Here is a 56464-nt window from a genome sequence, read left to right on the forward strand (position 1 = left end):
CGAAACGTTCTTGGCTTTCGCGGCGACAAACGACCAGATTTCATCACATTGAATACGCTTGGAGGTGACGTTGCGAACTTCGCGGTCGTGCAGATCGGCGCAGAACTTGCCGACATCGACTGTTGATCGACACATCGGCAACGCGCGAGATCGACCGCATCGAACTACCCCCGTAGGCGGTTCCGCCTATGGGAGCAAACGCCGCGGGGCGCTATCGCCTAGCGATCAAATTCAAACTGAGACACTACCTGCCGTCGGCTTCCCTTGATCTCGATCAAGCACCTGCCTGTCCGGCTGGACGGCTTACCGCCCTGCCCTATAATTTAGGCGGATTGCACATTCGGCCGGAGAGAACACATGAGCCTGGGCAAGCGGAAACTCGGCAGCCAGGGGCTCGAAGTCTCGGCAATCGGCCTCGGCTGCATGGGCATGAGCCAGTCCTACGGCCCGGCCGACGAGGCGGAATCGATCGCCACGCTGCACCGGGCGATCGAGCTCGGCTGCACCTTCCTCGACACGGCCGAAGTCTACGGGCCGTTCGTCAACGAGGAACTGCTCGGCCGCGCGCTGAAGGGGCGGCGCGACCAGGTGACCATCGCGACGAAATTCGGCTTCGTCATCAAGGACGGCAGGCAGGACGGCACTGGCCGCGACAGCCGGCCCGAGCACATCCGCGAGGTGGTGGAGGCATCGCTGAAGCGGCTCGACACCGACCGTATCGATCTCCTCTACCAGCACCGCGTCGATCCTGCCGTGCCGATGGAGGATGTCGCCGGCACGGTCGGCGAGCTGGTGGCCGCGGGCAAGGTGCGCTTCCTCGGCCTGTCGGAGGCCGGCCTCGCCAACATCCGCCGCGCCCATGCCGTGCATCCGGTGTCGGCGCTGCAGAGCGAATACTCGCTGTGGGAGCGCAATCTCGAGCCCGAGATCATCCCGCTGCTTAAGGAGCTCGCCATCGGCCTGGTGCCTTTCGCGCCGCTCGGGCGCGGCTTCCTCGCCGGCGACGTCAAGCGCGCGGAGGACTACCCGGAAGGCGATTTCCGGCGCGGCGACCCGCGCTACCAGGGCGAGAATTTCGACGCCAATGTCGCGGCGGCGAGCGCGGTGCGCGACGTGGCCGCCGCCAGGGGCGTGAAGCCCGGCCAGATCGCGATCGCCTGGCTGCTCGCCAAAGGCCCGGAATTCGGCATCGACATCGTGCCGATCCCCGGCACCAAGCGCCGGACATACCTGGAGGAGAATGTCGCCGCCGCCGACATCGGGCTTGACGCCACCGAGATGCTGCTGCTCGACATGGCGCTGACACCCGACAGGATTTCGGGGCCGCGCTACAACGAGCGGACGATGTCGATGGTGGATCGGTAGGCCTGTTTCACGCCGAGCTGCGCAGCATCAGCTCGGCGTTGAGCAGGATGCGGGCGTCACCGCGCTTGGCCGAGGACTTTTCGTCCAGCCGCTCGAGCAGCAACTCGATCGCCAGGCGGCCGATCTCGTTGTAGTTCTGCGCCACCGTCGTGATCGGCGGGCAGGCGTAGCGCGACAGCGGATGGTCGTCGTGCCCGGCGACCCTCAGATCGCAATCGGCGCCATGTCCCACCTTGAGGCCGAGCTGAAAGGCGGCGCCGAGCACGCCGAAGGCGACGCGGTCGTTGGCGCACAGCACGGTCCTGGTCGGAAAGCCGCCGGCCTTCAGGATGCGCGTCGCCTCGTCAAAGCCGAACTTCTCGAAATCCCAGGAGCGCGCGTCCTCGACCGGCACGATGCGCGGCGTCATCTTGAACTGCTGCATGGCCTCGACATAGGCCTCCTGCCTGGCCGAAGCGTTGTTGTTGACCAGCGGCATGGCGAAGTAGCAGGGCGGCTCGCCGGAGCGGCAGAGATAGTCGACGATCAGCCTGAAACTCTGCCGGTTGTCGGTGCCGACGAAGGAGGAGGTCTCGTCCAGCGGCGAGTCGACATAGATCAGCGGGATCGAGGCGCCGAGCTCAGCGAGGATCCGGTGGTGCGAGCGCACGCCGAGCGGCGCGATGATGGCGCCCGCGATGTTCATCGAGCGGAACGTCTGGATCGCCTGGTCCTCCATCTCGGCGCGCCCGTCGGAGGACAGCACGAAAGCCAGGAAGCCGGCCTCGTTGGCGATCAATTCGATGCGGCGCGTCAGCGCCATGTAGAACGGGTCCGTCGAATTCGGGATGATGACGCCGAGGATGTTGCTGCGGCGCCGATTGAGGTTGACCGCGAACATGCTCGGCCGGAAATCGGATTTCTTCAGCGCCGCCTCGATGGCGCTGCGCGTGTTCTTCCGCACCGAATTGGGATCGTTGAAATATTTGGAGACAGTCGTGCGAGACAAGCCGACGAAGTCAGAGAAATCCTCCATCGTCCTGATCGTCTTTGCCATTCACAGGCCCCTGTTCGACCCTTCCCGTCACTCTCTACGTGAGTCACCATCTTGCGCAAAGCTGCAACGCTTCGACCGTGCCAGGCGAGTTTCCGGGTCGATGGGAGTGCCGCGCGTTTTCACTCATATATCCGCCGAAAACTGCACCTTCATCGTCGCCGGATCGCCACCGCTCTTGGCGAAGAAGGGCAAAAGTTCCGCAAGCGGCAACCGGTGGCTCACCAACCGTGCCATGGTGCCGTCGTCGCGCCTCAGAATGTCGAGCGCTTGCGGGATGTTGCGGTTCAACGAATGCGAACCGGCCAGCCTGATCTGGCGGCGGAAGATCTCGAACGGCGCGACCGAGATCCTGGCGTCGGGCGCGCAGATGCCGAAGACGAGCGCAGTGCCGCCATCGGCTGTGAAGCCGATCATGCCTTCGACCACCCTGGCAACGCCGGTGGCGTCGGCAACGAAATCGAAGCCTTTCGTCCTTGCCACCAGCGCCTGCGATCCGGACAGCAGCGGCACCAGCCCGAGCGCCTCGGCGAAGGCAAGCCGCTGCTCGCTGATGTCGGCAACCGCGACGCTCGCCACCCCCCTCGCCTTCAGCGACAGCGCAAGCAGCAGGCCGATCGGGCCGGCGCCGAAGACCAGCGCGGTGCCGGGCACGCGTGCGCCTGGCTCGATGCCGGCCGCGCTGAGACCGTTCAGCACGCAGGCGAGCGGCTCGGCGAGCGCGGCGGTAGCGAAAGCGAGATCGCCGATGTCATGCAGATGATCGACGCCGACGAGGCTGAATTCGGCGAAGCCGCCGTTGGCGGTCACGCCGTAGGCTTTGAGCGAGGCGCACAGATTGGTGAGGCCCTTGCGGCAGGCGGCGCAGTGTCCGCAGGCAATGTTGGGATCGATGGCGACGCGGTCGCCGGGCTTCACGGTCGTCACGTCGGCAGCGACAGCCTCGACCGTGCCGGCATATTCATGGCCGGGAACCAGCGGGAACGCGCCTTCGCCATAGCGGCCTTGCAGGACCTCGATGTCGGTGTGGCAGAGCCCGGCGGCGCGGACCCTGACCAGAGCGTGCCCCGGTGCGATCTCCGGCATGTCCAGCTCCGCCATGCCGGCAACGCCCGCGGCGGCAAATCGGATGGCTTTCATGTCATTCTCCGTGCGGGCAACGCCTCAGCTCATCCAGTTGCCGCCGTCGACATTGTAGGTCTGGGCGAGGATGTAATCACTGTCGGACGAGGCGAGGAAGACGGCGAGCCCGGCAATGTCCTCCGGCCGCGCGAAGCGCCCGATCGGCACGGACTTCGCCACCGCCGCCTTCTTCTCGCCAGGCTTCAGGCCCTCCCAGCGGGCGAAATGGGCGTCGACGACGTCCCAATGCTCGCCGTCGACGACGCCGGGCGCGATCGCGTTGACGTTGATGCCGTGCTTGACCAGCGCCAGTGCTGCCGACTGCGTGGCCGAGATGATCGCCGCCTTGGAGGCGCAATAGAGCGTCACCAGCGCCTCGCCGCGGCGGCCGGCCTGGCTCGCCATGTTGATGATCTTGCCGCCACGGCCGCGCGCGATCATCAGATTGGCCACCGCCTTCATCATGAACAGCGGCCCCTTGAGGTTGATGCCGAAGACCTTCTCGTAGCTCGCCTCGGTGATGTCGGTGATCGGCGCCATGTCAAAGATGGCGGCGTTGTTGACGAGGATGTCGATGCCGCCGAACTCGCGGTCGACCTCGGCGGCAACGCTCTCGATCGCGGCGAGATCGCTGACGTCGAGCTTCTTCGCGCTGGCCGCCGGACCGGTCGCGGCAGCCGCCTGCGTCGCGCGTTCGAAGTCGATGTCGGCGATCACCACTTTTGCGCCCTCGCGGGCATAGGCCTGAGCGAAGCCGAGGCCGATGCCGCGCGCGCCGCCGGTGATGAGGGCAGTCCTGTTGTTCAGTTTCATGTCCAACTTTCCAAAATTCGACAACGATTTCCGGGCGGCCGCGAAAGCTTGCCTGTCAGCCGGCGCGGAACGCACGGACCCGCTTTGCCCTTGCGGGATCCGTGCATCCTCCGGGCCCGCTGCAACGGGAGGTCTGGGCAGGCCGGATCGCCAGGGGCGGCACGCTTTGCGCCCCTGGCTTGTTAGGGTGCTATTTGATGTAGCCCGCTTCCGTCATGGTGCGCTCCACCTCGGCCTGGACGCCATTCAGCGCATCGTCGACCGACTGCTCGCCGGTGACCGCGGCGGCAACGGCCTGGCCGACCTGCGTGCCAATGCCCTGGAATTCAGGGATGGCGACGAACTGGATGCCGGTATAGGGCACCGGATCCTTGGTCTGCTTGGTCGGATCGGCGGATTCGATCGCCGAAAGCACCGTCGCGGCGAAGGGCGCCGCCTTCTGGTAGTCGGCGCTGGCATAGGTGGACTTGCGGGTTCCGGGCGGCGCCGCCACCCAGCCTTCGGTCTCGCCGACGCGCTGGACATAGGCCTTCGAGGTCGCCCATTTGACAAAGGACTTCGCCGCGTCCGCCTTCTTGGTCGAGGCCGGGATGGCGAGGCTCCAGGCCCAGCCCCAGGCCGAACCGTTGGGGGTGACCGCGACCGGCGCCTTGGCGAAGGCGACCTTGTCGGCGACCTTGCTCTGCTTCGGGTCATAGACGCGGCCCGCCGCGGACGTGGCGTCGATCCACATGGCGCAATGGCCGGAAGCAAACAGCGTCTGGTTCTCGTTGAAGCCGTTGGAGCTGATGCCCGGGGGTCCATCCTTCTTCATCGTGTCGACATACCAGCCGATCGCCTTCTTCCAGGCGTCGGAATTGATCTGCGGCTTCCAGTCCATGTCGAACCACTGGCCGCCGAATGTGTTCACCAGCGTGCCGACGAAGGCCATGTTCTCGCCCCAGCCCGGCTTGCCGCGCAGGCAGAGCCCGTACTGCTCCTTCGACTTGTCGGTGAGCTTGTCGGCAAATTCGGTGATCTGGTCGTAGGTCGGCTGCTCCGGCATCTTCAGGCCGGCGGCGTCGAACAGGTCCTTGCGGTAGAGCGTGAACGAGCTTTCGGCGTAGAACGGCACTGCGTAGAGCTTGCCGTCGACGGTCAGGCCGTTGCGAACCGGCGCGATCAGGTCGTCATAGTCGTAGTCGTCGCCGAGATCGTTGAGCGACGTCAGCCAGCCTGCCTTGCCCCAGATCGGCGTCTCGTAGCCGCCGATGGTGAGCACGTCGAACTGGCCGCCCTTGGTGGCGATGTCGGTGGTGACGCGCTCGCGCAGCACGTTCTCCTCAAGCGTGACCCAATTGACCTTGTTGCCGGTCGCCTTCTCCCACTCCGGCGACAGCTTCTGCATGATGATCATGTCGCCGTTGTTGACCGTGGCGACGGTGATTTCCGTGGCGAGCGCCGTGCCTGCCGCCAGCGCCGAGGCGGTGACCGATACGGCGAGAATCCCGAAAAGCTTACCCGTTGGCATTTCGTCTCCTCCTTTACGAATGCGCATGTGTAAATGGACATGCGTATATATTCTATCGCGCTACAGAAAATTTGAGTCAAGCCGCCTGTCGCCTGATTTTCTGAGCTCCTGTCTCGCCAGGCCGGTAAATTTTCTCCAAATGATGCACATAAGAAGGCTGCGTGCGCATTGATATAAGTGAACATACGTATAGTTTCTGTTGACTTCAGCTCCGCCGCGATTTACCCCGGCTGCAGCCCGGCGCTATCGTGCGGCCGGTGCGCGCCGAAATCAGCGCCTGGCAAGGCTGGGGAGAGAAGGAATTGCAGGAATGAGCCGCCGAAGGGAGATCGCCGCCGAAGGCGCGGGGCCGACGATTGTCGCCGGCGAGATCCTGGCCGAGATCATGGCGACGGAGCCAGGTCTCGGCTTCCTCGAGCCGCTGACGCTGATGGGGCCCTATCCGAGCGGCGCGCCGGCGATCTTCATCGACCAGGTGGCGAGGCTAGGCGGCGGCGCCGGCATCGTCGCCTGCGTCGGCCGCGACGATTTCGGCATCATCAATCTGGAACGGCTCAAGCGCGACGGCGTCGATGTCTCGGCCGTGTCGATCAGCGACCGCTATCCGACCGGAAGCGCCTTCGTGCGCTACAGGCCGGACGGCGGCAGGGACTTCGTCTACAACATCGCCGAATCCGCCGCCGGGCAGATCCGCCTCACGCCGGAGGCGCGGCGACTGGCGGACGGTGCCGGCCATCTGCATGTCATGGGCTCGACCCTGTCGGTAGCGGGGCTGAAGGAGATCGTCGCCTATGCGGTGAAGGCGGTGCGGGCGCGCGGCGGCTCGACCTCCTTCGACCCGAATGTGCGCAAGGAGCTGATCGACGGCGCCGACGGCGCGCTGCTTTCCGCCCTTGTCGACGACGCCGATCTCCTGCTGCCTTCCGGCGACGAGCTGCTTGCCGCGGCCGGCGTCAACGACGAGGAACAGGCTGTGGCGGCGCTGATCGCCAGGGGCGTTGGCGAGATCGTGCTGAAGCGCGGCGCCGCCGGCTCAACCCGTTTCGGCGCCGACGGCAGCCGGATCGACTGCGCCGGCTTCCTGGTCGAGGAAGTCGACCCGACCGGGGCCGGCGACTGTTTCGGCGCCACCTACCTCACCTGCCGGCGCAAGGGGATGGAGCCGGCCAAGGCGCTGTTCTATGCCAATGCCGCGGGCGCCCGCAACGTGACGCGGCGCGGGCCGATGGAAGGCCTTGCCGGTCTCGACGTGCTTGACGACTTCATCGCCGGGACGGCGCGAGCGACATGATGACCAATCCGCTGACAGGCCTCGCCACCGCGCGCAGAAACGGGTCGCCCTATGGCATCACCTCGATCTGCTCGGCGCATCCGCTGGTGATCCAGGCGGCGATCCGGCGCGCCGTCGCCGACCCGGATTTGATGCTGCTGATCGAGGCGACCTGCAACCAGGTCAACCAGTTCGGCGGCTATACCGGGATGACGCCCGACCTGTTCGTCGCCTTCGTCAAGGAGATCGCCAGCCGCGAGGGGCTCCAGCCCTCGCGCATCATCTTCGGCGGCGACCATCTCGGGCCCAATCCATGGCGCTCCGAGCCGGCGGCGCAGGCGATGGCCAAGGCCGAAGCCATGGTCACGGCCTATGTCTGGGCCGGCTTCAGCAAGATCCATCTCGACGCCTCGATGGGCTGCGCCGGCGAGCCCGCAGCCCTCGACGACGAGACCATCGCGACGCGGGCCGCCCGGCTCGCCAAGGCGGCCGAGAAGGCGGCGCGGGCCAAGGACGGCGCGCTGCCGCTCTACATCATCGGCACCGAGGTTCCCGTCCCCGGCGGCGCCGATCACGCGCTCAGCGACCTGAAGCCAACCGAAGCGGCGGCAGCGCGGCGCACGATCGAAATCCATCGCGAGATTTTTGCGCGCGAGGGCCTCGGTGAAGCGTTCGGCCGCGTCATCGCTTTGGTCGTGCAGCCGGGCGTCGAATTCGGCAGCGAGAACGTCATCGCGTACAAGCCGGAAGCACCGAAAGCGCTGACCGCACTGCTCGATGAACAGCCGTCGCTCGTCTACGAGGCGCACTCCACCGACTACCAGAGCCGCGCGGCGCTGACGGCGCTGGTCGCCAACGGCTTTCCGATCCTCAAGGTCGGCCCGGGCCTGACCTTCGCCTTGCGCGAGGCGCTCTACGGGCTCGACCTGATCGCCGCGGAAATGGTCCCCGGCTATGGCGAGCGCTCGCTTGCCCGCGCGATGGAGCGCGTGATGCTGGCGGCGCCCGGCCATTGGCGCAGTCATTATCATGGCGGCGAGACCAGCCTCTATCTGCAGCGTCACTACAGCTACAGCGATCGCATCCGCTACTATTGGAGCAATCCCGCGGCAAGCGTCGCCGTCGGCCGCCTGCGCGAGGTGCTTACCGGCGTCGGCATCCCCGAAACGCTGATGCGGCAGTTCCTGCCGACGCTGCCGGCAGGCCTCGGGCCGGCGAGCGATCCCGAAGCCATCCTGCTCGCGGCGGTCGATGCGGTGCTGGCGGATTACGAGGCGGCGTGCCGGGGCGGGTGAGCTGAGGACCTAAACCGGAGATGCCGGCGGGACAGCTCCTACTCAAACCCCGCCGCCGGCGCCCGCGGCCCGTCGTCCTCCTCCGGCGGTTGGAGGATCTCGATCAGCCGCGCCACCCGCGTGCCCGGCAAGTGGCGGCCCTCATTGACCAGCGCCTCGTCGGCGCCGATCCAGGCGAAGGCCTCGCGCAGTTCGCCGAGGCTGGCGCCGGTCAGCGCGATGTCAGCGAGGACGGCCTCGTCCACCGGACCCAGCACTGAAATGATGTCGTCGCGTGTCATGGTTGCCTCCGCGCCGGCCTGGCACCGAAGGGCCCGGCCCTGGTGACGGAATCTGGGGCGCGAAATCGGATAAGCAATGGCAGAGCCGGGTTTGGCGCGGATTCGAAACGCGGTCCTCGGCGAGCGGGCGTCAGGCGCCGGAATGTGGATCGATGCTGTAAGGATGGACGGGATAGTCGGGACCGATCGCGTCCCGCACCCGGCCGATCCACGCCGTCACGAACGGATAGTCCGCGAGCTTAAAGCCGCAATCCTCGGCGCGGTGGCTGTAGGCATAGACGGCGATGTCGGCAATGGTGAGAGTGTCACCGACAAGGAACGCCCCGTCGGCGAGGCTGCGCTCCAGCGCCGCCAGCGTACGGGCGCCGGCTTCGCGCTTGCCCGAAACCATCGCCTGATTGCGCTCGAGCCGCCCGGTCAGGACCCAGTACCGCAGCGAGCCAATCACCGGCTCGACATAATACTGCTCGAAGAACAGCCATTGCATCACCTTGGCGCGGAGAAGCCGGTCTGCCGGCAGATAGGATGTGCCCTCCGCGACGCAGACGAGGATCGCGTTGGACTCGGCGATCGCCTGCCCATTCTCAACGGCGAGCACCGGCACGGCGCCGGCCGGGTTGAGCTTAAGGAAAGCCTCCGTGTGGCTCTCGCCCTCGAAAATCGAGACGACGCGGGTTTCGTAGGCGATGCCGAGCAAGCCGAGCAGGACCCTCACCTTCCAGCCATTCTGCGACGGCAGATAATCGTAGAGCGTGAGCATGGTGGGCCCTTTCGTCCAATCGGGACCGGCTTCGCATAGCGCAGGGGTATGGTCCACCCGATTTATGCTAGGCCCCGAAGCGGCTCTAAACAGCCGCCGGCGATGTCAATCAGCGGGTGTAACGATCCGAACGACGACCATCGAATCGAGCCCCAGCACGCGAGCGAGGGCCAGTGCATTCGGCACCAATATGGGGAGTCTGCGTCGAAGGGAGCATTGCTGTGCGTCAGGTTGAAGAGCGCCTTTGCGCAGACCTCTTCGAACATATACTGGGCCAAAGCCTGCACATCGTTCGCCTTTTCGGCCCGCAAGGTCTTGTGCCGGATATGATCGAAAAGGTGATGTGCTTTCAGCCAGGCCCCGCGATCTTTGACCATCGTGCGAAGGCGATCGAGAGTCTCGGTGTCGCGGACGTGCGGACCGAAGAACTCAAAGAGCTCCTGCATCTGTCGCAGCATGTCCCAACCTCTGGTCGGCATGAATGTCGTATGTCCCTCCTCGTCGGAAGCCGCCCTCACCCCCGCTTCTCGATATCGGCAGCCACAGCCATCGCTTCCAGGCCGATCTCGCGCAGCAGGCCGGTGACCGGGTTGTGGAAGCCGACGAGGTAGAGGCCGAGCTCCGAGGCGCGGGCGTTGACGCCGCTCTTCTGCGGCCTGAGCTCCGCCGGCAGGAACTTGTCGTAGGCGGGGCGGTAGCCGGTGGCGAGGATGACGGCGTCGAAGTCTTCCTGCCGGCCGTCGACGAAGGTGGCGTCACCCTCGCCGAAGCGCTTGATGTCGGGCGCGACCTTGATCCTGCCGGCCTTGATCGCCGCCACCGTGCCGACATCGATGACCGGGATGCGGCCGGCGTCGATCTGCTTCAAGATGCCCTCCTTCGGCCGGACAAGGCCGTATTTCTCGAGCTTGCCCAGCGCCAGGTCGAGGATGATCGGGAACATCCGGTCGTTGAGGCCCTGCGGCATCGGCCGGCTGGCGATGCCGACCATCTGGATCGGCACGCCGAACAACTGGCGCGGCACGATGTGGACGCCCTTGCGCACCGACAGCGTCGGGTCGGCGCCGCTCTCGGCAAGGTCGAGCGCGATCTCGGCGCCGGTGTTGCCCATGCCGACGACCAGCACCTTCCTGCCGATGAAGGGCGCGGCCTCGGTATAGTCGGCGCTGTGCAGCACCTTGCCCTTGAAGGTCTCGATGTCGGGAAAGCTGGGAACGATGGGCTCGGCATTGTTGCCGCTGGCGACCACGACATGGCGCGCCGTCAGCGCGTCGGATCCGATCTCGACCCGGAAACCGTCCTTGTCGCGGCGGATGGTGTCGACCGTCACGCCGAAGCGCGGCCTGAGCTCGAAACGTTCGGCATAGGCATCGAGATAGGCCACGACCTTCTCGCGCGGCACGTAGCGCGGATGGTCGCTCGGAAACGGCACGAAGGGCAGCGAGGAGAACGACTTCACCGTATGCAGATGCAGCCGCCGATAGTGCCGCCGCCAGGCCGGCGCCACCTGATCGGCCTTTTCGAGCATGATGAAATCCACCCCGGCCCGGCGCAAGCAAGCGCCGACGGCAAGGCCGGCCGGCCCGGCGCCGACAATCACGACATTGGTATCCAAGCGGTTTCCTCCCCTCCCAGGTCATGGCAGGCTATGCCGGGAGGTGTGGGCGGGACAAGTGGGGGTGCCCATCTCCCCCCTTGTGGGGGAGAAAGCGATTTCAACATCTTAGCGAAGCTAAGTGTTAGAAATCGCAAGAGAGGGGATTTGCTTGGGAGCTCCCTTTGCGGACTTCGGCCAGGATTGTCAGGCAAACGCCGTCGATGTTTCGCACCACTTCGTCGTTCCAGAAGCGCAGGGTCCTGAAGCCTTTCATCGCAAAATGCCGGTCGCGCCGGCATCCCGTTCCGACTCTGAATGCTGGCCGCCGTCGACCTCGACGATCAGCCGCGCCTCGAAGCAGACGAAGTCGAGAATGTAGCCGTCAAGTGGCACCTGCCGCTTGAACTTCAGACCCTCGAGCTGCCTGTTGCGCAGCACCTGCCACGGGATGTTCTCGGCCTTCGTCGCATCGGCACGCGGTAGTGTCTCAGTTTGAAATTTGAGCGGGTATCGCCAGCCATAAGGTCGCGATCTACACCGTCTGGTACAACTTCATCAAAATGCACAAGACGTTGAAGATGACGCCTGCAATGGCCGCTGGCGTGTCGCAAACTCTGTGGTCGATGGAAGACCTTTGCGAGAAGATGGATGCGGTTGCGCCGAAGCCGGGAAAGCGTGGGCCGTACAAGAAACGTGTCGCGACCGACTAGCCGTCATCTTCGATGGTGCCGCCGACCGTATCTCGGAGCAATCGCAGCAGGCGCAATACGACCTGATCCTTAGAGTGGTGCCTACCGCTAACATCGACTTGGACATCCCCGTTGCCTTCCAAACTGACGTAGGCGATAGCGTCGCTTCCGCCTAGAGTGGGCAGCACCCAAGGATGCCGTTGGCCGGGGAGTTGTCGGTCCAACTCCGCTTCAGTTTGTGCCTTCCCTATCGTTCCAACCAAGAAATATGACTTCATGCATTCTGATAGGATGACCGGTCCCAAATTTCAAACTGAGACACTACCCGGCACGCATGGCTCTTGCAAAGACACGGCGCTGTGGCGGAACCTGTTGGCGCATGTGCGTGAAAATCCCCTCTCTTGCGATTTCTAACACTTAGCTTCGCTAAGATGTTGAAATCGCTCTCTCCCCCACAAGGGGGAGATAGGCGCCTCAACCCCTGACCTCCTCACCGCCCGGCCTTTCTTCCCCTCAGCCCAGCCCCGCCAGCTTCGCCGCATCCCGGATGGCCCTGACGGCCTCCGGGTTGGTCACGGGATAGCCCGAGATGAAGCCCTCGACGGAAAAGTCGGGGAACTCGGCCGCGAGCCGCGCCACGAATCCGGCCGCCTCGGCGCCCTCGCCCGACGCCGCATGGGAAAGCGCCAGGAACATCAGCACATTGGGCGAGTCCGGCGTGCTTCGGCGCAAGGCCGCGATGGCTTCCCGGTGCCTGCCGGCGCAGAACAGGACGCGGCCCTGCATGCCGAAATACCAGGGCGGGGCGAGCGGGTTGAGACGCATGGCGCGCTCGATGAGCGGGATCGCCTCGGCCGGATCGCCTGCGACCAGCGCCTTGCTGCCGGCAAGCAGCGCCAGCGTGTCTGCATGGTTGGGGCCACATTCATAGGCTCTTTTGTAGGCGCGCTCCGCGGCATCGAGGTCGCCGAGGCATCCCATGAGATCGCCGAAGCAGTTGCAGGCGCTGCTGTCGAAGGGATCGAGCCGGATCGCATTTTCGACCGCCGCGCGCCATTTCTCGATCGATGCCCGCGGATCGCGGCCAAAGCAGTTGCCGGCTTCGATCGAATAGGCGTAGGCGAGCTCGGTCCAGGCCCTGACCAGCGTCGGGTCGAGTTCCAGCGCGCGTGAAAACAGCCGGATCGCTTCCGCGTTGCCGGCGCGGCTGAAGGTGTTGTGCTGCTCGACGCCAAGCAGATAGAGATCATAGGCGCGCAGGCTGGCCGGCGGCTTGCGGCGAACCGCGTTGCGCCCGATCGTGGCGATCGTCCCGAAACAGCCGGCGAGCACATTGATGACGCTTTCGGTCAGACTGTCCTGCAGCGCGAAGATGTCCTCGACCGGACGGTCGTAGCGCTCACTCCACAGGCTGAGGCCGCTTCCCGCGTCGGCAAGCTCCATCGTCAGCCGCACCCGCCGGTCGTCGGCGCGTAGCTGGCCCGACACGATGTAGGCGGCGCCCAGCGCCTTGCCGTCAGCGGCGAAGTCGGCCGGCTTGCTGCCCAGCGCCTTCATGGTGTGGAAGGCGATGACCGGAAGGCCCGCGTAGCGCGCAAGGTCGACGGTGATGTCCGACGACAGGCCGTTGGCGAAGCGGCGCCAGCGCTCTTCATCGCTCAGGCATTCGATCGGGAATATCGCCAGCACCGGCGAAGCGCCGGGCAAGGCCGACGGCTTGTCCGGCGGCAAGCTGGCAATGCCATTGAGGTGCGCGGCAAGCGCCACTTTGTTGCGCACGCCGAGCTTCTCGTAGATCGCGGCGAGATGGGTGCGCACGGTCGATGGCGCGATGAACAGCGCCTCGCCGATCTGGCGATAGGTCAGGCCAGCCGCGAATTTCTCCGCCACGGCGCGCTCGCGCTCGGACAGCGCCGGCGAAGACGCTGAAGAGGTGGCCGCTGTCGCGTTGTGGTTCATGCCGATTCCCTGCCCGCGGACGTGCGCACTATCAACGCCTGCCGTGGCAAAATACTACAAATGCAGGACCTAAAACACCGCATCTGGCCGATCCCCTCGCAGGCGCACCGGGTGCAAGCTCCCTTGCAGCGAGAGGCTGCAATCACGGGAGGTTTCCATGCGGAGCGTTTCCATAGGACTGGCGTGCGCGATCCTGGGCTTTTCTTCCCCGTCGCCGTCATTGGCCAGCGGCTGCAGGCAGATGCTGGAATCGGACGTGAAAATCGCCAGCATGCGCCTCTATGCCGACATACTGGCCAATGCCGCCCGCAATGGCTGGGACTACGCGCCGGATGCGATCGCCAGCGGCTCGAAGCGGCATTTCGAGGAGATGAAGCTGGAATTGATCGCGGCCGGATATGAGATCGTCCCCGTCGGCGCCCGGCCGCGCTGTCCCCACTTCGACGCGCTGGCGAGCGAATAGCAACGAAAAGGCCGGGGTCGCCGGGCCGCGGCGCCGAGAGCCGATTTCAGCAAAATATCAGCAGCCGTTCAGGACGGCGAGCGCGCGTTGCGGCAATGCTGAAGCAATACAGGCCTCGGAGCGACTGGGAAACCACTGATCCTGGAGATCGATCATGCGTGAGAAAGCTGAAGGAGCGCTTTGGCCCTCGATGCTGGCGCAGGAGGAAACGCAGCGCATCCTGTCGATGGGCGTTGCCGGGTTCATCTGCGGCGAAGCCAATGAGATGCTGGCCTATTTCGAGCGGCAGTCGCCGTGCGATCCGGCACCCCGGTCCGGCGGGCGGCCGAGCCTATGGCTCCGGATTCGCCCAATCCTTCCGCACTTCATTTTTCCGGGCGGCTTCTTTCGGACTTGACCTTGCGGGCATTCTGCCGCTCCGATAATCGCCGCGCGAAGGTGCGCGACGATGGGGCAAGGGCTTGTCGCAACAGATCGGCAGCGCGGTTCTCGATCTTGACCTGGGCACGCTCAGGCGTGACGGCGAGATCGTGCCGGTCCGGCCGAAAACCTTCGAGCTTCTGGCGTTCCTGATACGTAATTCCGGCAGGGTGCTGAGCAAGGACGAATTGTTGCGGGCGGTCTGGCCGGACACCATGGTCACCGAGGATTCGCTCACCCAGTGCATTCGCGACGCGCGCAAGTCGATCGGTGACGAGGCGCAGGCGCTGATCCGTACCGTCCCCCGACGCGGCTATCTGTTCCAGGCCGCCGAAATGCAGGCCGCGGATCCGCTGGCACAAGCGCCGGTTCAGCCGCGACGGGCGGCCGAACCGATGGTCGCCATCCTGCCGTTCCGCGTTGAGACGTGCGACGCGCCCGGCAAGGTGCTGTTCGACGGCGCGGTCGAGGAGATCACCAACGCGCTGTCCCACTTCAAGACCATAGCGGTGATGGCACGCCACTCGGCCTTCGCGCTCGCCGAGCATTGGACGGAGGATATCAACGCGACCGCCGTACGGCTCGGCGCCGACTACATAGCGGAAGGGGTCGTGGAATCCGCTGGAGGCGGCTACAGCGCGCGCGTCGTGCTGACCGAGACGGCATCCGGCCGTCGCGTCTGGTCGCAAGGCTTCACGTTCGTCAAAGGCGATATCTTCGCCTTCCAGAAAACGGTCGCTCAGCGGATCGCGACCGCGCTGGTCACCAACGTCGAAAGCGCGGTCATGCGGCGTGGCCAGCCCGCATCCACCGCCAATGTCGAGGCCTACCTCCATCTGCTGCGCGGCATGGCTCTGCTGCGCAGCTATGGCGATGGAGTGAACGAGGAGGCACGCGAGCATTTCCTCAAGGCGCTGGAACGCGATCCGGAATCAGGCCTTGCGCATGCCTATCTGGCGCTTGCCGACATGATCATAGGAGGCTGTTCCGCCGCGCCGCGTGCCGTGCTCGATCAGGCGCGCGACCGGGCGCTGCACGCAATCGCGGTCAGTCCCGACGAGGGGCGATGCCACAGGATCCTGGCACTGACGCTGCTCTGGCGGGGCTGCGACGAATACGAAGCCGCCGAAAAGCACTTCGCTCGCGCGCTCGACCTCAATCCCTACGATGCCGACACGCTCGCCCAGACCGGTTACTTCAGGGCGCTGCGAGGCGATGGCGAAGCCGGGCTGGCGCTGCTCGACCAGGCCATCCAGCTCAACCCGATGCATCCGAGCTGGTATTATTTCGACCGCGGCGTAGCCTTGTTCATCGCCGGCCGCTACCGTGAGGCCGCGGCTTCCTTCTCCTGCCTGCCGCTCAAGGGCGTCCGGCAATGGGCGCGACTGGCGGCGTGCCACGCGCTCTGCGGCGACACCGAGAAAGCCAAGGCTTGCGTTAGGGAAGGCCGCGCGCTGGATTCGGGCCTGACCGTGGCGGATATCCTTGCAGACCTGCGCATAGAGTGCGCCGAGAACTGTGACCGGTTGCGAACCGGTCTCGAGCGCGCCGGCTGGGACAACACGCCGGCATAGCCGGTCCGCCGCGCAGCGGGCATGATGGCCGGCGATCGCCCGCCGACTCGGGCTCCATTGCCAATCCGCGGGGGCGCATGAAACCAGCCATCCTCTTGCTTTTGCTCGCGGCCATGCTGCCGTCCACATCGGCGCGGGCCGGCGACTGGAAGCCGGTCGAAAAGGTCGAGACCTATGCAATCTCAGGCCGGACCGCGCCCGAGCTCTATGCCTCGATCGGCGAGAAAGGCCCGGTGATCGGCAAGGACAGTGCAGGCAACGAACGGCGCGTCATCGCGCATACCAATTTCAAGCTGACCTGGCAGCGCGACTACCAGCCTGAGGGCGGCGCCTGCGTGCTGAAGACGGCGCGGCCGAAGCTCACCCTCACCTACACGCTGCCGAAGCCAGCCACGCCGATGCCGGCGGGTTTGCAAAAGCGCTGGGACAGTTTCGCCGCCGGCCTCGCCGCGCATGAGAAGGTGCATGGCGCCCAGATCGTCGACATGGTGCAAAAGATCGAGGCGCTGAGCGTGGGCTTCACGATCGCCGACGACCCCGGCTGCAAGAAGATCAGGACCGAGCTCACCGCACGGCTTGCCGAACTTTCACAAGCGCAGCGTCAGGCCAGCCGCGATTTCGACCGCGTCGAGTTCGGACCGGGCGGGAATTTGCAGAGGCTGGTGCTGGCGTTTGTGAATGGGGAATGAGCCCAGCTCAGCCAAGGTCATCCGAACATTTGCGATGATCGATCTCCACCCCGGCGAGAAAATCGGCAGATCCGTGATTCGAAGGAGTGCGGTGCCATTCAAGCATTGGCCTATAAAACCCCAGCGAGCTTACCAGTAGATCGATACACGCTGGAATAGCACAGCATGCGTGGACTTCCGTCTAAGGCCTATCGACGTTCATTGAGCCTGAGCGATTAGGCAGATCTGGCTTCTCACCGCCGCTTTACACGCAGGGTTGGTAGCGCTACCGTTTGCCCAGTCGCGTGACCAAGGGGGGAGCCTTGGTAGCTGTCGCCGGCTGGTGTGGTGGATTGAGGTTCCCGCCGTTTTAACGGGATCCGCTTCAAGGCCATGTCAGAAAGAAAATGGAGTCTTGCGGACGTCGCAGGACCCAGCCGGGAGGATTTCGATGGCGTCTGTCGCGATTGCCGATGTCTACAAGTCATTCGGAAGCGTCGAGATCCTTCACGGCGTCAGCGTGGACATAGAGGACGGTGAATTCGTCACCCTGGTGGGGCCATCCGGCTGCGGAAAATCCACCCTTCTCAGGATGATCGCCGGCCTGGAAAAGATCTCGCGCGGGCAGATCGCAATCGGCGAGCGTGTCGTCAACAACGTCGCGCCAAAGGAGCGCGACGTTGCCATGGTGTTCCAGAACTACGCGCTCTACCCGCATATGACGGTTGCCGAGAACATGGCGTTCTCGCTGATGCTCAAAGGTGTCTCGAAGGCAGAAAGCGAAGCCGGCGTCCGGCGCGCGGCCGAGATCCTCGGGCTGGTGCCCTTGCTGTCGCGCTATCCGCGCCAGCTTTCAGGCGGCCAGCGCCAGCGCGTCGCCATGGGCCGGGCGATCGTGCGCAATCCGGCCGTCTTCCTGTTCGACGAACCGCTCTCAAACCTCGACGCCAAGCTCCGGGTGCAGATGCGTGCCGAGATCAAGGAGTTGCACCAGCGGCTGAAGACCACGACGGTCTACGTCACACACGACCAGATCGAGGCGATGACCATGGCCGACAAGATCGTCGTCATGCATGACGGCCTCGTCGAGCAGATCGGGCCACCGCTGGAACTCTACGACCGGCCAAACAATCTCTTCGTCGCCTCCTTCATCGGCTCGCCCGCCATGAACCTGCTCAAGGGCGGGCTTGCGACCGATGGCTCGCCATCCTTTCGCGGCGCAGGCGAGATTTCCGTGCCTTTGGCGGCGACGCCGTCGATCAGCAATGGCGAACCCGTGGTGCTGGGAATACGGCCCGAGCACCTCAGGCTGTCCGACGCGGGGATTCCGGTCACTGTCGCGGTGGTCGAGCCGACCGGCTCGGAGGTGCAGCTCATCGGCCGGACAGAAGGCGGCGAGGAGATCGTCGCGAACTTCCGGGAGCGCCATTCCTTTACGCCAGGTGAAACCGTCCGGCTCTCGGCCGAGCCCGGCCTCATCCATCTCTTTCACGGCGAAACCGGAAAGCGGTTCGAGATGCGCACCAGGCCGTAAGAACGACTGAGCGAGGAAACCGACAGGAGGAGACCACCATGAAATTCACCAGACGTGACGTGATCCGCACGACCGCCGGCGTGGCGGCGGGCGCCTTGGGAAGCCGGTTCGTCGGCTCTCCCGCCCTGGCCCAGGAAGGCCTGAAATACAAGCCGGAGGACGGCGCGAAGCTCAGGCTGCTGCGCTGGTCGCCCTTCGTGCAGGGCGATGAGGACCAGTGGCTGGCCAACACCAAGCGGTTCACCGAGGCGACAGGCGTCGAGGTTCGCGTCGACAAGGAAAGCTGGGAAGACATCCGTCCCAAGGCGGCGGTCGCCGCCAATGTCGGTTCCGGTCCCGACCTGATGTTCGTCTGGTTCGACGACCCGCATCAATACCCCGACAAGCTGCACGACGTGACCGAGCTGGGTGAGTATCTGGGCTCGAAATATGGCGGCTGGTACGACGGACCGAAGCAGTACGCGACCCGGGAAGGCAAATTCCTCGGCCTGCCGCTCGCCACCATCGGCAATGCCATCGTCTACCGCGAAAGCTGGGTGAAAGAGGCCGGATTCGCGGAATTTCCCAAAGACACGGCGGGCTTCCTCGAGCTCTGCAAGGCCTTGCAGGCGAAGGGACATCCTGCCGGCTTCACGCACGGCCACGGCGTCGGCGACGGCAACAACTATGCGCACTGGCTGCTCTGGAGCCATGGCGGCCAGATGGTCGACGAGAGCGGCAAGGTGGCGATCAACAGCCCCGAGACGTTGAAGGCGATCGAATACGCGCAGCAGCTCTACAAGACCTTCATTCCGGGCACCGAGAGCTGGCTCGACGTCAACAACAACCGTGCCTTCCTGGCCGGCGAAGTGAGCGTCATCGCCAATGGCATTTCCGTCTACAACACGGCCAAGGTCAACAAGGACAAGGATCCGAAACTGGACGAAATCGCCAAGGACATGCGCACCACCAACCTGCCGATCGGTCCGGTCGGAAAGTCCGTCGAGCTGTTCCAGGTGACCAGCGCCGTCATCTTCGACTACACGCCCTACCCCAACGCAGCCAAGGCCTATCTGCAGTTCATGTTCGAGGATCCGCAGATGGCGGACTGGATCACCTCCTCGTCGGCCTATTGCTGCCAGACGCTCAAGGCTTTCGACAACAATCCGGTGTGGAAGGCCGACCCGAACAACGCCGCCTACGCGAAGGCCTCAGCGACGCTGCGCCCCAACGGCTTTGCCGGGCCGCTCGGCTACGCCTCGGCCGCGACCATGGCCGACTATGTGCTGGTCGACATGTTCGCCAAGGCAGTGACCGGCCAGGCGACGCCAAAGGAGGCGATGGAAGAGGCGGAGAAGCGCGCCAACCGCTACTATCGGGTTTGATCACCGCCCGGCCGGGCAGCCGCGACCGCGCGCTGCCCGCTGAGGGGTGCGCAACCGGGCGGCGGCCGCCTTGGCCGCCACGCAACCACATCTGATGAGGAGCCACCGCATGGCCGTGCCGTCCGTTGCCGTCGAGCAGCGTTCTTCGATCCTGTCGCGCCTGAGCGAAAGCCGCAACGCGCTTGGCTTCGGCTTCATGCTGCCGGCGGCGGCGCTGCTCCTGGTGTTTCTGACCTATCCGCTCGGGCTCGGCGTCTGGCTCGGCTTCACCGATGCCCGCATCGGCCGCCCCGGCATCTTCATCGGTATCGAGAACTATCAATACCTTTGGAGCGACGGCGTCTTCTGGCTCTCCGTCTTCAACACCCTGCTCTACACGATCAGCGCCTCGATCCTGAAGTTCATGCTCGGCCTCTGGCTGGCGCTCATCCTCAACGAGAACCTTCCCTTCAAATCGTTCTTCCGCGCCGTGGTGCTGCTGCCCTGGGTGGTGCCGACGGTGCTGTCGGCGATCGCCTTCTGGTGGATCTACGATTCGCAGTTCTCGATCCTGTCCTGGGCGCTGCAGCAGATGGGCCTGATCGACCATCGCATCAATTTCCTCGGCGACCCGACAAACGCGCGCGCCTCGGTCATCGCGGCCAATGTCTGGCGCGGCATTCCTTTCGTCGCCATCACCCTGCTTGCCGGCCTGCAGACGATTCCCCAATCGCTTTACGAGGCCGCCACGCTCGACGGCGCCAGCCGCTGGCAATTGTTCCGCCATGTGACGCTGCCGCTGTTGACGCCGATCATCGCCATCACCATGACCTTTTCGGTGCTGTTCACCTTCACCGATTTCCAGCTGATCTATGTGTTGACCCGCGGCGGACCGGTCAACGCCACCCACCTGATGGCGACACTGTCCTTCCAGCGCGGCATTTCAGGTGGCCAGCTTGGCGAGGGCGCCGCTATCGCGGTCGCCATGATCCCCTTCCTGCTGGCGGCGATTCTGTTCAGCTATTTCGGCCTGCAACGCCGCAAGTGGCAGCAAGGCGGCGGAGACTGAAATGGCCGCGATCAAGAGACCGAGACGTCCGGAAACCGATGAAGGCGGCATGGGCTACCTGCAAAGCCTGCCGCGCCGCGTGGTGACGGTCTATCTGCCATTGCTGGTGTTCATCATCGTGCTGCTGTTTCCGTTCTACTGGATGACGATCACGGCGGTTAAGCCCAATGTCGAGATGACCGACTACGCCAACTTCAATCCGTTCTGGGTCGTGCATCCAACGTTGCAGCACATCCGCTATCTTCTCTTCGAGACGTCCTATCCCGGTTGGCTGCTCAACACCGTCATCATCTCCACCGCCGCCACGTTCCTGTCGCTGCTGGCGGCGGTGCTGGCAGCCTATGCGATCGAACGGCTGAGGTTTTCGGGAGCGCGGCAGGTCGGTCTCGCCGTCTTCCTCGCCTATTTGGTGCCGCCCTCGATCCTGTTCATTCCGCTGTCGGTGATGGTGTTCAACCTCGGGCTCTACGACACGCCGTTCGCGCTGATCCTCACCTACCCGACGTTCCTGATCCCGTTCTGCACCTGGCTGCTGATGGGCTATTTCCGCTCCATCCCCTTCGAGTTGGAGGAATGCGCGCTCATAGACGGAGCGACGCGGCTGCAGATCCTCACCAAGATCGTGCTGCCGCTGTCGGTGCCGGGCCTGATTTCCGCCGGCATATTCGCATTCACCCTGTCCTGGAACGAGTTCATCTACGCCCTGACGTTCATCCAGTCGTCGGAGAACAAGACCGTGCCGGTCGGCGTGCTGACCGAACTTGTGCGCTCCGACGTCTACGAGTGGGGGCGCTGATGGCGGGCGCGCTGATCGGCTCGCTGCCGGTCGTGGTGCTCTACTCGTTCTTTGTCGAGCACTACGTTTCCTCGATGACCGGCGCGGTGAAGGAATGACGGCCTGCCGCGAGCGGCTTGCCGCCAATGCGCAACGGCAGGCCGGGCGCATCCCCCCGCGGGCCGATGGGCGTCAGATCGCGGCGATGATGCCGCCGTCGACGCGGATGTTCTGGCCGGTGATGTAGCCGGCGCCGTCGGAGGCGAGGAAGGCGATGGTCGCGGCGATCTCTTCGCTGGTGCCGTAGCGCTGCATCGGCACGCTGTCACGGCGCTCCTCGGTGGCGGGCAGGCTGTCGATCCAGCCGGGCAGCACGTTGTTCATGCGCACATTGTCGGCGGCGTAGGTGTTGGCGAAGATCTTGGTGTAGGCGGCAAGGCCGGCCCGGAACACCGCCGAGGTCGGAAACATCGGGCTCGGCTCGACCACCCACGCCGTTGAGATGTTGATGATGGCGCCGGCCTTCTGCCTGACCATGTGGGGCGCCACGATGCGCACCGGCCGGATGACGTTCATCAGGTAGACGTCGAGCCCGGTGTGCCATTGTTCGTCGGTGATCTCGAGGATCGGCGCGCGCGGTCCGTGGCCGCCGCTGTTGACCAGCACGTCGATGCGGCCGAAGCGTTCGAGCGTCAGGTCGGCAAGACGCTGCAGATCCTCGTTCGACTGGTTGGATCCGGTGACGCCGAGCCCACCGAGTTCCGTGGCGAGCGCCTCGCCCTTGCCGGACGACGACAGGATCGCAACCTTGAAGCCGTCGGCGGCCAGGCGCTTTGCCGCCGCCGCGCCCATGCCGCTGCCGCCGGCAACGACGACCGCTACTTTTTCTACACTCATTGCGTCTTCCTTCCGGATTGGTTTCGGCCCGTACCAGCATCGATCACAACGTGTTATATTCGACTTTCGCCGCTGGTTCGAACCAGAAAGCCTGAAATCGGACTGTAGAAAAACTGCACGATGCCCGAAGCCTTCCTGCGCTTGCCGCCGCTCAATGCGCTGCGCGCCTTCGAGGCGTCGGCGCGGCATCTCAACTTTCGGCTCGCCGCGCATGAGCTCAACGTGACGCAGGGCGCGGTGGCGCAGCACATCCGGGGTCTTGAGGCCAGCCTCGGCGCGAAGCTGTTCGAGCGGCTGCCGCGCGGCCTGGCGCTGACCGACGAGGGCCGCGCCTATGTGCCCAGTATCCGGCGCGCCTTCGAGCTGATCTCGGAGGCGACCGCGCTGCTGCGGCCGGAACCGGCGCGGCTGACGATCAGCGTGACGCCCAGCTTCGCCACCAAATGGCTGATCCCGAAACTGCCGGACTTCGTCGCACACAATCCGCTGGTCGACCTGCGCATCCTTGCCACCGAAAGCCTGTCGAGCTTCCAGGCCGACGGCGTTGACATCGCGGTTCGGCAGGGCCGTGCGCCCTTCGGTCCCGGCCTCGTCGTCGACCTCCTGTTCCCGCAACAGGTCATCGCCGTCTGCAGCCCTGGCCTGCTGCCGCCCGGCGCCTGCGCAATCGCTACGGCGGAAATCCAGCATCATATGCTGCTGCACGATGCCCACAATCTGTGGCCGGAGTTCATGGAAAAGGTGCTCGGCCTGAAGATGGCGACGGAGGCCAAGCGCATGCGCTTCAACCAGACGGCCCTGGCGATCGACGCCGCCATCGCCGGCCAGGGCATCGCGCTTGCCAGCCGCTTCCTCGTCGCCGCCGACCTTGCCGCCGGACGGCTGGTGCAGCCAGTCCAGGGAGACATGCGCGGCACCCAGGATTTCCATGTCGTCATGCCGCGCAAGCAGCGGCATCCAGAACCAACGCAAGCCGTCCGGCAATGGCTGCTGGATGCGAGCGATGCGGGCTGAAACTTCAAGGCCTGGGTGACAGACCTAGAAACTGATCTCCACCGCGGCAGCACTCCGCTTCGCCTCGCCATGGAACACCGCCTCGATGTTGTTGCCGTCAGGGTCGAGCAGGAAGGCGGCGTAGTAGCCGGGGTGGTAGGGCCGCTCGCCAGGCGCGCCGTTGTCCTTGCCGCCGGCCGCAAACCCCGCCTTGTACCAGGCGTCGACCATGGCGCGGTCCTTGGCCTGGAAGGCAAGATGATGGCGGCCGGTAAGCACGCCCTGGGCGGCGCGGCTGTCGACGCTGGAGACGAAGAGTTCATCGGCCCAGAAATAATCCTCGGCCTCGCCGCCGACCGGAATGCCCAGCACCTCGAGCACCGCGCCGTAGAAACGCCGGCTCGCCTTCAGGTCGCGCACCACCAGCTGGATGTGGTCGATGAGCCGGCCGCGATAGAGTTCCATGGTGTCCTCCTGGTTTGACTGGTCAATCATCTAGAAGGGACCAACCTCCGGTCAATGTCGGGTATTGCATGCTACTGACACTAGAGAAGACGGTGGGGCACAGGAGCTGTGAAGCAACGCAACTTTTCAGGCGGCAGCAAAAATCACCCGTGCCAAAAATCTGATTAAAAAATGCAACCGGATTGTCGGATCGGCCCTGGCACCAACGTCCTTGGGTCGCAAACGGCGTGACGAAGCTCGAAAAACGGTTGCGCTGTGTCGACAAACTCTAGCTTCCGGCATGGGAGAAGAACATGAAGCTTTCCTATCGTTGGGTCATCGTCGCGGCTGGCGCGCTGATGACTTGCGTCGCCATCGGCGCGATGTTTTCGCTGGCGATCTTTCTCGAGCCGATGTCGCTCGACACCGGCTGGTCGCGCGCCGGCATATCGAGCGCGATGACGCTGAATTTTCTGGTGATGGGTCTCGGCGGCTTCGCCTGGGGCACCATCTACGATCGCGTCGGCGCCCGCCCCGTCGTCTTCGCCGGCGCGCTGCTGCTGGGGCTGGCGCTGGTGCTGGCCAGCCGCACCGGCTCGCTCATCGTCTTCCAGCTCACCTATGGCGTCCTGGTCGGGCTTGCGGCCAGTGCCTTCTTCGCGCCGATGATCGCGCTCACCACCGCCTGGTTCGACACCAACCGCAGCCTCGCCGTGTCGCTGGTATCGGCCGGCATGGGCGTGGCGCCGATGACCATCTCGCCCTTCGCGCGCTGGCTGATCACCGCCTATGACTGGCGCACCGCCATGTTTGACATCGGCGTCATGGCCTGGGTGCTGCTTCTGCCTGTGGCCTTCCTGGTGCGCCAGCCGCCGGCCGCCGCCGCAGCAGCCGATGGTACGCCGGCGGCCGTCACGGATGATCCCGGCCTGAGCGTCGGCCAGGCGCTGCGCTCGCCGCAATTCCTCGTGCTGGGCATGACCTTCTTCGCCTGCTGCGCGGCGCATTCGGGACCGATCTTCCACATGGTGAGCTATGCCATGGCCTGCGGCGTGGCACCGATGGCCGCCGTCTCGATTTACAGCGTCGAGGGGCTCGCCGGGCTCGGCGGCCGACTGCTCTACGGCGTGCTCGGCGACCGTCTCGGCGTCAAGCCGGTGCTGATCACCGGGCTCGTCATCCAGGCCGCGGTGATCGCCGCCTATCTCACGGTCGGCAGGCTCGAACAGTTCTATGTGCTGGCCGTCATCTTCGGCGCCACCTATGGCGGCGTCATGCCACTCTACGCGGTGCTGGCGCGCGAATATTTCGGACCGCGCATCATCGGCACCGTATTCGGCGCCGCCACCATGCTGTCCAGCCTCGGCATGGCGTTCGGGCCGCTGGCCGGCGGCATGATCTATGACGCCTATGCCAGCTATTCCTGGCTGTTCATCGGCTCGGCGCTGGTCGGGCTGGGGGCCGCCGGCATCGCGATTGCCTTCCCGCCGCAGCCGAGCCGGCAGCGGCTGCAGATGGCGTAGTCCTCAAAGGCGCCCGGCGGTCCCGATCATCGGGATCGCCGGTCCGTTGGCGTGAAATCCAATTGCCGGACGCCGGCGAGTATGAAAGACTCCGCCAAGGGCCGATGCATGCCGGCGCGGGTCGGCGTGATCCCATGATTCCGGGGGACATTGCAGTGACCGCAGGCTTGGAAGCCGAAGACGCCAGGGGTTGGTCCGATCTGCTGGCCGCAGCCGAAAGAGGCGACGCCGAGGCCGTGCGCACGGAGCTGGCGGCCGGGGCGGACATCAACCAGACCGATGAAGGCGGCTGGTCGGCGCTGCACCTTGCCGCCCACAATGCCCGCATGGCGGCTCTCGAAGCCCTGATCGCGTATCCGGCGATCGACGTCAATTCCCGGAATAAATGGAAGAGCACGCCGCTCAGCCTGGCCGCCGCCAAGGGTCACCTCGAATGCATCCAGGCGCTGGTGAAACATCCGCAGATCGATATCAACGCGCGCGCCGACTATTACGGCAGGACGGCGCTGATCGAAGCGGCGAGGAACGGCCATCTCGACGTCGTCAGGCTGCTGGTCGAGCATGGCGCCGACGTCAATCTGGCCGACAAGACCGGACGGAACAGCGCGCTCATCGAGGCCATCAAGGGACGGCACTACGAGGTCGCGGAGTATCTGCTGGCGACCAGGCAGGTGAACTTCCTCAACAAGGAGATGCGGCTCAATGCGCTGATCTGGGCCGGCAGCACCCGCAACGCCCTGTTCATCGAGACATTGGACGCGGCGATCCACAGCTTCTTCGAAGGCAAGTGAGCGCAGGACCGACCGCGATCCACATGTTCTGACGCAGGCCGGCGCCGACGAACCCGCCGCGCACTGTTCGGTGGCAGGCGTCAGGCCGGCGGCACGCCCTCGGTCGCGATGATGCGCGTGTTGGCGCAGCGGAAGCGGATCTGCTTCAGCCGCTCGTACTCAGGCGAGTCGTACCAGGCGGTCAGCGCCGCCATGTCGGGGAATTCGATGATGACCAGACGGTGCGGCTCCCAGTCGCCCTCCAGCACCCGGGTCACGCCGCCGCGCGCCAGGTACCGCCCGCCATGACGCGCTTCCGTCGCCGGAACCTCGCGCCGGTATTCATCGAACATGGCGGCGTCGGTGACGTCGACATCGGCAATGAGATAGGCAGCCATTCCAGTCCCTCCTTCTCAAATCGTCTTCCACATCATCAGGATCGGCACCGGCGCGCCGCCGCGATCGTCGAGGATCCTCTCGCCCGGCTGGTAGCCGCAGGCCCGGTAGAGCGGCTCTCCAGCCATAGTCGCGCCGAGCTCGACACGGCGAAAGCCCTCTGCCCTCGCCGCATTTTCGCAGAGCGAAAGGATGAGGCGGCCGACGCCGCGCCGCACGAAATCGGGATGCGTGTACATCGCCCTGACGCGCGCCGCGTCGGTGGCGGGATCGAGCAATGCCGCGCTGCGCCCCGGCGTCCTGTCGCCGCCATAAAGGGTGGCGCGCCGGCTCCAGCCGCCGCAGCCCGCCAGCGCTCCTCCGCAGGTGACGACAAAATAGGTTCCGTCGTCGATAAGCTGCGTGTCCAGGCCCATGATGGCGCGGCTGGATTCGATCTGTGCATCATTCAGGAAGGGTTTTTGCAGCTCGCCGATCGCCAGCGCCATCAGCGCCGAAATCGCCGTGATGTCGTCGCGCGTCGCAGTCCGGTACTGCAGCTCCTGGTCAGCCATCTGCCGAATGCCACGTGCCGTTCGGGGGCGTTATTTTATATTAGAAGACACTCATGTTAAAATGGATTCAGCGGGTTGTTTCTCCCGGACATAGGTCACTTCGTGGACAACCTCGCGCCCGTCGAACGGATTTTGGGCGGGGGCAGAGGTGTAAGTCAGCGTATCTTCGTCGACGTTGCAGAACCGCACCTGCTCCGTGCCGCTCCATGCTTCATTCCAGCTCATGTCGACATGATGGACGACCCGATCCGGCTCGACCGTGTAGCTGCCCGAATAGGCGAACATCGTGTCGAACAACGCAATCTTGTCTTCGTCCGATGGCTGCAACCGCTCGGGCCGTTTGCGGCTGTTCCTGAGGATAAAGAAAATGACGCGCTCATGTGTATAGATGACGATGCCTCGGGGATGCTGGCCGAGCGCCTCTCGCCGCTCCCCGGTCGCAACGTCTCGCGTCATCCAGGACGTCATCTTCCAGCTTCCAAGCAGCAGATCGCGGTTAAGCGGCCTGACTGGCGTAACCTGAACCATCGTCTACCTCCGCTATTTCCTGGCAGCGCGCTCCTCATACGGCCTGCGTCGTCCTTGCTTCGGCGCTGCCGCGCCCATCTTGTCGCAAAGGCCATCCATTGCCCAGAGCGTTCGCGACACGCCGGCGGCCATTGCAGGCGTCATCTTCATCGACCAGCCGGAGGCGGAAGCCAAGCCTTCAAGCGCCCGACGCCACCATCCTTTCAACTACCCAGCGGTGCTTGCCGATCCGGCGGGCGCGCTGAAAGCCCTGCTTTTCGAACATCGCGAGCGTGCCATTGTGCAGGAAGGCGCCGGCGACCTTCCGGCCTTGCGCGTCCTCGGGATAGCTTTCCACCGTGCCGCCGCCCAGGCGGGCGATTTCGCCGAGCGCACCTGCCAGCGCGGCGGCGGCCACGCCTTCGCCACGACGCGCCTTGTCGATGAAGAAGCAGGTGATGCGCCAGTCCGGAAGGTTTGTCAGCCCTTCTTCATAGGCGCGCCGGTGCTTGATGCGCGGCAGTTCACCGGTCGGCCCGAATTGGCACCAGCCGACGCAGGCCGCGCCGTCGAAGACAAGCGCGGCATGCGTGCTGCCGTTCCGGACCCTTGCCTGCTTGGCGGCGCGGTTGCCGCCGGCGCCGTTGCCCTTGGCATGGAAGGCCATGCACCAGCAGCCGCCCCAAACGCCATTGTGGCGCTCGACCAGCGCAGCGAAATCCGCCCAGCTTGTTTCGTCGAGGGGTTTTACGCTGAAGCTCATCATAGTTCCTCAAAGCCAGCGATAGCCGTTTTGAAGGTTCGCGCCTCAGTTCCGGAACAGGCGGCAAATCCCGACATCATCAGCGTCGTCCCTTCGATCGGGTAAAGCGAATGAAGGCGTCGACAATCGGGACGCGGGCTGGGCCTGTCAACCGCTGATGGAGCGCCCCGCCTCCCGGTCCTCGTCGTCGCGGGCTGCCGCGAATCGGAGATCAGCAACACCGGGCACGGACAGTGCTGCAGCACACCGCTCGTCGTCTCGCCGAAGATGAGCTCGTCGCCCGGCCGCCGCGCCACGCCCATGACAATCAATGCCACGCTCCTGCCAGCCTGGCGGGCGATGGCATCGGCGGCGGCGGCCCTGCTGCGGATGGCAGTCTCGATCTCGACGCCATAGCGGTCGGCAAGCGCGACGATATCCTTCAGCACAGCCTCCCTGCGGCGATGCGAGACGGTGTCGCGCGGTTCGTCGCGGCCGACCCGCGCAACATAGAGCATCTTGACCGGCGCGCCGGTGACAGTGGCAATGGCAAGTGCCAGTTCGGCGCCACGGCGGGCGACCGACGTACCGTTGACCGGCACCAGGATCCGGCCTGACTGGGGGCCTAGCCTCGGCATATGCCGCCCGGCGCCCGTCGGCTTCAGCACCAGGCAGAGCGAGCCGTTGAAGGCGCCGGCAACCTCGTTCAGCCGGCGCGAGAATCCGCCTTTCGCAGTCACCCCGCGGCCGAGGCCGATGAGGAGCATGCCGTAGCCCTTGCGCGCCTCCTTGGCGACCGCCTCGGCGGAGAGCTGGACCTCGTGCCGGCGGCGGGTCAGCGGCGCCACGCGCACCGGCTCCTCGTCGGCTTCCTTCGCCGCCTCGCGGCCCTCCTCGGCGCCCCGCTCGATCTCGTCCAGATGCGCCGCCTCGTCGGGCTCGGCTTCGCTTTCGCCGCTGGCATGCAGCACCGTCATCGGCTTGCCGGCTCCGATCACGCCGGCAAGGTAGGCGGCGAAGCGGCCGACCACGCCCTCGTCGACGACCACAAGCAGCCGCTCCAGATTGGCGATGAAGCCGCGCTGGTCGACCTCCTCGCGCTCCAGCCGCTTCTTCTCAGACTCGCCGATCGACAGGCGCCCCAGCGCCCAGCGTAGCGTCGGCGGCATGGCCAAAGTGGTGATGACGGCCATGGTCACGATCATGGTGAAGAGGTTGTGCGAGAGCACGCCTATCGACAGGCCGATCGAGGCGACGATGACTTCGGTCGAGCCGCGCGCGTTCATGCCGCAACCGACGGCAATGCCCTCGGCACGGCTCATGCCGGCGACTTCCGCGCCGATGAAGGCGCCGCCGAACTTGCCGATGCTGGCGATCGCCACCAGCGCCACCGTGAGCAGCGCGAGCTGAGGGTCGACGAGCACGGTGAGGTCGGCCGAGAGGCCAGCGACGCCGAAGAACACCGGCATGAACAGCGCGGTGATGACGCCACGCAACTGCCCCTCGATGTGGCGCGACAGGATCGGCGACTCGCCGACCAGTATGCCGGCGACAAAGGCGCCGAGCACGGTGTGGACGCCGATCAGGTCGGTGATCAGCGCCATGGCGCCCATGATGGCGAGGATGATGGTGACGACGGCATATTCGCTGTGGAAGGTGTCGTTGGTCCAGCGGATGGCGTCGAAGACGATGCGGCGGCCGAGCGTGAATGAAAAGGCCATGAAGGCGGCGACGCCTAGTATCGTGAAGGCAAGGCTGCTCACCTCGACGCGGCCATGCGTAGCGATGCCGATGGTAATCGCGATGATCACCCAACCGATCGTGTCCTCGATGATTGCCGACGAGACGATGACCTGGCCGAGGTCGCGGCGCATGAAGTTCATCTCGCGCACCACCATTGCGACGATCTTGACCGAGGAGATCGACAGCGCCGTGCCGAGGAACAGGCCGGCGACGAGGCGCTCGCCGCCGCTGGCGAGCAGCGATTCCGGCATGAACTGCGCCGCCACGAAGCCGAGCATGAAAGGCACCGCAACGCCGGCGGCGGAGATGGAAAAGCAGGCGCGGCCGACCCGGCGCACCAGCCTGAGATCGGTCTCCATGCCGGTGAGAAGCAGAAGCATCAGCACGCCGAGCTGGGCGATGGCATTGATCATCGATTTCTGCGCGGCGTCCCCGGTAAAGACCAGCCGCTCCGCCGCCGGCCATAGCCAGCCGAGCAAGGAAGGACCAAGCAGGATGCCGCCGATGAGCTGCCCCATCACCGCCGGCTGACCGATGCGCTCCAGCAATTCGCCGATGCCGCGGCCGACAAGCAGCAGCAGGATCACTTCCAGGACGAAGATGCCTTCGCTGGACATGCCGCTTTTTTCGGCGGCGAAGGCGACTGCCGTCATTGGAAGGAACGCCGCCGCCGCAAGCGCGATCGTCCAGCGCCGGCTGAGTATGAAGGACAATTTCTGCACCCCTCAATTATGCCTGGCGATAACGGTTTGGCGAGAGCTTCGGTTGCACGCAAGACATCCTTCCCCGCCCGACGGCAGTGTGGGAGAGGCGGACCGGCGAAGTCGAGACAGAGAGGGGCAGCGCCCCGCGAAGCCCCCTCTCCGTCCGCTTTGCGGACACCTTCCCTCGCTTTGCGGGGGCGAGGAAGGCTCCCTACAATTCGATTCAAATGCGGCTGTGGATGTTTGCATTCGGGTAAAGCGACTCGAGCATCTTCGCGACACGGCGGGCAATAAGGAGAAGCTAATGAAAAGCGACTTTGCCGCCGCTCGTCTGCACCTCGAGCGGGCCGGCCACTATCTGCGCGGCGATGACGAGACCAGCCACACGACGCTTGCGGCGCTCGATCTCTTGGTGGAGGCGATCACGGTGGCCCAGTATGCGCGGCCCGTGGCCGAAATCGTGCCGTTTCCGAAGGCCGCCGGGCAGAGATAGGCAGCAGGCCGAGCGGCGGCCAGTCATGTTCAGCCGGGGCCGATCAAGTCCGTCATTGCCTCGATGACTTTGCCCGCCGCCGCTCCGGTCGCTGACCGGTCATTGACCAGGATCGAAGTGCGAAACGGTATGTCGAGATCGATCTCTTTCAGCACCAGCCCGAACTCGGAATAGAAGCCCGCTGTGAACGGATCGACGACCGCGAGCGAAGGACTGCCCCTGACTAGCGCGCAGGCCAGGAAAGACTGGAAGATGTCGGCGACCGTATTGGCGGCGGTCGCTTCCAGCAGCTTGGCGCCGTCGCGGTTGCGCCGGAAATAGAGCTCGCCGAGCGAGACGAAGGGATAGAGCTTGAAATCCTCGAGCCGGATCCGCTCGCGACCGGCAAGCGGATGGGTTTCATCCATCACGCACACACTGTTGCGCCCGAAGGTGGCCACGCATCTGGTGTCCAGGAAGGAAACGCCGGCGTCCACCACCCCGACGTCGGTCAGGCGTGAGGCGACGGAGGCGACGATCTCCGTCGAGCTGCGCACCGCGATCGTGGTTCTCGCTTCCGGAAAACGGGTTCTCAACTGCCGGATTGCTTCCGGCACGATGTGGAAGGACAACGCCGCCAGGGTGCCGATGCGAACGACGCCGCGCTTCAGCTCGCGGATCTCCTGCGCGGCCATGATCAGGTTGCGCGCACCGTGGAAGGTCTTGCCGACCTCGCCATAGAACAGCAGGCCCTGCTCGGTCGGCACCAGCCGGCCGTGCGAGCGGTCGAACAGGCTCAGCCCGGTATCGATCTCCAGTTCCTGCAGCAGGCGGCTGACGCTCGGCTGCGATATGTTGAGCGCCGCCGCTGCGCCCGACACCGAGCCGGCCACCATCGTTGCCTCGAAGGCCTCGAGCTGGCGAACGCTAAGTCCGGAAAAGCGCATCTCTTTCTCCCGGTATAGGTTTAGCACATACCGGACGAAAATCTTGATCTTTGATTCCGCTCGGTTTCCGGCCCTAGCTATGCGCCAGGCAGAAACGGACGGAGCCGTCGTGAAGCGAGCCAACCTCATCTTCATCTGCGCCGATCAGATGCGCTACGACGCTCTCTCGGTCACCGGCAATCGCGTTGCCCACACGATCAACATCGACCACATAGCGGCGCGCGGCGCGACCTTCCACCGCCACTTCACCCCCAACCAGATCTGTTCGCCGAGCCGCGCGACAATGGCGACCGGGCTCTATCCGCGCCACCACGGCCTGTGGCGCAACGGCGTGGCGCTCGACGAGCGGCTGCCCAATCTGTGGCAGGCGCTGGCGCGTGCGGGATACGCGACCAGGGGCGTCGGCAAGCTCCACTTCCAGCCGCTGCTTGCGCCCGCCGAACGCGACATGCCGGAATCGCTCGCCTATTGGGAAAGGCCCGGCAGCGAGGACTGGAACGGCCCCTATTTCGGCTTCGACGGCGTCGACCTCGTCATGGGCGAGGCCAATGAATCCACCCGCGCCGGTCACTACGCGGCCTGGCTCAGGCGGAACCATCCCGAGGTGGTGGACCTCTACGAGCCGGAAGCGGACGGAGAGAGCCGGGCCGACGACCTGAAGGAAGTGTGGAAAAGTGCGGTGCCGCCGGAACTGCACTACACCAGCTGGATCGCTGACCGGGCCATTGACTTCATCGAACGCCAGGGCAGACGGTCGGAGCCGTTCGGCCTGTTCGTCTCGTTTCCGGACCCGCATCACCCGTTTTCTCCTCCCCGGCCCTATTGCGACCTGTTCCGGCCGGAGCGGATGCCGAGGCCGGCCATCCGAGCGGGCGAGTTGGAGCGCATGCCGGCCTATCTCGGCGAAGGCGACGATCCACGTAAGGAGCCTTACATCGCCAGCGGCGAGCCGCCGCGCGAACAGGGTTTCCTGGTGCGCACCGACGCTATTTCCGGCGCGACGCTGGCCACCGCGATCGCCCACACACATGGCATGATCCAGATGATCGACGATGCCGTCGGGCGGCTGCTGGAGGCGCTGGCCGACGCCGGCGTGCTGGAGAACACCTATGTCCTGTTTACTGCCGATCACGGCGAACTGTTGGGTGACCACGGACTGTTGCGCAAGGGGCCGCCACCCTATCGCCAGTTGCTGCAGGTGCCGCTCGTGCTGTGCGGCCCGGGAATTCCCGCCGGCACCAGCCTCGATGCACTCACCAGCCATCTCGACCTGTTCCCGACGGTCGCGTCGCTGCTCGGCCTGCCGGCGCCTACCTCCGACGGCGTCGACCTCACGCCGCTAATCGACGGGCGGGCGAGTGACGTGCGTGATTTCCTGTTCGCCGAATACCATCCCCGCCGGGATCAATGCCTCTACAACCAGTCGATCATTTCCAGGGAGTGGCGGTTCACCCGCTACCCGAACCAGCCGGCATGGGGCGAGCTTTTCGATCTTCGTGAAGATCCCTGGGAGCATTGGAATCTGTTCGCAGAGAAAGGCTTCAGCGACCGGGCGCACACGCTGAATGCGGTTCTCGATCAAAGGCTGCCGCCGCGGCCGCTGATACCGAATGAAGTTCTCGGCGCCTACTGAACCAGCAAAGGGGGAATGACATGCACGATCAGATCACGTCCTTGATCCAGGGCGGCATGGACCGCCGCCGCTTCCTGCAGACCGCGGCCGTCACGGCGCTCGCCACGGCGGCGTTCCCACGTGCTGGCCTTGCCGAGGCGCCGCGCAAGGGCGGCGTGCTGCGCCTGGGCCTCAACGGCGGCAGCTCCGCCGACACGTTCGATCCGACGCAGCTGATCGGCACCTTCTCCATCAATGTCTCGCGCCAGGTCTACAACACGCTGGTCGAGATCGGCGACGACGGCAAGCCGGCGCCGGAACTGGCCGCAAGCTGGGAAACCAGCGACGGCAACAAGCGCTGGATCCTCAACCTGAGGCCCGGCGTGCAGTTCCACAACGGCAAGGCCTTCGACGCCGAGGACGTCAAATATTCGCTCGGGCTGCATCTCGGCGAGAAGACCAAGTCGAAGGCGAAGGGCCTGGTCGCCGACATTGCCGATGTGCGGGCGGCCTCGCCGAGGCAGGTCGAGATTCTGCTCAAGTCGCCCAATCCCGACATGGACTATGTGCTGTCGGACCTGCATTTCGCCATGGTCCCGGCGGGCTTCGCGGACTGGTCGAAGCCGGTCGGCACCGGGCCGTTCAAGCTCACCGCCTTCCAGCCGGGCGTGCGGGCGACGGCCAGCCGCAACGAAGCCTACTGGAGAAGCGACCGCGGCCATGTCGACACGGTCGAGTCCGTGGTGATCAACGACATGACGGCCCGCGTCTCGGCGCTGCAGGGCGGCTCGGTCCACATCATCAACGGCGTCGACTACAAGATCGCGCCGCTGCTCAAGAAGGATCCCCGCGCCTATCTGGTGGTCACCGAAGGCAAGCAGCATTTCTCGCTGCCGATGGACGCGACCAAGGAGCCGTTCAACAACCCCGACATCGTGCTGGCGCTGAAGCACGCGCTCGACCGCAAGCAGATGGTCGATCTTTTGATGGCCGGCTATGGCCGCGTCGGCAACGACCATCCGATCGCCGCCAGCGATCCGAATTTCAACCCGAACATCGAACAGCGCGCCTACGATCCGGACAAGGCTCGCTTCCACCTCAAGAAGGCCGGCAAGAGCGAGCTGACGCTCGAACTGCACGCCGCCCCGGTGGCGTTCGAGCAGGCGGTCAGCACGGCCGAGCTCTTCGCCCAGTCGGCCAAGCCCGCCGGCATCACCGTCGGCGTCAAGCGCGAGCCCGACGACGGCTATTGGGCGGAGGTGTGGATGAAGAAGCCCTGGGTCGCGTCCTTCTGGGCCGGACGGCCGTCGGCCAGCATGATGTTCTCCTCGGTCTATGCGTCAGGCGCGCCGTGGAACGAGACCCACTGGAAGAACGAGGACTTCGACCGCAAGCTCGCCGAGTCGCGCTCGTTCGCCGATCCGGCCAAGCGCCGCGAGGTCTATTTCGAGCTGCAGCAGACGATCCATGATACGTGCCCCACCATCATCCCGGCCTTCGCCAGCTGGGTCGACGCGGCGCGCGCGGAGGTCAAGGGCTTCACCCCAAATCCCAACTTCCTGCTCAGCGACCATCGCGTGGCAGAGCGCGTCTGGCTGGAGGCGTGAACGCGCCAGGCCAGGGGCAGGCCGGAGGGAACGTTTCGGCCCGCCGCGCGTTGTTGTCATCGGGGTGATGGCCGGCCATTTCCGCCGGCCATTGCATTTGGATGGCAAGGGGATGTCCAAGGTCGAGACCATCAAGCCCGTCGAGGCGGCGGCAGCGCCGCGGGCCTCGGATGCGTTCGCGCTGAAGCTCACCTCCTCCGAACTGGCGACGACCATGTCGCATTTCCACCGCGCCGAGATCGCCCGCATGGCCGGCTGGCGCGACCGGCTCGACCGGACGAGCAACTGGGCGATCACCGTCGCCGCCGCCATGCTTTCGGTCTCGCTGTCGACGCCGAGCTCGCATCACGGCGTGCTGCTGTTCGCCATGCTGCTGATCACGCTGCTCTTGTGGATCGAAGCGCGGCGCTACCGCTTCTTCGACGTCTACCGCGCGCGGGTGCGCCAGTTCGAGCGCTATTATTTCGCGCAGATCTTCTCGCCGCAGCCCGACTTCGCCTCCAACTGGCTGGCGATCGTCGGCGAAGGCCTGCGCTCGCCGCGCTTCCTGATCTCGCAGCGCGCGGCGCTGGTCCGCCGGCTGCGCCGCAACTACATCTTCATGTACACGATCCTGATGCTGGCCTGGGTGCTGAAGATCACGACGCCCAGCCTGCAGCGCGAAGGCTCGCCGATCGGCTTCGGCGCCTCGTTCCTCGACGCGATGCGGGTGGCCGCGCTCGGCCCGGTGCCCGGCATCGTTGTCGCGTCCATTGTGGCGCTGTTCTATGTCGGCCTGCTCGCCGCCGCCTTCCTGGTCAACAGCGAGGAAGGCGAGCTTTCGCATGGCACCGTGCATGTCTGAACCGCAATCTGAGGCAATCCAGCCGCTGCTTTCGAAGAAAGCAGGCGCCCGCCCAATGCCTTGGCGGGACAACCTCCGAGCGGGCCACCGTTAGCACGTTGATAAGCAATTGGTAATAAAAGGTCATGGATGAGAGATCGACCTCAATCCGCGAACAGAAAAGCGCCGTCACCGGCAGGGCCTTGCCGTGCGCATTAGGAGCCAGATCATCCTGAGCATGGTCGGCGCCGCGGCGCTGATCGGATTGGTCGGCGGCGTCGCGGTCTTCACGCAGATGGCGGCGACCAAATATCTCGGGCTGACCGAAGCGACCAATGTCGCGCGCGAGCTGGCCGACACCATAGTCTTCGAACCGTCCGCGGGGACGCCTTCGCTGCTCGAGCAGCCCGAGGTGCTCAAGCAGTTCCTGGAGCAGCAGCACCGGCGCTCGCAGCGGGATTTCATCGTCGTCGACCGCAACAAGGTAATCGTCGCCCATGCCGCCGACGAGGAGCACAAGGCCGGCGAAAAATTCGACCACGACCCCGGCAACGAGGTCGGCCGGACGCTGCAGGACGGCGTCCCGCGCAGGTTCATCGACCCGGAGGAAGTGAACGCCATCCTGGCCGTTCCGATAGAACAGGGCGAGGACACGATCGTCGGCGCCGTGCTGCTGGAATATGATGCGGTGCTGCATGCCGCCGAGCAGCGCACCAACAGCCTGCTGTGGATGGTCGGCCTCAGCACCGCCGCCGCCATGCTGGTCGCGGCTGGCTTCGCCTGGGTGCTGCTCCGCCGTTTCGGCGCCGGGCTCTCGGACATGATGAACGGCATGCAGGCGCTGGCGCAGGGCGACGTCTTGACGCGCATCCGCCACGTCCGCAAGGACGAATTCGGACAACTGGCCGACGGCTTCAACACGATGGCCGACCAGCTCGCGTCGGCGCGGGCGCATATCGAGGACATCGTCGAGACGGCGGCCGAGGGCATCGCGGTGCTCGACGGCGACGGCCGCATCGCCAGCGTCAATCCCGCCGCCACGACGATAATCGGCCGGCGCGCCGACAAGATCGTCGGCCTGCAATGGGACGCGGCGCTGAAGCTGCAAGACCCGAGAGGCGGCGACTTCGCCAGCGGAACGTCGCCCGTCGAGATGGCTTTGGCCACCGGACGCCAGCACCAGGGCGAAGTCCGGCTGACCAGGTCGGACGGCTCGCAATTGCCTGTCATCGCCAGTTGCAGCCCGCTGAGCCGGTCGGAGGGCGGCCTGGTGCTGACGCTGAACGACATCAGCGAGCTGCGCCGCGCCGAAGGGGTCGTCAACGAGCGCGCCGACCAGCTGGCGGTCCTCAATCGCGAGCTGCACGAGAAATCGGAGACCACGACGCGGCTGGTCAAGCTCGGCGAATTGCTGCAGGCCTGCGTGACCTTCCCCGAGGCCTTCTCGGTGGTCGGCACGGCGATGACCGAGTTCCTCGGCGGCTTGAGCGGCAGCGTGCACCTGACCAGCGCCTCGCGCAACCTGGTGGAGGAGATGGCGCATTGGGGCGACGTCCGCTCGAGCGTCAACCAGTTCGCGCCGGAGGACTGCTGGGCGCTGCGGCGTGGCCAGGAGCATGTCGCCGGCCCGGGCATGCTGACGCCGCGCTGCGCCCACATCACCGAGAACGGCAAGAAGGGCTATGTCTGCATGCCGCTGGCGGCGCAAGGCGAGACGCTGGGCATCCTGCATCTGTGCGAGCCGAACGCAGCCGAAAAGCCGCAATGGCTGGCCGAGCGGCAGCAGATCCTGCGCGGCGTCGTCGACACGCTGGCGCTGGCGCTGGCCAATCTGCGCCTGCGCGAGACGCTCAGGCAGCAATCGATCCGCGATCCGAACACCGGCCTGTTCAACCGGCGCTATCTGGAGGAAACCAGCAGCCGCGAACTCAGGCGCATGGAGCGCTCGAGCCAGCCGCTGGCGATCATCATGCTCGACGTCGACCACTTCAAGCAGTTCAACGACACGTTCGGCCACGAAGCCGGCGACCTCGTGCTGAAGCAGGTCGCCGCAACGCTCATCGAGCATGCCCGCGACAGCGATGTCGTGTCGCGCTATGGCGGTGAGGAATTCGCGCTGGTCATGCCGGGAGCATCGCTCGAAGAGGGCGCCCAGCGCGCCGAGGCGCTGCGCCAGGCGATCAAGCAGCTGCATCTGGCGCATCGCGGCCGCACGCTCGGCACCGTGACGGCCTCATTCGGCGTCGCCGCCTATCCCGAGCATGGCGCGGGCTGGGCCGAGCTCACCAACGCGGCCGACCACGCGCAATACGATGCCAAGGCCGAAGGCCGCGACCGCGTCGTCGTCGCCAGGACCAATGCGCCGGGCGAGCGCCCGGCGATCCAGCTGGTGGCATCGGTGAAGGCGGGCGCGGACACCAAGGGTTGAGTTGCTTTCATCCGTCGGCCGACCACCTATGTCATGGCGGACGGTTACGCGATCGGCGCCCTGTCGGCCGGCATAATCGCCGACCTGTTCGGCCTAGCTGGACAATCGGTTCTGTCGCCGCACCAGCTTTCCTTTCCGGTACAGAAGTTGCGGTCGCCATGGCGGAGCGCTAACGCTGGCGCGCTTGCTTTGCGCTTGGGTCATTCACTGAATTCTCGTCATGCAGTATCCTGTCGAAAGGAGGGGTACAGGGAGGAGGAAATGACCAGCGCAGCGAGCGTGCCCTTCGATCCGAAGGACCTGGAGTCAAAAGTCAAGGCCATGTACCGCGACGTCGCCACGAACCCGAAAGGCGAGTTTCATTTCGAGATGGGTCGATCGCTGGCGGAGCGGTTGGGCTACAGCACTGAAGACCTCGATCGGATACCGGCAGAGGCGATCGAATCGTTCGCTGGTGTCGGTTACTTTTTTCATCTCGCCGACGTGAAGCCGGGAGAAACTGTGATCGATCTCGGCAGCGGCTCCGGTATGGATACCTTCATCGCGGCGTTGCGGGTCGGCGCGACGGGGAAAGTGATCGGCGTGGATATGACCGACGAACAGCTCGCGAAAGCATCCCGCCTGCGCGACAGTCACAGCTTCGATAACATCACTTACATGAAGGGTTATATCGAGGACGTTGAACTGCCCGCAGGGATTGCCGACGTGGTCATCAGCAACGGGGTGATCAATCTTGCAACCGACAAGCAGGCTGTCTTTCAGGAAACAGCTCGACTGTTGCGCGCCGGCGGCCGTCTCGCCATCTCCGACATCGTCACCGAGGTGCAACTGCCGGAAAATATCGTGTGCAACTCGACGCTGTGGGCCGCGTGCATCGGCGGTGCCGCGCAGCAGGACGACTATTGCACGAAGATCGAACACGCCGGCCTTCGCGTGGTCAAGCGCGAGGACAATCCGGCCTACGAGTTCATTTCGCAGAACGCGAAGGGGGCTAGCCGCAAGTTCGGAGTCAAAAGCGTGTCGATCCTTGCCGCCAAACCCTGAAAGCTGGCGCGGGCACCAAGGGCTGTTAAGCTTTCACATATCGGCCGACCACCTATATGCCTAGAGGAAAAGCATGGGAGATGGTGATGGGCGCTCAATGCTGCGGAGCCGATCACGACAATCACCCGGCTACGGATGAAGACGCATCATACAGGCGTGTTCTCTGGGCGGTGCTGGGTATCAACTCAGCAATGTTTGCGGTCGAGATCGGCGCTGGCGTTGCGGCTGGCTCTGCCTCGCTACAGGCCGATGCGCTCGATTTCCTTGGCGACGCCGGCAACTACGCGATCAGTCTCTTTGTGGTTGGCATGGCGCTTCGCTATCGCGCCCTCGCAGCGCTGGTCAAAGGCGCAACCATGGGACTGTTCGCAGCCTGGGTCATAGGGATAGCGGTTTGGAACACGGTTCACGGCACGCTGCCAGGGGCCTTCACGATTGGCGCAGTCGGCTTTGCTGCCTTGCTTTCGAACGCTGCTTCATTTGGTCTTCTATGGGCCTACAGGAGCGGCGATGCGAATATGCGCTCTGCGTGGATTTGCACTTGCAACGACGTACTCGGCAACCTCGCTGTCCTGGCTGCCGCCGCTGGTGTCTTTGGAACCGGCTCCGGCTGGCCTGACGCAGCTGTCGCCGGCATCATGGCACCGCTCGCTATTCAAGGTGCAATCGTTGTCACCAGCCAGTCGCTTGCCGAGTTGAACAGCCGTCGCCCTATGTCGCCAGCTGAATAGGAGAACACGCTAGCCGAACTTCGGCTAGAGGCGCCCTGGCATTCGAAAACTGTGAATCGACAAGCGCGCCACTTCCTCGCCTGCTGACCCGGCAAACCAGGGAGGCGTAGATATGGCCTATTCATATCGGTGCAAGGACTACCCTGGAATGGATGCCTGTCCAGGATCGTTCACGGCTGAGACTGAACTCTGGAAACACATCGAGCTTCACGCCGCCATCGCTCATCAGGAGAACCCGAGCAGTGGTCGCCGGAAGACCGGCAACAGGTGAAAAAGATCATTCAGGCCAGCTAACCCTTGGCGGTCTGCTGCATTGCGATGGCAACAATCGCACCGGAGAGAAACGTCAAAGCGGCGATCGACGTGATCGCCCATGAGAGCCCGAAGCGATCGGCGATGAGGCCCGCGGAGAGCGCGCCGATCGCGTAGCCGAGGTCGCGCCAGAACCGATAAACGCTGAGCGAGCGGGCGCGCCAGCTTGGATGCGAGGCGTCGGAAACCGCGGCGATCAGGCTTGGATAGACCATTGCCGTTCCAAGGCCGAGCAGAAGGCTGCCGACGAGCCACCACTCGAACCGGCTGGTAGCCGCGGTGAGAAACAGGCCGCCGGCCTGAACCCACATTCCGGCGACGATCAGGCCTTTGCGACCCCAGCGATCGCTCAAGGGGCCGGTGACGATCTGCAGGATTCCCCAGGTCGCGGGGTAGATCGCCTTCAGGATGCCGATGCGCTCGACGCCAAGCCCGAAGGAGGCGAAGAACAATGGGAAAATACCCCAACTCATGCCGTCATTGAGATTGTTGATGAGGCCCGCTTGCGATGCCGCGAACAGATTGCGGTCCCTGAACGAGGTCAGTGCAAATACCTCCCGGAAGCTGATCGGCGCGGATTGTTGTCTGTGAGCGGATGCCTCCAGCCGGAGGTGGTCGCGCGTGTCGCGGATGAGCACGATCGACAGCACGGCGCCGATTACGGCGTAGCCTATGCCGAGATAGATGGGCACGGGACGCAGACCGTACCGCGAGGCAAGATAGCCGGTGAGAAACGCCGTCACGCCGACCGCCAGGTAACCGGCAAATTCATTGAGGCCGACGGCGAGGCCGCGCGATTTCGGGCCGACGAGATCGACCTTCATGATGACCGTCATCGACCAGGCGAGCCCCTGGTTGATGCCGAGCAGCGCATTGGCCGCAATCACCCATCCCCAGCTCGGGGCCCAGATGATCATGAACGGAACCGGCAAGCCGACAACCCAGCCGAGGACGAGAACGCGCTTGCGTCCCCAGGTGTCCGCGAGTTGGCCCGAGACCAGATTGGCAAGCGCCTTGACCACGCCGAAGCTGACGATGAAGGAGACGACGAGTGTCGTCGAGGCGATGCCGAACTCTTCCGACCCGATGAGCGGCACGACTGTTCGTTCGAGCCCGACCATGCCACCGACGAAGGCGTTCACCAGCATGAGCAGGGCAAACTGCCGCCAGTTTTCCTTGAGCCCAAGCCTGACAGTCGAGCCTGGCGAAACTGATGCCCCCTCGTTCATTGCTCAGGCCGCGGCGGCGGCGAGACCCGCGTTGGCGGCACGGTTGCGCGCCGCCTCCGGCGGCGGGGGCGGTATGTCCGCGATCATCGTGGCGACGAAAGTGTCCTCGTCATCAATGCGGAACGCCTTGTTGAAGCGCTTCTCGAAGCCAATCGTCGATGTCGGCTTGCCGCTGAGCGAGCGCCCGCAGACCGAGCCGGAGTAGGCGCCGGGCAGCACTTCGACGTGATCCGGCAGTTGCTTGAGGCGGCGCACGCTCGAAAACAGCGTCCGCGCGCCGTCCTCGGCACTGGTTGCAAGTTCGGTTCGTCCGAGATCGCCAACCATGAGAGTGTGGCCCGTCAGCACGAACCATGGCTCGGCCGCGCGTGTCCTGTCCGTGACCAGGAGCGAGATGTGCTCCGGCGTGTGCCCTGGCGTGTGCATGACGGTCATGGTCACGTTGCCGAGCTCGACTACCTCGCCGTCCTTGGCGCGTCGAAATGGGAAACCGGCTTCCGCGCCCTCGAACAGCATGTATTCCGCGCCGGAGGCTGCGGCGAGCGTCCGCCCGGCGGAAATGTGGTCGGCGTGGATGTGCGTATCGACCACATAGAGAATGCGCATGCCGGTCGCCTCGGCAACTCGAAGATAGGGCGCGATATCGCCTACCGGATCGACGACGGCGGCTGCCGACTTGCCTCCGCATCCGAACAGGTAGGATGCAGCGACGGGATCGGAATGGAGGAACTGACGGAGGATCATGACTCTTGCACTCCCTGCCTCGCCCGAGATAACATTCAATTATTCTGCTGAATGTTCCATCGAGAAGAATGCATGTCAAGCATCGGACCAAAACAGGCGGTTTTCGCCAGCCTTGCCGAAGTGGCTCAAGCTCTCGGGCATGCGCACCGGCTGGAGTTGCTGGAGCACCTCGCCCAGGGTGAACGGAATGTCGAGGGGCTTGCGGCACGGGCGGGCCTCAGCTTTGCCAACGCCTCGCGCCACCTTCAGATCCTCCGGCGCGCGCACCTTGTCGAGGCGCGGCGGCACGGCAAGCATGTGCTTTACCGTCTTGCCGGAGATACCCAGGTGGTTGAGTTGATGAAGGCCTTGGGGCGCGTGGGCGAGAGGAACGTCGCCGAGGTCAATCGCGTCATGGCCGACTACTTCCACGCACGCGACGCGCTGGAGGCTGTGTCGCGCGAAGACCTTGTCTCAAGACTGCATGACGGTCTTGTCACGGTTCTCGACGTCCGGTCGGAGGACGAATTTGCGCTTGGACATCTTCCGGGGGCGCTCAACATTCCGCTCGCTGACCTTGAACGCCGGCTGGCGGAGCTTCCCGCCAACCGGGAGGTCATCGCCTATTGCCGCGGTCCTTATTGCGTTCTGTCCTTCGAGGCTGTCGCGTCATTGCGGGCGCGTGGGTATGTCGTTCATCGGCTCGAGGACGGCTACCCCGAATGGAAGGCTGCGGGCCTTCCGGTTGAGGTGGCGGCCTAAGGTGGCCCCGCACCCTTGGGCCTTGTCCGGGACGGCTACGCCGGGATGGGCGCGGAATATTTGGCCTTCAGCCATGTGTTCGACGGTCCGCTGCTGTAGTGGCTGTCGGCGCGCTTCGAGACGATGCCTTCGAGCCCCATCTTCTCGGTGGCGCGGATGATCGCCAGCGCACTGCCCGCGAAATGCTCGCTGTACCGGATCTTGCCGAGGCCCGGCTCGACCAGTTGCCACAGCGCCTGCTTTCGCTGCAGCAGGGGCAAGGAGGCCAGATCGCGACCGTCGAGATGGAGGATGTCGAAGGCGACGAACACCAGCCGGCTCGGCTCGTTCCAAATCGCGGCTTCCAGCGCAGGGCAATCGGGAGCGCCCTGCTCGCCTGGCACAATGACCTCGCCGTCGATAATGGCAGCCCGGCATGGCAGCTCGACTTCCAGCGCGATGGGCCAGTATTTCGTGGTCCAGTCGCGGCCGTTCTTGCTGTAGAGGCGCACGCCGCCACTGTCGATGATGATCTGCGTCCGGTAGCCGTCGAGATAGACCTCGTGAACCCATCCCTCATCTTCGGGCGGCTGCTCGACCCGTGTCGGGATCTGCGGCGGAATGAACTCCAGCCGGCCGCTTTTGACCTTGGCTCGCTTACTCAATGACGCCACCTTTGACCGCCAGCGGCGGCTGATCGGCACAGGCAGCCGGACATTCCCCCAACCGGAACGCCTGCCGCCTGTGCCGAGCCCCCGCTAAGCCACTGTGGCCGAGCCCCCGCTAAGCCATCTCGAACATCTACGAACGAGGCCGGATTGTCGTTAGCTTCGCATCCCAATACTTATCCTGGCGTACATATCTTGCTCGGCACGGCGCTCCAGCGCCGTCCCGACTGGCCTGTGCCATCCAGGATTGCCGCAGGCCCCGCTCAGTCCCTTGGACAATTCGGGCGTTGGTCTTCCGGTAATGCCGGCCTGAAAGCCAATAGGCCCTAGTCCATCAAAAGCACCAGGGCCGGATGCAGCTTCTTCAGATTCGGCAATGATTTCGATTGCCAGGGTATGTCGGGCGTTCCGCGCACGACGAGTCGAACATCGGGATGCTTGCGCACCTCGATGGTAAATTTCGCAAGCAGGTTGATGCCGGAAGAGTTGAGAAAGTGAAGGTCCTTCAAATTGAGCGTAATGGACGCGGGATTTGTGGCGAGAACGCCGGTCGCCAAAGCCATGATAGGCGCGCCGGCCTGTGAACTGGCGAGCCGCATTGAACCGTCGAAAAAAATATCGCTTCCTTCAATCCACACGCGGTAGTCGTCGGTTTTGATTTCCATAGCCTGGCTTCGTTTCATCTAGTTTTGAGTTTGCGAGATCGGTATGGAGGCATATGTCTCCAGGCAAACCCGATCGCTTTCGTCCGCTGAGCTGAATATCCAGGCCAGGCGTGCGCCATAGTCGCTCATCAAAGTCAGCAGTCCGAGCCCGGAGCCCGACATGTCGGGGTTCGCGGCATTCGCTTCTATTCGCTGTATCAGCAGGTCCTTGGGATCGCCAACCGTGATGTCCGCCAGTAGACTTTGGAATTCGGATACGTTTTGACCGTCGACGTCATTCGACACCTTGAGCTTGAAGCATTCCGAATCCATCGACGCCTCGATCACGATCTCACCTGGCGCGCGGAATTTGACAGCATTTTCGATGAGCTCGTTGACCAGATATCCGATGCTATGACGCACTTCCATGTAGTCATTGCGAGACGACTGAAAGCGCAACGCGAAAAGATCGGCGATGAAGTCCGAGGTTGTTGCGCAATGACGCCAACTCAGGTCGAGAGGTCCGTCGAACAGCCGCACGCGACTGACGTTCTCCCTCATCCCGATTGCAATGTCAGGGGTACCGAATAGCGCTGTCATTGCCTACGTGTGCCTTATGATCACTAGGGTGATGTCGTCGTGGATCTTCTGGATTCCGATATGGGCCATCAGATCGTCGATGATACCGGTTTTGATTTCCTCGGCGCTCCTGCCGTGACGTCTTTGCACGCTCTGGGAGAGCCGCTCGAACCCGAACAGTCTTTTGTTTTGGTCTTCCGCCTCGGTCACACCGTCGGTGTGCAGCACGATCACGTCGCCGCTCCCGAACTGGATGTCACGCGTGTCGATGAACTGCGAGATGTCGCTCTCCAGACCAACCGGCAGACCCAGATCAAGCGTATCAATGCGTTCGACTTCCCCATCCGCGCGCACGACGAGAACGTCCTCATGCTGGCCGGATAGCGTTACCCGCTCATCCTCGAAGTCAAGAAAGGCCAGCGAGAGATGCTTGTCGGTGTTGGTCCGCTCGATGTTCTTGTAGATTGCTTTGTTCAGCCGATTCAGAAACTGGTGCGGATCCGCTTCGTTGGTCTCCTGCAGCGCGCGCGCAACCGATTGGACCATCAGCATCAGCACGCCGCTCTCGAGACCATGGCCGGTCACGTCGCCGATGCCGATCTTGACCCGCGATCCGTTCCGCAGGACGTCGTAGTAGTCCCCGCCGACCTCGTCGGCCGGCCGCATGTAGGCTGCGATCTCCAGCCCCGGAATCGCTTCGAGTTCGAATGGTTTCGGCAAGACCATCATCTGGATCTGCCGGGCTACCGCGAGTTCGGCACCGAGGCGGACGTTCTCGTCCCGCAGCTTTTCGTTGAGCGCGGAAATCTCCAGATTTGCGTCGCCGAGCTCCCTGGTTCGTTCGTCGACGAGTTGCTCGAGGTTCTCGGTATGAAAGCTGATCTCCTCAGCCATGCGGTTGAAGGCGATGCCTGCCGCTCCAACCTCGTCGCGCGTTGGAATGCTCACGCGCACGGAATAGTCCTTGGACTGGAGCCGCTGGGCGGCGCTGGCAAGCGACCTGAGGCCGGCGGTGATGCGCTTCGAAATCCCGAGCACGGCCGCAAAGACAATCAGAAGCGAAACGACGATCGCGGCGACCTGGAAGATCAGGATACGATTGGTTGCGCGGGAAATACTCTGTTGCGCGGCGACGAGAGACGCATAGATCTCCCGTTCGGGGACGACGATCCCGACCGACATCATTTCGGACTTGATCGGTCCCGAACTCCACAGATTGGTCGGCTTCAACCTCTTGAGGACGACAATGTAGGGGACGCGTTCGCCGTTGTTGTCGAGCAGGATATGCTGAATGACACCGTCATTGTTCTGGTCGAGGGGCAGCGACGCGATGGCGGGCTGCGTGCTGCCACGCAGCGACCTCTCCAGGCCGGTGACGCCCTGCGTGCCTGCATCGCTCGATGAAGTCAGGCCGATGATCGCCTGGCCCGACGGATTGATCGCCACCACGTTGCCGGTCGACATTGTGAGGAAGCCGAACCCGGTTTCGGCGATTTTCACACGTTCGACGACTTCCGCGAGCTGATCGAGCGTGATATCCGCCCCCGCCGTACCGGCGATACCGGTGCGATCTTGCGTCCACAACGGCTGGAAAAAGCTGACGATCAGCTTTCCCGTGATTGCATCGGTGTAAGGCGCTGTCTGGGTTATGTCGTCAGGGACCGGACGGGAGGCTGGATCCCTGGCCCATTGCTGCCACGACCCATAGATTCCCGGAAAGAAGAACTCCCAGAACTCCGCCTTGTTGTGGCCCGGATAGAGCCGGTCGAAGGTCTGTGCCTGGTCCGTATAGGGCACCGTCCTGAAGATCGGCCGTTCCTTTGGACCAATATAGTACATCTGCAGTTTGGACGCCCCGCTGGCCATGAGGGTCGGCGCGACGAGATCGATCACGGTACTGTCTTCTATTTCCTTCTCGACGCCCGGCAACGGATTGTGGTCGGCCCCCAATAGGTAACCCCAGACACTTATCACGGATGGCGAGCCCGGCAGATTCTGCGCCCAATCGCCCTTGGTGTCGTAGACGACCTTCACGGAGCCGGGCGCCTGATGCGACAGCGTCGCTCCGACCTGTTGCTGCCTGCCTGGGTCGTCGATCTGGGCCTGCAGCACGCCGGCCAAGGCCTTGACGTCCCCGTGAACGCGATCGAGCAGCAGGTCGACACTTAAGGCCGTCGATTCGGCATAGGAGCGAATGTATTCCTGGTTTGCGGTCGTCAGGCCCTCACCGACTTCCGACGTGGCATCGCGCGACAGCTTTTGAACGTTCCAAAGCGCCAGGCCACCGCTCATCAGGAGGTCGAACAGCACCGCGCCACCAACGACCAGTACGAATTTCGCTCGAAAGGAGCGCATGCCGAAGCGTGGTGTAGGCTCAGCGTCGGCTTTCATTGCGGTCGCCGCCCCGATGCGACCCAGATCGGCCAGCCCGCGTAACCCTTGGGGTGGAGCGCAGCGAAAATGTGGTCCTGGAAGCCCTGCCGGAACCGTGCAACGAACTCCGGTCCGTCGCCACGTCTGGTCGCCATCTCGCCTGCATAGACATCCGCCCAAGCTACAATGACATCGGCGAAGTCCTGCGGGTCGCCGTCCAGGTTGGTGACCATGAAGGTCTCGACACGGATGTCTTCGAATCCGGTTTCGAGCAGGTATCGCCTGCTTTTGGGCCCAAGTTCGACGTCCATCTCGAAATGCCCGAACAGCTTCGCCACCTCGTTGTAGGTCCAACGAATGCTTTCGGCGCGCGGCTCGCCGAGGCAGTGCGAATTCTTCTCGTTGGTAATGTAAACCCGCCCGCCTGGCTTGCAAATGCGGTAGAGCTCCTTGAGGATAAGTTCAGGTCGATTGAAGATTTGAAGGGAATGTCGGCAGGTGACCAAATCGAACTGCGCTTCGTCGAGCAGCATTTCCGACGCATCGCCATAGGTATATTCGATACCCCGGATGTCGAATTCCTGCATCACCTGTCGAGCATAGTTCAGGCTTGATATGGAGTGGTCGAGGGCGACGATCCGCGATGGCTGGAACTCCTTCTGCACGAGCACGGCGAAATCACCGATCCCGCAACAGATGTCGGCCATGACGATCCCAGGCCTCATGCCGTGTCGCGGCAAGATCGCGCGCTCGTGGCGCCAGGTCATCTTTGTCTGTGTGCGCAGGATTGGAACAAAACCGCCTTCCTCAAGGAAGCCCTGTCCCGGATAGAATTGGCTGTCATACTGCTCGACCGTGATGTTCGGTTCGATTTTGCTCAAGCGCCCGAATTTTCGCGAGGTCCATCCAACGACGCTTGATGTGATGACGACGAATTTGAGATCGGGTCGAGCGCGGCAGGCGTCGATGATGATCCTCGAGAAGGCGTAAAATGCAGCGTTGTTCATCTGCGTCAGGCGCCTGACGTTGACATAGAGAACGCCGCGCACACGGCCGATCGCATCACGAAGCAATGCCAGGCTCGTCCCAAGCTCATCGATCGCCTGAGGCCGGACCACCCCCGATATGGAGAACTCCTGGTTGTTGGCGTCGTATTGCGCCTTGAAGCGCGGGAGAAGGTTGTAAGGGCTCAATGTTGCAGGCCCTCAAGCGGAAGATCCACGATAAGTGTGATCGCATCGCCGTCGGCTTCCTCGACCCTGAGCGTCGCGTTGTAGTCGACAGCCAGTTCCAGCAGTACGACCTCCCGGCTGGGCGCGAGATCTCCGGAAACAGAATTAAGGTATCGTTCCCTGGCCTCGTATCCCGTGACCTGGCTTACGGCTTCCTCGTAGAATTGGCGCTCCTCCGGCACGCAAGGAAATGTCAGTTCGATCCGGTCCGTCGCGCCATGGCGAGACACCCTGCACGCCAGTTCGCCGTCGGCATGGCGCGTACGAAAGGCGATTTCCAGCAATTCGTTGAAGGCAGAGGAAAAGAGATTTGAATGGCGGACCGAGTCGGATCGATTTTGACTGATCATGCGGGCCATATATGTCGAGACGTAGTCGCAGTGTCTCCAGGCGGAGACGAAAGTCCTGATCTCCATGTCGATCTGGATCATCGGCTCGAAAGTCGGCTCGCCAGCCAAGTCATGATGAACGGATCCCATCGGCGTCCTCTCTTATTCCATCCGTAGTTGAGCCTGGTGGCGCGATGAGCCGGTTCCGCACGCAGGAATTGCGCGGCACGGGCCTCGTTGGTTTTTTACCACTCTCCGCTTTACAAAGGGTGCAAGGCGCTACACTGCCCGATTTGATCCCTCCATCGCCCGTATCCCCTTCGGCGGGGACCTCCTGATGAAATCGCTTGTTGCCTCGGCACCGAGCGGCCGGCCGAGGAAATTGCCCTGCAGGCAATCGCAATTCTCCTTGATCAGCCACCGTGCCTGTGCCGACGTCTCAACCCCCTCGGCGGTGACGCTTATTCCCAAGCCGTGCGCCAGATTGATGATCGATCGCACGATCGTCTGGCCTTTGAGATCGGTCTCCAGGTCCGCGATGAAGTATTGATCTATCTTCAAAGTGTCGAATGGAAAATTCTTAAGATAGCTCAATGATGAATAGTATGTTCCAAAATCGTCGAGCGAAATTCGTATTCCCAATACGTTCAGAGTATTCAACGTGTCGATATTGTCGATTGTCCTCTCAAGAAGAACCGTCTCGGTTATCTCAAGTTCAAGTCTGTCGGCTCGAATTCCAACCTCGTCGATGATCTGAGCGACGGTATCTGTCAGCGAACCGCTGAGGAACTGAGCCGGCGACAGGTTGACTGCGACCGTCAGCGAAGAAGGCCAACTCAATGCCTGGCGACAGGCTTGCTCGAGCACCCATCGACCGATCTCATCCATCAGACCGTCGGCTTCGGCGATCGGTATGAACACGCTGGGTGGAATGACCCCGATCTCGGGGTGCCGCCACCGCAGCAGCGCTTCGAAGCCGATCACCGACGAAGGAGGCCGAATGAGCGGCTGATACTCCAGATAAAGCTCGTTCCGCTCCAGCGCGGTTCGAAGGCTGCGCCTCAGATTTTCGCGTTGCTCGAGCAGGAGCAGCATCGAGCGGTTGAACGTTCGAGCGCAGCCGCGTCCATCTGTCTTGGCTGCATAAAGAGCAATGTCGGCGGCTTTCATCAGTTGCTCGCCATCTGTCCCGTGCTCCGGCCCGAGAGCAATTCCGATACTCGAGCCGACGAAGACAGGAATGCCGTTGATGACGAACGGCTCCTTGAACGCGTTGACCAGCGATCCGGCGAGGCGCTCGGCTTCCGCGGGCTGCTCCTTGCCCAATTGAATGACGGCGAACTCATCGCCGGCATACCGGTAGGCGGATTCGCCGTCCTGCAGCGCGTCACGAATTCGACCTGCCGCAAGTTGAAGAAGCGTGTCACCTGCTCCATGGCCGAGCGTGTCGTTGACCGCTTTGAAATCATCAAGGTCGATTTGCAGCAAGGCGGCCTTCGGCTTTGATCCGCCTATGACCGTCAGCGCTTGCTGCAGCCGCTCGCCGAATCGCCGCCGATTCTGCAGTCCGGTCAGCACGTCGTGCGTCGCCTGATGGAGCAGAATTACATGCTCCTGCTCATCCGCCGCGCTCCGCCCGCCGCGCTCCCTTGATTCGATGATTCCCGCACCATCTGCTGTGCCGAAGACGAAAACGGACCGGGGCGCTTCGCCCGCCGATCGCGGCAAGTCGATGCTTGCCGGAGAACCGCCCTGGAACACCCGAAGAAATTCGTCGCGACAGCTCGCATCGAGGAAGCTCGGGTAGATCTCCCAGATGGCGGCGCCCAGCGCCACCGCGCTTCCGTATATGCGTTTGAGGCTGGCTGCGTAGTGCGTCAGACGGAAGTCGCGATCATAGAACGACATAAGTTCGGTCGTGTTCGCCAAAAGGTCTGGGAGAAGCGCCTCGCCGGCACGTGGAACATCGCTTGAGGAAAGCCCCTCGTTCTCCGTACCGACGCCTGATGCCTCTGGGCGCAAGAGCCACCTCCATAGGCGGTGAAAATTTCCACGTCCCCCAGTTTAGAAATAGCATAACCGTCAAGCTTGGCAAAACTTTCAGCTCACTGTCTTAACAAGCGCCGCATGCAGCGCAATTGCGATGCATGCGGCGCTTGGATTGGCGGCAAGTTATCGATAACGATGAACAGTTACGATTCGTTAATAAACGGAAATCGGCGGCAATTTAGCTATGTGACTGATGGCGCGGTGGTGGCGATTCGAAATATTGTGCGCCATGAGGCGAAGCAGCCTCCCCCCGGCAAGCTCCGTTTTGACCCTGGACTCAGCTTCCGAGCGCCTTGAGCCAACCTTCAAAGGACGGGGCCTTGTGGTGTTCAGCAAGCGAGACAGACTGGGCGAGGCGCGGCAACGCCACGGAACTTCGGACTTCGCGGGGGCTGTAACCGAATTCCTTGCTGAATGCCCGGCTGAAATTGGCGGCTGAGCTAAACCCGACGGCTTCCGCAATATCGACAATGCGCCGGCTGTCCGCCGGATCGCCAAGCGCAGCATGGGCTGCCAGAAGTCGGCGACTTTGTATGTAGTGGAGGACACCACCGCTCGGCTCGAACAACTGATAGAGACGGGAGCGCGAGACGCCGAGCGCCCGGCACATTGAATCCGGCGTCAGATTGGCCGCATCCAGATTGTTGTGGACGTATCGACGCGCCCGCTCCATCAGCGCGACACTCACCAATTGTTCGGTGGCTGCCGTATGTTCCGCCTGGGGCGAGAGGCAGGCAATGATCATGCTGCGCGTTGCGTGCACGATACGAGGCAGATCGTCAGCCGTGAGACTGCGCAGCCTTGCTTCTATGCTGTTGAGGTAGTCGAGCAAGAGGTTGGCAAAGTTGCCGGATAGAATTGAATTGTTCTTTGCATCCAGGGTTGCCGTCGCATCGGCGAACAAATCACGCGGCAAATAGAGAAAGAGACTTTCGGATTCCGTTGTCCGCCCGCGAAACGGGTAGCCAAGCGATCTGATCTCCAATTTGCCGGGCTCGTTTTCCGCAACGCGACGATCGACCTCCGTCCACGACCGGCCAGTACGTGGCAAGGCGATATACCAATGATCGATCGAACTCGACCGAAGCTTGGCGGCGGAACGCATATAGCTATGCGCTGGTGCACGCTGTTGGACGATCAGCATGCCGCCGAAGTTCCAGGCCGTATGCTCGGCGGGAAAGCCGTCGTCGAGCGATTTGTCATCCGGCAGCCTGACCTCGACAAGCGGTGCCATATGCGCCTGCCAAGCGGCGAATTGATGCTCTGGCGCCAGATCGAGCGTTGAAAATGGCAAGGGGTCGAGCGCCGGCGCCAGTGACCCGGCAACCTCATGGTGAGGTTGAGCTTCGCGCGGCCAACGACGTCGCTCACGCTCCGGCGCCTGCCTCGAACGCGCCTCGTCCTGCTTCTTAGCATCCATCGCAGGGTACCATATCCGAATCCGGTATACCCATGCGCCCACGTCAATCATGTGGTGTATCACAGGCACTTGGCAAGACTGGCGGAACTCAAGTCCACAGAAGCGGCCATCATCACGCTGGATTACAGTAAGAAATGCATTCCGAGACAAGTTTATGGATGTGACGATAACGACACTCTTCAACCCGGTGCGTATAGAATCCGGCATCGTGAAAGCGTAGTTGAGGAGGCCACGAGATGAACGCAAAGCTCAAAGCGGAAGCTCGCCGCAAGATCATTCTTGACGGGTACGTTAACAATGAACCCCTGAAAGATATTGCGGCCAAGATCGGATGCTCCCTGGCGAGTTTAAAGGTCAGCGCCAGCAAACTCGGGTGCACCAGGACGCCAAAGGAGGCGGCCGCATTTCGACGCGGCTTTCGTGTCCCGGAAGAAAAACGGCGTGATTACTATCAATTGATGATTGCCGGGCAGTACAAGGCCCACGAGTGCGCGCGGATCTTGGGCCTGCTAACGATGCAATTGCCTGGCCCAGAGTAGTCGTATGACAATACTGTTGCCGATATTGTTACTCGGGCTTTTCATCGCCTCGGCAGTTCCTCAGTAAAAGCCCGCCGCAAGCACGGGCGGCGGGCCCTGAAAGGTTCGCTCAAATGCCCCGTCGGCGCTTCAATCACACCTGCTTCTGCCCGCACGATCTGGCCATTTGCGAACGCGTGTTCGATCAGGTTTGCGTGGATGAACATCTCGACCCTTTGGGGCCGGATACCGAAATTCTGGCGGAAATGGTTGTGGCCATTTTTCGAAATGCCCACACCGGCGAGCGCGAACTGCTGGAGGCGGTCAGGTCTCGCTGGCGAAAGGTCGCGGGAACTGCGCATTAGAGCAATTCCGGGAAAGTGCAGCGGTTTTCCGTCCGGAATTGACGTCGATCTCGCCATCGCCTGAAGAGTTCGGTGCCTATTTCAGCGAAAACGCCGAACGGAATTCCTTCGTGTTGTTGCGGTTGGGATAGGCCTGGTCGGGCACCGGAACGCCGAGATGGGCGCAGAGCGGTTGCCAGCCGTCGCCCAGCCGGTGGACCAGCAGCCGCTCGCGCGGTACGGCCGCCATCACTGCCTCGACATTGGCTTCGTAGACGGCGATCGCATGCGCCCGGTCGTGCGGACGGCCGCCGAACACCTGCCTGGCGATCAGGGTAAGGCCGAGCGCGTCCTGGTCCTCGATCTGGCCGATGCCGGCCAGGATGGTCTTTTCGAAACTTTCCCACCAGCTTTCCGGCGAGCGCCAGGTGAGGATGACGCGGGCGTCCGGATAGGCCTTGATCAGCTCTGGCCAATAGTGCGCCGACGGCCAGTCCATGCAGGAATTGTAGCCCGAGAACAGTTCTTTCCAGTCCGGCGCCGCCCCTTTCGCCAGCGCGCGCCACAGCCGCTTCTGCTCCTCCTTGGCCATGACCTCGGACATGTGATGGCAGGGGCCGAAGCCGAGGATGGTCAGCGCCTCGCGCATCGAATCCGTTCCGGTCCGGCCAAAGCCGGTGCCGATGACCTTGATCGACATTTCCGCCCCTCCCCGCGTTTGGACCACGTGTATCAAATGCCGGCCACCACCATCCGCAGGCGATTGCCCTCCGGATCGGCGCAGTCCAGCCTGCCGGCCGCCTCGGCGAAGGGCACACCCGCCTTGCCGAGCCGTCCCGCCACAGCGGCAAGCTCGTCGGCGCCGGCAAGCACGACCGTGAAGCGCTCCAGCCCGGCCGCGCCGGGCGGCGGTTCGGTCAGCTCGTCGCGGGTCCAGATGTTGAAGGCGACCATGTGGCGGCGCCGATCGGTGCCGCAATCGAACAGACCGAAGGTGCGCGACTGGATGTGCGGCCTGAAGCCGAGCACGTCGACATAGAACGCCATCAGCGTTTCGGGCGAGCGGGCGCGCATATGGATGTGGCCAATGAAGGCATCCGCCGGCAGCCGCGGCTCGATCCGGCCGGAATCGCCAAGCGAGCGCGACAGGTTCGCAAGGTCGAGCGGCTCCAGCCCCGAATGCGTGCTGCCGTCCGTGGCGAGGAGCAGCACACGGCCGTCCGTCGTCTCCTCCCTGCCGGCCAAGCGTTCGGGTGTGTCGAAACAGATCTCGATGCCGTTGCCCGACGGATCGGAGACGTAGAGCGATTCCGAGACCAAATGGTCCTGGGCGCTGTATCTGAGGCCGGAAGCCTTGAGCCGGGCGGCGGCATGCGCAAGGTCGCGGCGCGTCGTGACATGGATGGCAACATGGAAGAGATCGCGCGCCTTCTGTGGCAGCGCGACCGCAGCACCTTCATGCAGCACGATCAGCGCCTTGCCGTCGACGCCGAGCCCGGCCACCGCGTCATCCTCGCCAAGCAGCGAGAGCCCGACCGCATCGCGCCATACGGGCAAGGCCGCCGCGATGTTGACCACCCTCAGATGAACCGGCCCGAGATGAGTGGCGCCTGCCAGCAATCCTTCGCTCATCGGCGAATATTAGCTGTGAACGATATGGCTGTCAGCAAGATGGAGGGGAGTAAGGCAGTAAGGGAGTAGGGCAGTAGGGGAGTAACGGAGGCATGGCTCTGATGCTCCCCAGTGCCTAGTGCCTAGTGCCTAGTGCCTAGTGCCCTACTGCCCTACTGCCCTACTCCCCTACTCCCTCCCTCATATCCCCGGTGGCCGCACATACCCATCCGTCAGCCTCGCCAGCGCCTTGGCGGCGGCAAGCAGCCTGAGGTCGCAGTGGCGACGGCCGACAAGCTGGGCGCCGATCGGCAGGCCATCGCGGTCGAGGCCGATCGGGATAACGGCGGCCGGATGGCCGGTCAGGTTGAAACGGCAGGCATGGCTGAGCGCCGTCCAGTAGGGCGTCTCGACGCCGTCGACCGGGATCGGCGTGCCCGTCTCGCGATGCTTGAAGGCGGTGCACATCATTGCCGGGCACACCAGCACGTCCCAGTCGCCGAAGAAGCGCTCCCAGGCGTGGATGAAGTCGTCGCGCCGGTTGAGCGCCGCGAGATAGGTAGCGAGCGTTGGCGAGTCTTGCAGCGGTGCCTGGAAGGCCTGCGAGTACCAGGTGATGAAGTCGGAGAACAGCGCCCGTTCGGCGGCGAAGTCATGCGAAGGCAGGGCCTCGCCCACCTTTGCGCCGGCGACGTCGATCGCGCCGGCAAAACCGGTAATCGCATCGGCGATGTCGCGGGCGATCGGCACGCCCGGGAATTCGGGCGCGAAGGCGACCCGCAGCCGCGACAGCGGCGGCTCGGGCGCCTCGTCGGTCGCTGCCGGCGGCACCTCGGTGTCCTGCCCGTCGGCGCCTGCAATAACGCGGTGGGCAAGGATGAGGTCGTCGACATCGCGCGCCAGTGGCCCGATGTCGAACAGCAGACGGAAGCTGCGCGGCATGTCGGGCGGATCGGCATAACTGCCGGTGATCGGCACCGTCGATTGCGTCGGCTTGAAGCCGCATATGCCGCACAGATGCGCCGGCACGCGGATCGAGCCGCCGGCATCGCTGCCGATATCCAGCGGCACCAGACCGGCCGCGACGGCCGCCGCGGCACCGCCGCTGGAGCCGCCCGGCGTGCGGGCGACGTCCCAGGGATTGCTCGTGCGGCCGAAGATCGGGTTGACGGTCTGCAGGTCGCGCAGCCGGGGTGGCACATTGGTCTTGCCGAT

At 63.9% G+C, this 56464-nt stretch carries 55 protein-coding genes and 3 pseudogenes (2 of these 58 cut by a window edge); 25 read left to right on the forward strand and 33 right to left on the reverse strand.

Annotated elements, in window-relative coordinates:
- Window positions 1–190 (reverse strand): annotated as a pseudogene (locus tag EJ073_RS08205) (IS1 family transposase) (it extends 504 nt beyond the left edge of the window).
- Window positions 191–357: 167 nt separating this feature from the next.
- Between EJ073_RS08205 and EJ073_RS08210 the strand changes: the two are divergent.
- Window positions 358–1365 (forward strand): aldo/keto reductase, encoded by a 1008-nt coding sequence (locus EJ073_RS08210; RefSeq protein WP_126055275.1) that lies wholly within the window; start codon window positions 358–360, stop codon window positions 1363–1365.
- Between the two features lie 7 nt (window positions 1366–1372).
- Here the strand turns inward: EJ073_RS08210 and EJ073_RS08215 are convergent, their stop codons facing one another.
- The 4 genes from EJ073_RS08215 to EJ073_RS08230 form a co-directional block, all read right to left on the reverse strand.
- Entirely contained in the window at window positions 1373–2380 is a 1008-nt protein-coding gene (locus tag EJ073_RS08215; RefSeq protein ID WP_189347784.1) for a LacI family DNA-binding transcriptional regulator, read from the reverse strand.
- Between the two features lie 144 nt (window positions 2381–2524).
- Window positions 2525–3538: a zinc-dependent alcohol dehydrogenase family protein gene (locus EJ073_RS08220; protein ID WP_126055277.1), complete on the reverse strand. Its 1014-nt coding sequence runs from the start codon at window positions 3536–3538 to the stop codon at window positions 2525–2527.
- Between the two features lie 24 nt (window positions 3539–3562).
- Window positions 3563–4333 carry an L-iditol 2-dehydrogenase gene (locus tag EJ073_RS08225; protein WP_126055278.1) on the reverse strand — a complete coding sequence of 257 codons (771 nt, stop codon included), beginning with the start codon at window positions 4331–4333 and terminating at the stop codon, window positions 3563–3565.
- A gap of 190 nt (window positions 4334–4523) precedes the next feature.
- A complete protein-coding gene (locus EJ073_RS08230) occupies window positions 4524–5843 on the reverse strand; it encodes a sugar ABC transporter substrate-binding protein (protein ID WP_189363170.1) in 1320 nt (439 codons plus the stop codon).
- A gap of 310 nt (window positions 5844–6153) precedes the next feature.
- Between EJ073_RS08230 and EJ073_RS08235 the strand changes: the two genes are divergently transcribed.
- Both EJ073_RS08235 and EJ073_RS08240 read left to right on the forward strand, forming a co-directional pair.
- Window positions 6154–7134: a sugar kinase gene (locus EJ073_RS08235; protein ID WP_126055279.1), complete on the forward strand. Its 981-nt coding sequence runs from the start codon at window positions 6154–6156 to the stop codon at window positions 7132–7134.
- Window positions 7134–8408 carry a D-tagatose-bisphosphate aldolase, class II, non-catalytic subunit gene (locus EJ073_RS08240; protein WP_126059125.1) on the forward strand — a complete coding sequence of 425 codons (1275 nt, stop codon included), beginning with the start codon at window positions 7134–7136 and terminating at the stop codon, window positions 8406–8408. The genes EJ073_RS08235 and EJ073_RS08240 overlap by 1 nt, the downstream gene beginning before the upstream one ends.
- A 38-nt stretch (window positions 8409–8446) precedes the next feature.
- On the opposite strand, the gene EJ073_RS08245 is transcribed toward EJ073_RS08240, so the two are convergent.
- The 6 genes from EJ073_RS08245 to EJ073_RS32910 form a co-directional block, all read right to left on the reverse strand.
- A complete protein-coding gene (locus tag EJ073_RS08245) occupies window positions 8447–8689 on the reverse strand; it encodes a hypothetical protein (protein WP_126055280.1) in 243 nt (80 codons plus the stop codon).
- 130 nt (window positions 8690–8819) lie between these two features.
- Entirely contained in the window at window positions 8820–9449 is a 630-nt protein-coding gene (locus tag EJ073_RS08250) for a glutathione S-transferase family protein (protein ID WP_126055281.1), read from the reverse strand.
- A gap of 62 nt (window positions 9450–9511) precedes the next feature.
- Window positions 9512–9907, reverse strand: a complete 396-nt coding sequence (locus EJ073_RS08255; protein WP_245455502.1) for a hypothetical protein — start codon at window positions 9905–9907, stop codon at window positions 9512–9514.
- Between the two features lie 56 nt (window positions 9908–9963).
- Entirely contained in the window at window positions 9964–11064 is a 1101-nt protein-coding gene (locus EJ073_RS08260; protein WP_126055282.1) for an NAD(P)/FAD-dependent oxidoreductase, read from the reverse strand.
- Between the two features lie 124 nt (window positions 11065–11188).
- Entirely contained in the window at window positions 11189–11320 is a 132-nt protein-coding gene (locus EJ073_RS32905; protein ID WP_348627246.1) for a DUF559 domain-containing protein, read from the reverse strand.
- The gene (locus tag EJ073_RS32910; RefSeq protein ID WP_348627247.1) at window positions 11317–11484 is read right to left on the reverse strand and encodes a DUF559 domain-containing protein; all 168 of its coding nucleotides are present in this window, start codon (window positions 11482–11484) and stop codon (window positions 11317–11319) included. The genes EJ073_RS32905 and EJ073_RS32910 overlap by 4 nt, the downstream gene beginning before the upstream one ends.
- 86 nt (window positions 11485–11570) lie before the next feature.
- Here EJ073_RS32910 and EJ073_RS32025 point away from each other — a divergent pair.
- Window positions 11571–11681, forward strand: a pseudogene (locus EJ073_RS32025) (IS1 family transposase); the annotation flags it as partial.
- A gap of 567 nt (window positions 11682–12248) precedes the next feature.
- Here the strand turns inward: EJ073_RS32025 and EJ073_RS08270 are convergent.
- Window positions 12249–13694, reverse strand: a complete 1446-nt coding sequence (locus EJ073_RS08270; protein ID WP_126055283.1) for a LuxR C-terminal-related transcriptional regulator — start codon at window positions 13692–13694, stop codon at window positions 12249–12251.
- 256 nt (window positions 13695–13950) lie between these two features.
- Between EJ073_RS08270 and EJ073_RS08275 the strand changes: the two genes are divergently transcribed.
- From EJ073_RS08275 to EJ073_RS08310, 8 genes and pseudogenes are all read left to right on the forward strand, one after another.
- Window positions 13951–14157, forward strand: coding sequence for a hypothetical protein (locus EJ073_RS08275; RefSeq protein ID WP_126055284.1), 207 nt, complete (start codon window positions 13951–13953; stop codon window positions 14155–14157).
- Window positions 14158–14347: 190 nt separating this feature from the next.
- Entirely contained in the window at window positions 14348–14554 is a 207-nt protein-coding gene (locus EJ073_RS08280) for a hypothetical protein (protein WP_126055285.1), read from the forward strand.
- 64 nt (window positions 14555–14618) lie between these two features.
- A complete protein-coding gene (locus tag EJ073_RS08285) occupies window positions 14619–16151 on the forward strand; it encodes a winged helix-turn-helix domain-containing protein (protein WP_126055286.1) in 1533 nt (510 codons plus the stop codon).
- A 77-nt stretch (window positions 16152–16228) separates the two neighbouring features.
- The gene (locus EJ073_RS08290) at window positions 16229–16840 is read left to right on the forward strand and encodes a DUF922 domain-containing protein (protein WP_126055287.1); all 612 of its coding nucleotides are present in this window, start codon (window positions 16229–16231) and stop codon (window positions 16838–16840) included.
- A 430-nt stretch (window positions 16841–17270) separates the two neighbouring features.
- Complete coding sequence (gene ugpC / locus EJ073_RS08295) at window positions 17271–18353, forward strand: sn-glycerol-3-phosphate ABC transporter ATP-binding protein UgpC (RefSeq protein ID WP_126055288.1); 1083 nt, start codon at window positions 17271–17273, stop codon at window positions 18351–18353.
- Between the two features lie 38 nt (window positions 18354–18391).
- Complete coding sequence (locus EJ073_RS08300) at window positions 18392–19717, forward strand: ABC transporter substrate-binding protein (RefSeq protein ID WP_126055289.1); 1326 nt, start codon at window positions 18392–18394, stop codon at window positions 19715–19717.
- Window positions 19718–19826: 109 nt separating this feature from the next.
- On the forward strand, window positions 19827–20765 hold the full coding sequence (locus EJ073_RS08305; RefSeq protein ID WP_126055290.1) for a sugar ABC transporter permease: 939 nt from the start codon (window positions 19827–19829) through the stop codon (window positions 20763–20765).
- Window position 20766: 1 nt separating this feature from the next.
- Window positions 20767–21659, forward strand: a pseudogene (locus EJ073_RS08310) (carbohydrate ABC transporter permease).
- Window positions 21660–21732: 73 nt separating this feature from the next.
- Here the strand turns inward: EJ073_RS08310 and EJ073_RS08315 are convergent.
- Entirely contained in the window at window positions 21733–22437 is a 705-nt protein-coding gene (locus tag EJ073_RS08315; protein ID WP_126055291.1) for an SDR family oxidoreductase, read from the reverse strand.
- Between the two features lie 120 nt (window positions 22438–22557).
- On the opposite strand from EJ073_RS08315, the gene gcvA reads away from it, so the two are divergent.
- Window positions 22558–23451, forward strand: a complete 894-nt coding sequence (gcvA, locus tag EJ073_RS08320; protein ID WP_126055292.1) for a transcriptional regulator GcvA — start codon at window positions 22558–22560, stop codon at window positions 23449–23451.
- Between the two features lie 24 nt (window positions 23452–23475).
- Here gcvA and EJ073_RS08325 read toward each other — a convergent pair whose 3' ends face one another.
- The gene (locus tag EJ073_RS08325) at window positions 23476–23895 is read right to left on the reverse strand and encodes a VOC family protein (RefSeq protein ID WP_189347410.1); all 420 of its coding nucleotides are present in this window, start codon (window positions 23893–23895) and stop codon (window positions 23476–23478) included.
- A gap of 293 nt (window positions 23896–24188) precedes the next feature.
- Between EJ073_RS08325 and EJ073_RS08330 the strand changes: the two genes are divergently transcribed.
- Both EJ073_RS08330 and EJ073_RS08335 read left to right on the forward strand, forming a co-directional pair.
- A complete protein-coding gene (locus tag EJ073_RS08330; RefSeq protein ID WP_126055294.1) occupies window positions 24189–25397 on the forward strand; it encodes an MFS transporter in 1209 nt (402 codons plus the stop codon).
- Window positions 25398–25552: 155 nt separating this feature from the next.
- Window positions 25553–26188 carry an ankyrin repeat domain-containing protein gene (locus EJ073_RS08335; protein WP_126055295.1) on the forward strand — a complete coding sequence of 212 codons (636 nt, stop codon included), beginning with the start codon at window positions 25553–25555 and terminating at the stop codon, window positions 26186–26188.
- A gap of 80 nt (window positions 26189–26268) precedes the next feature.
- Here the strand turns inward: EJ073_RS08335 and EJ073_RS08340 are convergent, their stop codons facing one another.
- The 5 genes from EJ073_RS08340 to EJ073_RS08360 form a co-directional block, all read right to left on the reverse strand.
- Window positions 26269–26565, reverse strand: a complete 297-nt coding sequence (locus EJ073_RS08340; protein ID WP_126055296.1) for a DUF1330 domain-containing protein — start codon at window positions 26563–26565, stop codon at window positions 26269–26271.
- A 15-nt stretch (window positions 26566–26580) separates the two neighbouring features.
- Entirely contained in the window at window positions 26581–27117 is a 537-nt protein-coding gene (locus tag EJ073_RS08345) for a GNAT family N-acetyltransferase (RefSeq protein WP_126055297.1), read from the reverse strand.
- Window positions 27118–27168: 51 nt separating this feature from the next.
- The gene (locus tag EJ073_RS08350; protein ID WP_126055298.1) at window positions 27169–27645 is read right to left on the reverse strand and encodes a lipocalin-like domain-containing protein; all 477 of its coding nucleotides are present in this window, start codon (window positions 27643–27645) and stop codon (window positions 27169–27171) included.
- A gap of 178 nt (window positions 27646–27823) precedes the next feature.
- Complete coding sequence (locus EJ073_RS08355; RefSeq protein WP_126055299.1) at window positions 27824–28387, reverse strand: GNAT family N-acetyltransferase; 564 nt, start codon at window positions 28385–28387, stop codon at window positions 27824–27826.
- The gene (locus EJ073_RS08360) at window positions 28387–30822 is read right to left on the reverse strand and encodes a cation:proton antiporter (protein ID WP_348627248.1); all 2436 of its coding nucleotides are present in this window, start codon (window positions 30820–30822) and stop codon (window positions 28387–28389) included. Before EJ073_RS08360 ends, EJ073_RS08355 begins: the two co-directional genes overlap by 1 nt.
- 295 nt (window positions 30823–31117) lie before the next feature.
- Between EJ073_RS08360 and EJ073_RS08365 the strand changes: the two genes are divergently transcribed.
- On the forward strand, window positions 31118–31306 hold the full coding sequence (locus EJ073_RS08365; RefSeq protein WP_126055300.1) for a hypothetical protein: 189 nt from the start codon (window positions 31118–31120) through the stop codon (window positions 31304–31306).
- Between the two features lie 29 nt (window positions 31307–31335).
- Here the strand turns inward: EJ073_RS08365 and EJ073_RS08370 are convergent, their stop codons facing one another.
- Window positions 31336–32232 carry a LysR substrate-binding domain-containing protein gene (locus tag EJ073_RS08370; RefSeq protein WP_189347406.1) on the reverse strand — a complete coding sequence of 299 codons (897 nt, stop codon included), beginning with the start codon at window positions 32230–32232 and terminating at the stop codon, window positions 31336–31338.
- A 109-nt stretch (window positions 32233–32341) separates the two neighbouring features.
- Here EJ073_RS08370 and EJ073_RS08375 point away from each other — a divergent pair, with 109 nt between their 5' ends.
- The 6 genes from EJ073_RS08375 to EJ073_RS08400 all read left to right on the forward strand — a co-directional run bounded on the left by EJ073_RS08375 (window position 32342) and on the right by EJ073_RS08400 (window position 40477).
- Window positions 32342–33865: a sulfatase-like hydrolase/transferase gene (locus EJ073_RS08375; RefSeq protein ID WP_189347403.1), complete on the forward strand. Its 1524-nt coding sequence runs from the start codon at window positions 32342–32344 to the stop codon at window positions 33863–33865.
- Between the two features lie 20 nt (window positions 33866–33885).
- On the forward strand, window positions 33886–35451 hold the full coding sequence (locus EJ073_RS08380) for an ABC transporter substrate-binding protein (RefSeq protein ID WP_126055303.1): 1566 nt from the start codon (window positions 33886–33888) through the stop codon (window positions 35449–35451).
- Window positions 35452–35563: 112 nt separating this feature from the next.
- The gene (locus EJ073_RS08385; protein ID WP_126055304.1) at window positions 35564–36295 is read left to right on the forward strand and encodes a DUF2270 domain-containing protein; all 732 of its coding nucleotides are present in this window, start codon (window positions 35564–35566) and stop codon (window positions 36293–36295) included.
- A gap of 187 nt (window positions 36296–36482) precedes the next feature.
- On the forward strand, window positions 36483–38702 hold the full coding sequence (locus tag EJ073_RS08390) for a diguanylate cyclase (RefSeq protein ID WP_126055305.1): 2220 nt from the start codon (window positions 36483–36485) through the stop codon (window positions 38700–38702).
- 261 nt (window positions 38703–38963) lie between these two features.
- The gene (locus EJ073_RS08395; protein ID WP_126055306.1) at window positions 38964–39746 is read left to right on the forward strand and encodes a methyltransferase domain-containing protein; all 783 of its coding nucleotides are present in this window, start codon (window positions 38964–38966) and stop codon (window positions 39744–39746) included.
- Between the two features lie 80 nt (window positions 39747–39826).
- A complete protein-coding gene (locus tag EJ073_RS08400) occupies window positions 39827–40477 on the forward strand; it encodes a cation transporter (protein ID WP_348627249.1) in 651 nt (216 codons plus the stop codon).
- A 290-nt stretch (window positions 40478–40767) separates the two neighbouring features.
- On the opposite strand, the gene EJ073_RS08410 is transcribed toward EJ073_RS08400, so the two are convergent.
- Together EJ073_RS08410 and EJ073_RS08415 are read right to left on the reverse strand one after the other, a co-directional pair.
- Window positions 40768–42018, reverse strand: coding sequence for an MFS transporter (locus tag EJ073_RS08410; protein ID WP_126055307.1), 1251 nt, complete (start codon window positions 42016–42018; stop codon window positions 40768–40770).
- 3 nt (window positions 42019–42021) lie between these two features.
- Window positions 42022–42762, reverse strand: coding sequence for an MBL fold metallo-hydrolase (locus tag EJ073_RS08415; RefSeq protein ID WP_126055308.1), 741 nt, complete (start codon window positions 42760–42762; stop codon window positions 42022–42024).
- 72 nt (window positions 42763–42834) lie between these two features.
- Here EJ073_RS08415 and EJ073_RS08420 point away from each other — a divergent pair, with 72 nt between their 5' ends.
- The gene (locus EJ073_RS08420) at window positions 42835–43503 is read left to right on the forward strand and encodes a metalloregulator ArsR/SmtB family transcription factor (protein ID WP_126059128.1); all 669 of its coding nucleotides are present in this window, start codon (window positions 42835–42837) and stop codon (window positions 43501–43503) included.
- Window positions 43504–43538: 35 nt separating this feature from the next.
- Here the strand turns inward: EJ073_RS08420 and EJ073_RS08425 are convergent, their stop codons facing one another.
- From EJ073_RS08425 to EJ073_RS08460, 8 genes are all read right to left on the reverse strand, one after another.
- A complete protein-coding gene (locus EJ073_RS08425) occupies window positions 43539–44156 on the reverse strand; it encodes an RNA ligase family protein (RefSeq protein ID WP_245455503.1) in 618 nt (205 codons plus the stop codon).
- 320 nt (window positions 44157–44476) lie between these two features.
- Window positions 44477–44815: a hypothetical protein gene (locus EJ073_RS08430; RefSeq protein ID WP_126055310.1), complete on the reverse strand. Its 339-nt coding sequence runs from the start codon at window positions 44813–44815 to the stop codon at window positions 44477–44479.
- A gap of 18 nt (window positions 44816–44833) precedes the next feature.
- A complete protein-coding gene (locus EJ073_RS08435) occupies window positions 44834–45394 on the reverse strand; it encodes an ATP-binding protein (protein WP_189347531.1) in 561 nt (186 codons plus the stop codon).
- Between the two features lie 3 nt (window positions 45395–45397).
- Window positions 45398–47764, reverse strand: a complete 2367-nt coding sequence (locus EJ073_RS08440; protein WP_126055311.1) for a SpoIIE family protein phosphatase — start codon at window positions 47762–47764, stop codon at window positions 45398–45400.
- Window positions 47761–48939, reverse strand: coding sequence for a class I SAM-dependent methyltransferase (locus EJ073_RS08445; protein WP_126055312.1), 1179 nt, complete (start codon window positions 48937–48939; stop codon window positions 47761–47763). The genes EJ073_RS08440 and EJ073_RS08445 overlap by 4 nt, the downstream gene beginning before the upstream one ends.
- The gene (locus tag EJ073_RS08450) at window positions 48936–49457 is read right to left on the reverse strand and encodes a ubiquinone biosynthesis methyltransferase UbiE (RefSeq protein WP_126055313.1); all 522 of its coding nucleotides are present in this window, start codon (window positions 49455–49457) and stop codon (window positions 48936–48938) included. Before EJ073_RS08450 ends, EJ073_RS08445 begins: the two co-directional genes overlap by 4 nt.
- A 129-nt stretch (window positions 49458–49586) precedes the next feature.
- Window positions 49587–51215, reverse strand: coding sequence for a bifunctional diguanylate cyclase/phosphodiesterase (locus EJ073_RS08455; protein WP_245455504.1), 1629 nt, complete (start codon window positions 51213–51215; stop codon window positions 49587–49589).
- Window positions 51216–51633: 418 nt separating this feature from the next.
- A complete protein-coding gene (locus tag EJ073_RS08460; RefSeq protein WP_126055314.1) occupies window positions 51634–52776 on the reverse strand; it encodes a helix-turn-helix domain-containing protein in 1143 nt (380 codons plus the stop codon).
- Window positions 52777–53012: 236 nt separating this feature from the next.
- On the opposite strand from EJ073_RS08460, the gene EJ073_RS08465 reads away from it, so the two are divergent.
- Both EJ073_RS08465 and EJ073_RS08470 read left to right on the forward strand, forming a co-directional pair.
- Window positions 53013–53315: a hypothetical protein gene (locus tag EJ073_RS08465; protein ID WP_126055315.1), complete on the forward strand. Its 303-nt coding sequence runs from the start codon at window positions 53013–53015 to the stop codon at window positions 53313–53315.
- Between the two features lie 113 nt (window positions 53316–53428).
- Window positions 53429–53659 carry a hypothetical protein gene (locus tag EJ073_RS08470; protein ID WP_126055316.1) on the forward strand — a complete coding sequence of 77 codons (231 nt, stop codon included), beginning with the start codon at window positions 53429–53431 and terminating at the stop codon, window positions 53657–53659.
- A gap of 76 nt (window positions 53660–53735) precedes the next feature.
- Here EJ073_RS08470 and EJ073_RS08475 read toward each other — a convergent pair whose 3' ends face one another.
- The 3 genes from EJ073_RS08475 to EJ073_RS08485 all read right to left on the reverse strand — a co-directional run.
- Window positions 53736–54338 carry a sulfotransferase family protein gene (locus tag EJ073_RS08475; protein WP_126055317.1) on the reverse strand — a complete coding sequence of 201 codons (603 nt, stop codon included), beginning with the start codon at window positions 54336–54338 and terminating at the stop codon, window positions 53736–53738.
- 32 nt (window positions 54339–54370) lie between these two features.
- Window positions 54371–55270, reverse strand: a complete 900-nt coding sequence (locus tag EJ073_RS08480; RefSeq protein ID WP_126055318.1) for a VOC family protein — start codon at window positions 55268–55270, stop codon at window positions 54371–54373.
- Window positions 55271–55450: 180 nt separating this feature from the next.
- A protein-coding gene (locus EJ073_RS08485) for an amidase family protein (protein ID WP_126055319.1) crosses the window boundary here: on the reverse strand, window positions 55451–56464 show its 3' portion. It continues 372 nt past the right edge of the window; 1014 of the gene's 1386 nt are visible here — the last part of the coding sequence; the start codon falls outside the window, past its right edge; its stop codon occupies window positions 55451–55453.

Source organism: Mesorhizobium sp. M4B.F.Ca.ET.058.02.1.1, from assembly GCF_003952505.1.
Classification (GTDB): Bacteria; Pseudomonadota; Alphaproteobacteria; order Rhizobiales; family Rhizobiaceae; genus Mesorhizobium.

Bases quoted from the DNA above. Each gene is read 5' to 3' on its own strand.
- EJ073_RS08305 (WP_126055290.1), top strand. From the start codon at position 19,827: ATGGCCGTGCCGTCCGTTGCCGTCGAGCAGCGTTCTTCGATCCTGTCG.
- EJ073_RS08230 (WP_189363170.1), bottom strand. From the start codon at position 5,843: ATGCCAACGGGTAAGCTTTTCGGGATTCTCGCCGTATCGGTCACCGCC.
- EJ073_RS08395 (WP_126055306.1), top strand. From the start codon at position 38,964: ATGACCAGCGCAGCGAGCGTGCCCTTCGATCCGAAGGACCTGGAGTCA.
- EJ073_RS08380 (WP_126055303.1), top strand. From the start codon at position 33,886: ATGCACGATCAGATCACGTCCTTGATCCAGGGCGGCATGGACCGCCGC.
- EJ073_RS08290 (WP_126055287.1), top strand. From the start codon at position 16,229: ATGAAACCAGCCATCCTCTTGCTTTTGCTCGCGGCCATGCTGCCGTCC.
- EJ073_RS08355 (WP_126055299.1), bottom strand. From the start codon at position 28,387: ATGAGCTTCAGCGTAAAACCCCTCGACGAAACAAGCTGGGCGGATTTC.
- EJ073_RS08235 (WP_126055279.1), top strand. From the start codon at position 6,154: ATGAGCCGCCGAAGGGAGATCGCCGCCGAAGGCGCGGGGCCGACGATT.
- EJ073_RS08385 (WP_126055304.1), top strand. From the start codon at position 35,564: ATGTCCAAGGTCGAGACCATCAAGCCCGTCGAGGCGGCGGCAGCGCCG.
- EJ073_RS08400 (WP_348627249.1), top strand. From the start codon at position 39,827: ATGGTGATGGGCGCTCAATGCTGCGGAGCCGATCACGACAATCACCCG.
- EJ073_RS08465 (WP_126055315.1), top strand. From the start codon at position 53,013: ATGAACGCAAAGCTCAAAGCGGAAGCTCGCCGCAAGATCATTCTTGAC.
- EJ073_RS08420 (WP_126059128.1), top strand. From the start codon at position 42,835: ATGTCAAGCATCGGACCAAAACAGGCGGTTTTCGCCAGCCTTGCCGAA.
- EJ073_RS08480 (WP_126055318.1), bottom strand. From the start codon at position 55,270: ATGAGCGAAGGATTGCTGGCAGGCGCCACTCATCTCGGGCCGGTTCAT.
- gcvA (WP_126055292.1), top strand. From the start codon at position 22,558: ATGCCCGAAGCCTTCCTGCGCTTGCCGCCGCTCAATGCGCTGCGCGCC.
- EJ073_RS08460 (WP_126055314.1), bottom strand. From the start codon at position 52,776: ATGGATGCTAAGAAGCAGGACGAGGCGCGTTCGAGGCAGGCGCCGGAG.
- EJ073_RS08250 (WP_126055281.1), bottom strand. From the start codon at position 9,449: ATGCTCACGCTCTACGATTATCTGCCGTCGCAGAATGGCTGGAAGGTG.
- EJ073_RS08325 (WP_189347410.1), bottom strand. From the start codon at position 23,895: ATGGAACTCTATCGCGGCCGGCTCATCGACCACATCCAGCTGGTGGTG.
- EJ073_RS08225 (WP_126055278.1), bottom strand. From the start codon at position 4,333: ATGAAACTGAACAACAGGACTGCCCTCATCACCGGCGGCGCGCGCGGC.
- EJ073_RS08330 (WP_126055294.1), top strand. From the start codon at position 24,189: ATGAAGCTTTCCTATCGTTGGGTCATCGTCGCGGCTGGCGCGCTGATG.
- EJ073_RS08415 (WP_126055308.1), bottom strand. From the start codon at position 42,762: ATGATCCTCCGTCAGTTCCTCCATTCCGATCCCGTCGCTGCATCCTAC.
- EJ073_RS08365 (WP_126055300.1), top strand. From the start codon at position 31,118: ATGAAAAGCGACTTTGCCGCCGCTCGTCTGCACCTCGAGCGGGCCGGC.
- EJ073_RS08345 (WP_126055297.1), bottom strand. From the start codon at position 27,117: ATGGCTGACCAGGAGCTGCAGTACCGGACTGCGACGCGCGACGACATC.
- EJ073_RS08450 (WP_126055313.1), bottom strand. From the start codon at position 49,457: ATGGGATCCGTTCATCATGACTTGGCTGGCGAGCCGACTTTCGAGCCG.
- EJ073_RS08340 (WP_126055296.1), bottom strand. From the start codon at position 26,565: ATGGCTGCCTATCTCATTGCCGATGTCGACGTCACCGACGCCGCCATG.
- EJ073_RS08255 (WP_245455502.1), bottom strand. From the start codon at position 9,907: ATGCTGCGACAGATGCAGGAGCTCTTTGAGTTCTTCGGTCCGCACGTC.
- ugpC (WP_126055288.1), top strand. From the start codon at position 17,271: ATGGCGTCTGTCGCGATTGCCGATGTCTACAAGTCATTCGGAAGCGTC.
- EJ073_RS08410 (WP_126055307.1), bottom strand. From the start codon at position 42,018: ATGAACGAGGGGGCATCAGTTTCGCCAGGCTCGACTGTCAGGCTTGGG.
- EJ073_RS08210 (WP_126055275.1), top strand. From the start codon at position 358: ATGAGCCTGGGCAAGCGGAAACTCGGCAGCCAGGGGCTCGAAGTCTCG.
- EJ073_RS08280 (WP_126055285.1), top strand. From the start codon at position 14,348: ATGCTGGCGCAGGAGGAAACGCAGCGCATCCTGTCGATGGGCGTTGCC.
- EJ073_RS08455 (WP_245455504.1), bottom strand. From the start codon at position 51,215: ATGTCGTTCTATGATCGCGACTTCCGTCTGACGCACTACGCAGCCAGC.
- EJ073_RS08435 (WP_189347531.1), bottom strand. From the start codon at position 45,394: ATGACAGCGCTATTCGGTACCCCTGACATTGCAATCGGGATGAGGGAG.
- EJ073_RS08245 (WP_126055280.1), bottom strand. From the start codon at position 8,689: ATGACACGCGACGACATCATTTCAGTGCTGGGTCCGGTGGACGAGGCC.
- EJ073_RS32905 (WP_348627246.1), bottom strand. From the start codon at position 11,320: ATGAAAGGCTTCAGGACCCTGCGCTTCTGGAACGACGAAGTGGTGCGA.
- EJ073_RS08215 (WP_189347784.1), bottom strand. From the start codon at position 2,380: ATGGAGGATTTCTCTGACTTCGTCGGCTTGTCTCGCACGACTGTCTCC.
- EJ073_RS08315 (WP_126055291.1), bottom strand. From the start codon at position 22,437: ATGAGTGTAGAAAAAGTAGCGGTCGTCGTTGCCGGCGGCAGCGGCATG.
- EJ073_RS08430 (WP_126055310.1), bottom strand. From the start codon at position 44,815: ATGGAAATCAAAACCGACGACTACCGCGTGTGGATTGAAGGAAGCGAT.
- EJ073_RS08440 (WP_126055311.1), bottom strand. From the start codon at position 47,764: ATGAAAGCCGACGCTGAGCCTACACCACGCTTCGGCATGCGCTCCTTT.
- EJ073_RS08475 (WP_126055317.1), bottom strand. From the start codon at position 54,338: ATGTCGATCAAGGTCATCGGCACCGGCTTTGGCCGGACCGGAACGGAT.
- EJ073_RS08220 (WP_126055277.1), bottom strand. From the start codon at position 3,538: ATGAAAGCCATCCGATTTGCCGCCGCGGGCGTTGCCGGCATGGCGGAG.
- EJ073_RS08240 (WP_126059125.1), top strand. From the start codon at position 7,134: ATGACCAATCCGCTGACAGGCCTCGCCACCGCGCGCAGAAACGGGTCG.
- EJ073_RS08350 (WP_126055298.1), bottom strand. From the start codon at position 27,645: ATGGTTCAGGTTACGCCAGTCAGGCCGCTTAACCGCGATCTGCTGCTT.
- EJ073_RS08370 (WP_189347406.1), bottom strand. From the start codon at position 32,232: ATGCGCTTTTCCGGACTTAGCGTTCGCCAGCTCGAGGCCTTCGAGGCA.
- EJ073_RS08270 (WP_126055283.1), bottom strand. From the start codon at position 13,694: ATGAACCACAACGCGACAGCGGCCACCTCTTCAGCGTCTTCGCCGGCG.
- EJ073_RS08300 (WP_126055289.1), top strand. From the start codon at position 18,392: ATGAAATTCACCAGACGTGACGTGATCCGCACGACCGCCGGCGTGGCG.
- EJ073_RS08470 (WP_126055316.1), top strand. From the start codon at position 53,429: ATGCCCCGTCGGCGCTTCAATCACACCTGCTTCTGCCCGCACGATCTG.